Below are 53,661 nucleotides of genomic sequence, written 5' to 3'. Positions count from 1 at the left end.
CGCCGGCCCACCACCAGGTGGCAGGACAAGCAACTCGCAGAGGCAAGTTAATGATTGATTCAACACCCATGTCACGGACTGAGGAAATCACCGTGCAGCATTCCCCTACAACGAAGCCCATCGTTCAAATGGTTGGAATTTCCGTGGAGTTCCCCGGGGTCAAAGCACTGGACAACGTTGGCTTCCGGCTTTTTCCCGGTGAAGTCCACGCCCTGATGGGGGAGAACGGCGCTGGAAAGTCGACCCTGATCAAGGCCCTGACTGGCGTGAATCCGATCGCTTCCGGAACCATCACGGTCAACGGCAACGACACCCGCTTCACCGGCCCCGCCGATGCCCGCGAACGCGGCATCTCCACGGTGTACCAAGAGGTGAATCTCTGCACCAATCTCACCGTGGCCGAAAACATCATGCTCGGCAGCGAGCCTCGCCGTTTCGGTGGTCTTGACTGGCGAACCATGCGGCGCCAGGCCAAAACCTATCTGGAGCGGATGGGGCTGAAGATAGACCCGGCCAGCTCGCTGGGGTCCCATTCACTGGCAGTCCAGCAGCTGGTGGCCATCAGCCGCGCCATGGTGGTCGACGCCAAGGTGCTGATTCTCGATGAACCAACCTCCAGCCTGGATACCGACGAGGTGGCCCAGCTCTTCGAGGTCATGCGGAAGTTGCGTGATGATGGTGTGGCGATCCTCTTCGTGTCGCACTTCCTGGACCAGATCTACGCCATTGCCGACCGCATTACCGTGCTGCGCAACGGGCAATTGGTAGAAGAACGAGAGAAGGACCAGCTGCCGCAACGCGAACTGGTCTCGCTGATGATCGCTGGCACCTCCGATGCCCAAGTGGGCGGTGCCAACGAACGCACCGCCGCAACCGAACGCGCGGCCGACGCCGAGCCGTTGCTGCAGGCAGTGGGACTCGGGCGCAAGGGAGCGGTGCAGCCTTTCGATCTGGACGTCTATCCCGGGGAAGTCATCGGCTTGGCCGGCCTGCTGGGCTCAGGCCGTACCGAACTCGCGCGCCTGCTTTACGGAGCGGACAAGGCAGATGACGGGGTGATCAAGCTGGGCGGGAAACCGGTGAAGCTGCGAACTCCCCGGCAGGCCCTGGGCCGCAAAATCGCCTACACATCCGAAGACCGCAAGGGCGAAGGGGTTGTGGGCGAGCTGACCGTGGCCGAGAACATCATCCTCGGCCTGCAGGCAGCGCGCGGATGGATCCGCCCGCTGCCCAAGACCAAAGCCACCCAAATCGTGGATGCCTATATCAAGGCACTGGGCGTCCGTCCGGCCAATCCGAACGCCCTGCTCAAGAACCTCTCGGGCGGGAATCAGCAGAAAGTTCTGCTGGCCCGCTGGCTCGCCACCGCTCCGAAGCTGTTGCTCCTCGATGAGCCCACCCGCGGAATCGACATCGGCGCGAAGACCGAAATCATGAACCTGGTCTCCGAACTAGCTGAACAGGGCATGTCGGTGGTCTTCATCTCCGCTGAGCTAGAAGAAGTCCTGCGCCTCTCGGATCGCATCGTTGTGATGCGCGATCACGCCAAGGTTGCCGAAATTCCAAGCACTCCAGATGTGGATGTGCCACGCCTGATCGAAATCATCGCCACCGGGGAAGAAAACAAATGACCCGTATTTACAAGCATCGCCTGTTTTGGCCAGCGATTGCGCTGCTCGCGCTGCTGCTAGCCTGCACCATCAAGCGCCCGGACATCCTGGGCATCAGCGTGCTGGACGGGCACCTGTTCGGAGCCCCCATAGACATCCTGCGCAATAGCTCGCCGCTGCTGCTTGTCGCCCTGGGCATGACTCTGGTGATCGCCACCCGCGGCATCGACCTGTCAGTGGGTGCCACCGTCGCGATCTCCGGAGCCGTGGCGCTGACGTTCATCGCCAGCTCGGCAAATCCGGGATCCGCAGGTACAGCCGTCGGCGCCGTCTTCGTGGCATTGGGGTTGTGCCTGATCCTCGGCGCATTCAACGGCGTGCTGGTGGCGAACTTCGGCATCCAGCCGATCGTCGCCACGCTGATCCTGATGACCGCCGGCCGCGGTGTGGCCATGCTGATCACCAACGGCCAGATCACCACGGTCAATAGCGCACCTTTCAGCAAACTGGCCTCGGGCTATGCGTTGGGCCTGCCGGTGGCCGCGCTCATCGCGTACGGCGTGTTTGCGGTGGTGGCCCTCGTGGTACGGCGTACTGCGCTGGGCATGCTACTCGAAGCGGTAGGCATCAACCCGGAAGCCAGCCGGCTCTCCGGGGTGAAATCAAGAACTCTGGTATTCACCGTCTATGTATTGTGCGGCCTGCTATCGGGCCTGGCCGGACTGATCTTCGCCGGCAACACCATGGCCGCTGATGCCAACAATGCGGGACTGTTCATAGAGCTGGATGCCATTCTCGCCGTGGTTATCGGCGGCACGTCCCTGGCCGGCGGCAAGTTCAACCTCGCGGGCACCATGATTGGCGTGCTGATCATTACCACCCTGAGCCTGGCTGTGACCGTCCTGGGCGTTTCACCGCTGGTCACTTCGCTATTCAAAGCCATCGTGGTCATTGCCGTGACCTTGATGATGTCAACCCGGCTGCGCGCCATGCTCGGTTCCTTGCGCGAACGCCGCCGCTACCAGGAGGTGGGAGCATGAGCATCCTCAGTGTTCCGCGCAAGTCCATATCCAAATTGAATGTGGACCGGCGCTACCTGCCGGTTCTGGGCACTGTGGTCGTCTTCGGGCTGATGCTCGTCATCGGCGGAGTGCGCTACGAGAATTTCCTTTCGCCAGCTGTACTATCCAACCTGTTCATCAACAATGCCCACTTGATCGTGCTGGCAGCAGGGATGACGTTCGTGATTCTCACCGGCGGCATCGACCTGTCAGTCGGTGCGGTGCTGGCCCTGTCCTCGGTCATCACCGCAACCATGCTCAATGCCGGGATCCCGTTGTCCCTGGTGCTGCCTATCGCGATTCTCAGCGGGTCGATCATCGGCCTGGGCATGGGAGTGATGATCCAGTACTTCGAGGTGCAGCCCTTCGTGGCTACCTTGGCCGGCATGTTCTTGGCCCGCGGCCTGTGCTTCATCTTCGCCCCGGAATCCGTGCCGATCCGCGATGAGGGTTTCGTGGCGCTGTCGAGCTGGGGTGTTTCTGCGGGGCGCTGGCGGTTGACCGCGGCCGTGGTCATCGCCGTGCTGGTGATTGCCGGGTCCTGGTGGGTGCTGCACCGCACCCGTTTCGGCCGCACCGTTTACGCGGTGGGCGGCGGCGAGCAATCAGCCACCCTGATGGGATTGCGTGTGGCACGCACCAAGGTGGTTGTCTACGTCATCTCCGGCACCTGTGCGGCGCTGGGCGGAATCCTCTTCGCCATGTTCTCGCGCTCGGGCTATGCGCTGACCGGTGTGGGCATGGAGCTCGACGCGATCGCCGCAGTAGTTATCGGTGGAACACTGCTGGTCGGCGGCATGGGCTTCATTCTCGGCTCGGTGGTTGGCGTGATGGTGCTGGGACTGATCCAAACCATCATCACTTTCGAGGGAACCTTGAGTTCCTGGTGGACCAAGATCGTGATCGGCGGTTTGCTGCTGATCTTCGTGGTCTTGCAACGAATTCTTACCTTGCGGCGAAATTAAGCCCGGAAGGGAAGGGCCCAGGGCCCGGTATTAGCGTACCGGGCCCTGGGTCGTATCCAGCCACCTAGCTCCAATTCGCGTACAACGAACCGGGAAGTAATAGTTTCCAGCCTGGACAACAGCTTGCCCCTATTTCGCGATAGATTGCGAAGTGGGGGCATTGCTATTGCCTCTAAAACTTCTGCGGCTTGCACGCGACTGGGAGGAACCTGATGGGCAAGGACAATGAAGCACGGGTCAGCGTAGAAATAGCCGGGTCCACTGCCGTGGTGCTGCTGGATAACCCGGGCCAACTCAACGCGCTCACCAAGGACATGTGCCTGCAGCTGGTGGGCGCCTTTGCCGGCCTTTCGACCAACGACGAGGTCAGTTCCATTGTGGTTCGCGGCGCTGCGGCGAACTTCTGCGCTGGAATTGCCATCGACGAGATGGACCAGGTGCTCTTCGACCGGGACGCGGACGGCGAGCTGATCAACCATTTCGACCTGCTCGACAAGATCATCGTGGGCTGCCCGAAGACCACCATCGCGGTGGTGGAAGGTAATTGCTTTGGCGGGGCCTGGCAGCTGGCCTCGGCCTGCGATATCCAGTTGGCCTCGGATAACGTGCGCCTGGCGATCACCCCAGCGAGAATCGGGTTGGTTTTCCCGCGCCCGGGCATCGAACGGCTGGTGCGTACCGTGGGGGAGCACCGGGCCAAGTACCTGCTGTTTTCCGGCGCGGAGATTTCCATTGCCGAGGCGGAGCGCTGGGGCATGTTCACCCGGGTGATTGCCCAGGGGCAGCTCGACGAAGAGCTGGCCGCATTGCTGGGCAAGCTGGCGGCGAACTCGCCGTATTCCATTGCGCGCACCAATGAGGCAATCAACTTGGTGCGCCAGGGAGAAGCCACCGAGGGCTGGTGGGAAGCGATGTGGGAAGAGAACGGGGCGAACGCGGACCTGGCCGAAGGCAGATCCGCGTTCTACTCACGCCGCACACCGGATTACGGTGGACTGCCCCAGTAGTGTTCGCTAGTCCTGCTGGGCAGTGAACTGCGCAACCAGTTCGCGCTTGAGGATCTTCCCGCTGGGACCCAGCGGGAATTCCTGGACGATCTCGATCAGCCGCGGATACTTGTACGCGGCCATCTGCTTGCTGGCCCACGCCACCAGCTCCTGCGCGCCCAGCGTGGAGCCGGCCTCCAAGGTCACCGAGGCGGCAATCTCCTGTCCGTGGGTTTCGTGCGGCACCCCGTACACGGCGGCATTGGAAATCTCCGGATGGGAAACCAGTACCTCTTCGATTTCGCGCGGGTACACGTTGTAGCCGTTGCGCAGGATCATGTCCTTGGTCCGGTCCAGGATGCGCAGGTAGCCATCCTCGTCCTTGGTCCCCAGATCCCCGGTGCGGAACCAGCCATCAACCACTGCTTCGGCCGTGGCCTCGGGCCGGTTCAGGTAGCCGGAGAACAAGTTGTGCCCGCGCACCACCAGCTCGCCCAGCTCCCCGCGCGGCAGCAGCCGGATTTCATCGGGGCAGGCAGGGTCGGCGATTTCCACATCCACGCCCCAGACCGGGGTGCCCACGGTCCCGGGCCGCGGGTCGACGCCCACATGGTTGAAGCAAGCCACCGGAGAGGTCTCGGTCAGCCCGTAGCCCTCGTGGATCCGCGCGCCGAAGCGCTGCTCGAAGGCGGTGAGGATGGATACCGGAAGCGAGGCCCCTCCGGAAATGGCGTAGCGCAGTTTTTCCGGCATCCCTTCGCGCTGCTTGCCCGCTTCGAGCAGGGCCACATACATCGTGGGCACCCCGAAGAAGACGTCGATGCCAGCCTCCAGCAACAGTTCCAGGGCCCCTTCGGCGGTGAATTTGGGTAACAGCATGACCTCGGCCCCCACCCGCAGCCCGGTATTGAGCACGCAGGTCTGGCCGAAGGTGTGGAACAGCGGCAACCCGCCGAAGAGCTTGTCGCCGCGGCGCAATTCCATGGTGTTCAGCAACGTGGTGTGGGTCTGCTCGATCAACGCCAGATGCGTGCCCAGCGCACCCTTGGGCTTGCCGGTGGTGCCCGAGGTGTACAGGATCGTGGCCAGGTCTTCGGGGCGGCGCGGCAGGTAGGTGCCAATCGGCGCGGCGTTCCGGGCCAGGTCTTCCAACCGGATTGCGCCCGATTCCTCCGGAGCCAGCACGCTGAGCACCGGCACCCCGGAAGCGGCGGCCCCCGCTGCTCCTTCTGCGAGCAGCGGTGCGGCGCAGATCATCAGCTTGGTTTCGGAATCCTCCAGGATGTAGGAGATCTCGCGCGCCTTGAGCAGCGCGTGGACCGGTACCGCCACGGCGCCCAGGGCCAGAACCGCGTAGTAGGCGCGGGCGAAGTCCGTGACGTTGGGAATGAGCAAGGCCACCCGGTCGCCCGCCTCGATGCCTTGGGCTTGCAGGGCTCCGGCGTATTCCCGGGCCTGCTCCCACAGCTGCTCATAGGTGGTGCTGCGACCATCGACGGTGATGGCGTTCAGCTCGCCGTAGCGGGCAGCCCCTTCTGCGAGGATGGCCGCCACTGAAACAGTGAGATTGGATGTGGAAACGCTCATGGTGAACTCCTCGGGTCGCCCAGCAGTGCATTGTGTGTTGTGTCACATTAAACCATATTGGAACTGCGGTTCAGTACGAGGTATTGAGTTTCGAAATATCTTGAACAATGGAAAATTTCCGTTGCTGATCTGGGTAAAAAGGACATAGACTCAGCCCAAACGAGCTGGATGAATTGTGGAATGGGGAAGCGATGCCGGCACCAAAGGATCCTCGAGCCGAGCCGTGCTGGGTCGATTTGCTCACCAGCGACATGGAGGGCTCCACGCAGTTCTACGGGCAGCTTTTCGGTTGGGAAGTCCGCCATGACGAGGAAACCCGCGACGAGGGATATGCCGAGGTCTACCTCAACGGGGAAATGGCCACCGGCTTCATTGCCAATGACCCGGATTCCGAGGTGCAAGATGCCTGGACCACCTACCTGAATGTGACCGATGTGCACGCCGCCGCCTATGCCACCAAAATGCACGGCGGCAAGGTCTATCTCAAGCCCATCGACATTCCCGGCCAGGGAACCATGGCCATCATCGGGGACCCAGCGGGAACCGGCGTTGGACTCTTCCAGGCATTCCAATCAGCAGACACAACCGCCAGCCGCGCACCGGGCACCCGCATCTGGAACGAGCTGCACACCAGGCACTTCGAGGCGGTGGCCCGCTTCTACCGTGTAGCACTGGGCTGGTGCCTGTCCCCGGTCTCGGACACGGACGAATTCCGCTACCACACCTACGGCCAAGGTTCCGAGGCGGTGGCCGGAATCTTCGACATCTCCAGCTATCCGGATTCCAAGGCCGGTTGGCGCGCCTACTTCGCGGTGGCGGATGCCGAACAGACCGTGGCGCTCGCCGAGAAGCTCGGCGGCACGATCATCCATGAGCCCCATGATTCCTACTTTGGCCGCATGGCCGTGCTCAGCGACGTCACCGGCGCAGAGTTCGCGATCATCGCTCCGTCGCGCAAACAGGAATCTGAAGCCTGACGGCAAAGGCCGCCGGCACCGAAAAATCGGATGCACGGCGGCCTCGGTTCGGGCTGGTCCTTCGCAGCCTACTTCACGAAATTCGGCACAACTTCGTCAATGAACAACTGCAGCGAGCGTTTCTTTTCCTCGTGGCTCAGGGCGTTGTCGCTCCAGAAGCTGTATTCGCTGACGCCCAGATCTTCGTAGCGGCGCAGGCGCTCGACAACCACGTCCGGCGTGCCGATCATTGCGGTGCGGTGCAGGGACTCAGGCGTGAACTCCTCGCGTTCAGAGAACTTCTCCTCCGGGCTGGGATCGATGAATCCGTTGACCGGCTCCACCTTGTTGCCGAAGACCGCATCGAAGGTGCGGTAGAACTTGTTGATGCCTTCGGCAGCAGGGCGCCAGGCCTCTGGCTCGTTGGCGGAGTGCAGATAAGTGTGGCGAAGCACCATGATGTCAGGGCGCTGTTGCACCTCCGGGTGGGCAGCGATGGCGGCTTCGTACTTCTGGACTAATGATTCGACTTCTTCGTCGCCCTTCATCAGCGGAGTCACCATGACATGGCACCCGTTGGCCACAGCATACTCGTGCGACTCGGGGCTGCGGGCGGCAACCCAGACAGGGATCTGCTTTTGTGTTGGCTTGGGCACCGAGGTGGACGTCGGGAACTGCCAGACTTCACCGTCGTGGGCGTAATCTCCCTCCCACAGCTTCTTGACTGCGGGGATGAGCTCCTGCATGGAGGCACCGCCGTCGGTGGCCTTCATGCCATCGGTCATGCGATCGAATTCGAATTGGTAGGCACCGCGTGCCACGCCTAATTCGGCACGGCCATTGCTGATGACATCGAGCAGCGCGAGTTCGCCGGCTGCTCGGATCGGGTTCCAGAATGGTGCGATGATGGTGCCGGCTCCGAGCCGGATCGTGGAGGTCCGAGCCGCGAGGTAAGCAAGCTGCGGGATCGGGTTCGGGGAGACGGTGTATTCCATCGAGTGGTGTTCGCCGATCCAGACTGTGGAGAAGCCACCGGCTTCGGCCATTTGAGTCAGTTCGACGAGGTTCTCGAAATGCTGTGCGTGGCTGATCGAGTCGTCATAGCGTTCCATGTGGATGAACAGTGAAAAGCGCATATCTGTCCTTCTTTCGTTGCTCTGCTGCCCTTAGGCAGTTGCCTGGGTGCTGTTGCGTTCGGCGATGGTTTGATTGGTCCGGGACCAATGCTCATGATCGACTTCGCGCACGATGACCGTGATGTTTTCGGGGGCCGCATCAACGGTTTCTTCGGCGGCCCGGTGCAAGGCGTCGATCAGGGCGCGCAGCTGCTGGGAACTGCGGCCCTTGGCAATGGATACATCGATCAGTGGCATGGGGTTCCCTTTCCTTAGCCGCGCATCACAAACGGATCTGCGACGGGGGACTCGTCCGTGTTGATCCATACGCTCTTGAGGCGGGTGTATTCGTTCATGGATTCGAGGCCGTGCTCGATGCCGACGCCCGAGTTCTTGAAGCCTTGGCGAGGGGACATCGGGGACATCGCGCGGTAGGTGTTCACCCAGATCGTGCCGGCCTCCAGCCTCCGGGCCATGCGATGGGCGCGGGCAAGGTTCTGCGTCCACACGCCGGCGGCCAGCCCGTACTCGGTGTCATTGGCCATGGACAGCAGCTCGTCTTCGTGCTCGAAGGGCATGATCGCAGCCACCGGGCCGAAGATCTCCTCGCGGACCACGCGCATGTCGTTATTGACGTCGGTGAGCACAGTGGGGGAGAAATAGTAGCCCGGCAGGTCCAGGCCTTCGGGGCGGGTGCCGCCGGCCAGTACTTTGGCGCCCTCGTCTGCGCCGATCTTCACATAGGAAGCGACCTTTTCCAATTGGTCGGCGAACGCCAGCGGGCCTAGCTCGGTGGCATCCAAGAGCGGGTCTCCGATGACAATGGACTTGGCACGTTCGGTAACCCGTTCCAGCAGCTCGTCGTAGACAGACTTGTGGGCGAAGACCCGGCTGCCGGCAATGCAGGTCTGGCCGGCCGCGGCGTAGATGCCGGCCACCACGCCCATAGCCGCGTTGGCGACGTTGGCGTCGTCGAAGACGATGTTCGGGCTCTTGCCACCCAGCTCCAAGGTGCAGCCGATGAAGCGGCCGGCCGCCTCGGCGGCGATCTTCGAGCCGGTGGCCGTAGAACCAGTGAAGGAGATCTTGGCCAGCAGTGGGTGGCTGACTAGCGCCGCGCCGGCCTCGGCCCCGAACCCGGTGACCACGTTGATGACGCCCGGAGGGAATCCGGCCTGCTCAGCCAGCTCAGCCAGCAGCAGCACCGTGCGCGAGGTGTATTCGCTGGGCTTGATCACCACAGTGTTCCCGGCAGCCAGCGCAGGGGCGATCTTCGAAGTGGTCAAAGTCAGAGGCGAGTTCCACGGGGTGATAGCCCCGACCACGCCGAGCGCTTCGCGCTGGGTGTAGTTTAGAATCGCCGGATTCATGCTTGGGATCTGGGAACCCTGCACTTTGTCGGCCAGCCCGGCATAGTAGTAGAGGTACTCCGGCAGGGTGGCCAGCTGGCCCCGCATTTCGCGCAGCAGCTTGCCGTTGTCCAAGGATTCGTAGCGGGCCAACTTCTCGGCATTCTCACCGATTAGATCGCCTAGGCGGCGCAGCAGATGTCCACGGGCGGTGGCGCTCAGGGCGCTCCACGAGGGCGCGGAGAATGCCTTATGGGCGGCTTTGACAGCACGGTCCACATCTTCAGCATTGCCGCGCGCGGCCTCGTAAAGATCTTCGAGGGTTGCCGGGTTGGAGCTGGTGAAGAAACGGTCTTCGCTGGGAGCGATGTGCTCTCCGTTGATGAAATGCATGTAACGCTCGCTCATGCCTGTTTCCCTTCGTTATCGCTGAAAAAACTGTTCAATTCCGCGGCCAAGGCCAGCGGATTCTCGACCGGAAGCATATGCCGTGCTCCGGGGATGATGCGCAGCCGCCCCTGCGGCACAGCGGCAACCAGCCGGCGGGACATTTCCGGGGTCGATCCGGGATCCAGCTCGCCGGTGATGGCCAGTGTCGGCTGCTTGATCGCATCGAGTTCGCCGGCAATCTCCTGGTCACCGCGGGCGAAAACCGCGTAGGCGTGCAGATAGGATTCGAGATCGTTGCCCGCCATAGTTTGGCGCGTAGCCTCGATGAGCTGCGCGTCCACCGTGGTGGCCGCGGCCGGGAACCAGCGTTCGATGGCGCGGTCCACTCCCTGGGAGAAGTTCGTGCCGGCGGTAGCCAGGCGCTCTTCCACCGCGGTCGACTCTTCGGCGGTGCGCCGGCATACGGAGTTCACCGCAGACAAGGTCAGCACGCGCCCGGGAGCGAAGCGCGCAAGGTACTGGGCAACCAAGGCACCGAGCGAGAATCCCACAAGATGCACAGGCTCGCGAGTTTCAAGGCGTTCGAGCACATCGGCGGCCAAGCTCGCCAGATTCTGCTCGCTGCGCAGGGGCGGGCGTAACCCGTGCCCAGGCAGGTCCAGGGCCACTGATTGGTGCGCCAGCTGCTCGCGCAGCGGCTTCCACATGGTCCGGTCCAATCCGACTCCATGCAGGAGGACAACCAATGGCTGCTTCGTGCTTGTCATGCGTGCTTCGCTCCGTTCCGGCTGATGCGCTCTGCTACTGTTCGGTGGACAGCGGGGCCAGGCGTTCCTGCGGCCGGCCACGGGTTGCGCCGGCCAGGGCGATCAGGATTTCGCCAGGATGCGGAGCATCGGCGATCCTGGCCTCGACGCTCTGGTGGTGCGAGCGGATCGTGGCATCGGTGAAATGCTTGAGCGGGATGTCGAACTGCACTCCGGCCTGTCCGCGCTTTTCCACGGCCGGCAGCAAGGTGGTGGCCTTGGCTGCGTCGCGGAAGTGGTTGCCGAATTTCAGGGTGTGGATCAGGGCCGAGCCGTGCTCGACTTCACCGTCAAGGCCGACGATTGCAGCCTTGCCATAGGCCTGGAGCGGGGCGCCCAGCGCTTCGATGACCCGCGGTGCCAGCAGCGCTCCGAGGTCCGAGGCGACCGAGTCGATTCCCGGGTTCAAGTCCTCGACGAATCCTTGCCCTGCCCACGGGTTGTCGAATACGGCGGCGACAATGACCACGCGGGCTACCGGATCCACCGGGCGTCCGCCCTCTGTGGCAATTTCCTCGACGATGGTTACCAGTTTGCGGTAGTTCATAGTTGTATTCCCTTCAGTATTTCGGAAGTGACCGTTCGGTCGGTGGTTCGATCGCCGATGCGTGCATGTGGCCGGGGGCCGCTTGATGCCGCGGCAATGACCGCGATCTCGCCAGCATGCGGGGCATCGGGCAAGGACAGCTCCAGGGTCTGGTAGTGGGTTCGGGTGGCAGCTGCGGTCTTATGCCACATCGGTACTCGCAGGGATTCACCAGGAACGCCGCGGCCGTCGACAAAGCAGATGATCGAGGTGCCGCCGAGGGCTTCGCGCAGCAGGTTGCCGAAGAACGGGGTGTGGATCAGCGCTCCGGCATGCTCCAATTCCCCATCGCTGCCAACCAATGCGGCCTTGCCGAAAGCTTCAACTTGTTCGGCTCCGCCCAGGGCATTGAGCAGGCGATCCGACAGCAGCTTGGCGAGCAATGGGGCGATGGCCTCGGTCCGCTCGGATAAATCTTGCGACGTTCCAGTGCCGAGCCAAGGATTGGGGATGACTGCGGTGGCGGTCGCGCGGGTGATGCTGCCTAATTCGTGGTGGGGAACTTCTTCCACCGTGCACGAGATTTTGCGCAAACCAATGGCCTGGGCCAAATCCTGGTAGTCTTCGAGCGTTGATCGGGTGCTCAAATCAATGAGCTGAGGCGGCTGGGCCAGTGGAGAATTCATCTGGTATTCCTTTGCATGGCTTTTTTGGGGCTAACCCGGTTGTTCTTCGTCTTCTTCTTTCATTGCGGCCAGGGCCGCCGACTGGCTTGATGCGGCAACATGCCTGCGCATCACAAGTTCTGCGGCCAACGGATCTTTGGAGCTGATGGCGTCGATGATTGCCTGGTGCTCGTCCTTCGAATTCTGCAAGCGCCCGGGCAAGCTCAGGGTCTGCGAAACGATGCGATGGTAGGCCAGCTGGTTCATCAACAGGTCATAGTGCTCGGTGAGCTTCCTGTTGTCAGCCCCGGCAACCAACGTGCTGTGGAATTCATGGACCAGTTGCGAATAGAGTTCCGCGTCGCCGCGCTCGACGGCCCGTTGGCTGCGTGCAACGTTTTCCTTGAGCTGCTCCAATTCAGGTACGGCTCCACGTCTGGCCAGCAGGCCAGCGGCTAGTCCCTCGAAGGCCTCCTTCAGGGAAAACATCTCGTGAATTTCGCGCTGGGTGGGCTTCCTGACGAATGTTCCAACCCGCGAACGCACCTCAACTAGGCCCTCGCGCTCCAGCTGCTTCAATGCTTCTCGAATTGGAGTACGGCTGACCTCGAAGTCTTGCGCCAGGGCTGTCTCTGCCAATAGGTCTCCGGGTTGAACAACTCCAGTGACGATCATTTGACGGAGCCGGCCCAGCAACGGCGTCTCCGGGGTGCTCCTGGTTTTTGATTCCACGCTTGAACTCTCTTGCATACAAGAACTCTATCCATAGATTCTCTTGTATGCAACAGAAATTCAAGGAATCGCCTTGAATCCGCTAAATTTAAGAGAATTTCCTGAAACATGTTGACTCCGTCACAACCTTTGCTAGCATTTCTTGCATGCAACAAATTGTAAATTCACTCCAGCCTGTCAAAGAATCACTCGTCAACGCCTGGGAAGCGGCATGGGATCGGGGCCAGGTCGATGCACTGGACGAGATCTTCCACGCGGACTTCCGGCGAATCAGCAAGAAATCCAAAAACGTCACCACCATCCGAGAGCTGAAGCAAGAGATTTTGTCCGTGCGGGAGGCCTTCCCTGATCTGGTGACAAAAATCGACCATCTGCTCGTGGATGAGCAGGAGCAGTCCATCGCGATTTTCTGGCACACCACCGGAACGTTCACCAACGATCTGCAGGGTGTGCCGGCCACGGGCAACACCGTGGAAACCCGCGGTTCCAACCTGATGGAAGTCCAGGACGGGAAAATCATCTCGGAGCAGGTGACTTGGGACCAGAGCGAGCTGCTCGAAGACGTGGGGGTCCCATCGCTCAAGTCCGCCTTCGAGTCCACGGATGATGGCGTGGTAGTGGACGATTTGAGCGGCGTGCCGAATCTCGATGCGCTCAAGGGGTTCAACCGCCAATTCATTACCGGCGTGACTGTCGTGACCACCATGGATGAACATGGCAAGCCTCGCGGGCTAGCCGCAAATTCATATGTGTCAGTTTCGCTCGAGCCGCCTCTGGTGCTGGTGTGCGTGCAGAAGACCACCAGCACCTATGCATCGCTGTTCAAGTCCACCCATCTGGGCATCAACATCATGAGCAACGGGCAGCGCGACACCGTGGGCACCTTCGCTTCCAAGGGTGATGACAAGTTCGCCGAGCTCGAATGGCATCAGGGGCCGAACGGCAGCCCGCTGATCGATGGCTCGGCCGCTTCCATCGAAGCAGAAATCAAGGAGCGCTTCCAAGCCAAGACCCATACCGTGTTCATCGCCAAGGTAAAGCATTCCGAAGTCGCCCAGCTTGAGCCGATGGTCTACAAGGCCGGCCGGTTCTACGACGGCGCCGAACTGACCGCGCTATAGCCCGGCGTCGGCAGATTCCTCCAATACAACGAAGTGTGAGAGCCATGAAAACCGAAACCAACGAAAAGCAGGGCAAGGGGCCACGCGGAGGGCCCACGCTCACCGGCGGCAAATTGCGCCGGGCCGCGGACAAGAACGAATCGAAACAGGTCTACAAGCAACTCCAGCGTCCGGGCAGTGTCCTTTTCGTTTCGCTGGCGCTGGTCGTGGTGTTCGTGCTCTGGGCGGCTATTGCACCGGGCCGGCTCAATGAACTGATGTCCGGGGCATCCACCTGGTCAGCGCAGTACATTGGCTGGAGCTACCTGTTGGTGACTCTCGGCTGCATCGTGCTGATGCTGTTCCTGGCCTTTTCGCGCTACGGAGGCATCAGGCTGGGCAAGGACGCGGACCGGCCCGAGTTCTCCACATGGGCCTGGATCGCGATGATTCTCGGTGCCGTGATGGGCATCGGGTTGATCAGCTATGGCGCGGCCGAACCCATGAGCCACTTCATGGTCCCTCCGCACGGACGGGCGGAGCCGGAAAGCATGGATGCGGCAGTGCTGGCCTTGCAGTTCTCGTACTTCGACTGGGGTCCGAACGCCTGGGCCTTGTTCGGCGTGTTCGGCCTGGCCATTGCCTACTCGACGCACCGCCGGGGCAACTCGGGACTCGTCTCGGTGATGCTCAGGCCAGTTCTTGGAAAATCCATGGACGGATGGCTCGGGAAGACCATTGACGTGTTCACCGTGCTGGCCACCCTCTTCGGCACGACCACTTCCCTGGGCTTGGGCGCTTCGCAAATCGCCGAGGGGCTGAACAGCCTGTTCGGGATTCCCACGGATCTGTTCGTCAAGATCGTAATTATTGCGGGCGTTACCATCGTGTTCACTCTTTCGGCGCTTTCCGGCGTTGGCAAGGGCATCAAATGGCTCAGCCAGGGCACCATGATCGGTGCCGCCGCCATCGGGGTTTTCGTCCTGGTTTCCGGTCCCACCGGATTTATTTCCAACATCTATTTCCGTTCCATGGGGCAGTTCCTGGGCGAGTTCCCGGCCGTGGCGCTGCTGACTCCTTCTGGAGCCGAGGACTTGCAGTGGATGCAATGGTGGACGTACTTCATGATGGCCTGGTGGTTGAGCTGGGGCGCCTTCGTCGGCATCTTCCTGGCGCGGATTTCCAAGGGCCGGACCATTCGCGAATTCGTTATTGCGGTGATGGGTGTCCCGTCTCTGGTCTTCAGCATCTGGTTCAGCATTTTCGGTGGCACCTCGATCCACCAGGAGATGACCGGCAGCTCTGGGATCGGCCAGGCAACGTTGGAAGACACCAATAGCACCTTCTTCGCGATGCTGGCCGAACTGCCGATACCGGAAGTGACCTCGGCATTCACAGTAATTCTCGTGGTGCTGTTCTTCATTACCGGCGCGGATTCCAATACCTATGTTCTGGGCACTCTGACCTCAGGCGGAAATATGTACCCCAAGAGGCCGGTCCTAGTAGTCTGGGGACTTCTCACCGGCGTCTGCGCGATCGTGTTGCTTCTGGTGGGCGGGCTCGAGGCCTTGCAACAGGCCGCTATCCTCTCGGCGGTGCCGTTCACGGTGATTGTGACGCTGCTGGGGATGTCGCTGATGAGGGAGCTGCGCTGCGACACGCGCCTGCAGGCACCTTTGCTGGAAGCCGCTGCCCCGAGTCAAGGGGGCAACAAAGCAGTCTAGGCAGCATCGCGAAAGAGACGGCCAGCGAATTTGCGGCCCCGGCGGTACCTTGGATTTGCCTCAATCCAGCATGGGCGTTGGCCGAGCCGGGGTCTGTAAACGTAGAGTGTTCTCTAGCAGTATGCGGCAAGCGGCGGAAGCCGCAAGATGTAGCACAAGGAGCGTTTAAATGGGTCGCAAGATCGTGCGCCGCCGCGTGGTCAGGGCAACGCTGGAGGGCTCCCGCGTCCGCGAGGAGAAGCTGGCTGGCGAGGAGCCGCTGGAGATCCGCTTCGGCCATACCTCCTACACCACCTCCATGCGCACCCCGGGCGACGACTTCGACATGGTCACCGGATTCCTGGTGGGCGAGGGAATCATTTCCGCGCCCGAGCATCTGGCCTCCCTGCGCTACTGCGCCGGCACCGATGAAGCAGGCAACCAGACCTATAACGTCATCGAGGTGCAGCTGGGCGCGGGGGCGAAGCATCCTGATCTCCTGGCTGCCCGCAATTTGGTCACCAGTTCAGCCTGCGGGATCTGCGGCACCAACTCCATTGACGAAGTGCGCAAGAAAGCCGCCTTCGCACCCTCCCCTGAGTCGGGGCGGGTTGGGCTGGAAACGCTGCTGGGCCTGCCGGACACCTTGCGCGAATCGCAGCAGCTGTTCTCCGCCACCGGGGGAGTGCACGCGGCCGGGTTGTTCTCCACCGCCGGGGAATTGCTGATCCTGCGCGAAGACGTCGGGCGTCATAATGCGGTGGACAAGGTCATCGGAGCGGCCCTGCGCGACGGGTTGCTGCCGCTGGGCGACACCGTCCTGCAGGTCTCCGGACGCGCCTCCTTCGAGCTGGTGCAGAAGGCCGCGATGGCTGGAATTCCGGTGCTCGCAGCGGTCAGCGCGCCCTCGTCGCTGGCCGCTGACCTGGCCGAGGAATCGGGTCTGACGCTGGCCGCTTTTTCCCGCAGGCACAGCGTGAACATTTATACACATGCGGATCGGGTGATCAGGGCGTAGCCTTGTAATATGTGAGCTGGATATCAGTACCGGCCGCGCTACCAATAGGAGGGTCTCATGCATCGTTCGGCACCCAAAAAGGACATCAACGAAGATGAACTGAAGGTCAGCGAACCCAAGCACGCCGCCGCCGGCCTGAAGGCCGTGATGGTATCCATGGAGCGCGGCTTCGCCGAAGCCGGCCCGTCGCGTACCCTGCGCTCGATGCTTCGCGTCAACCAGCACGACGGCTTCGACTGCCCGGGCTGCGCGTGGCCTGAATCCATCACCGGCAAGCGCAAGCCCGCCGAGTTCTGCGAGAACGGCGCCAAGGCCATCGCCGAGGAAGCCAGCGCCCGCACCGTCACCCCGGAGTGGTTTGCTCAGCACTCCATCGAGGATCTGCGCGACAAGACCGAATACTGGCTGGGCTCGCAGGGCCGGATCACCGCTCCGATGATCATTCGCGAGGGGGAGACCCACTACTCCCCGATTAGCTGGGCGCAGGCCTTCTCGACCATCGCCGAGCACGTGAACGCGACCACCCCGGACAAGTGCGTGTTCTACACCTCCGGGCGCACCGCGAACGAGACCGCGTTCATGTACCAGCTGCTCGCCCGCTCGCTGGGCACCAACAACCTGCCCGACTGCTCGAACATGTGCCACGAATCCTCGGGCAGCGCGCTGAACCCGACCATCGGCATCGGCAAGGGCACCGTGTCATTGGAAGACTTCGATCATGCGGACTTGATTTTCGTGGTGGGCCAGAATCCCGGCACCAACCATCCGCGCATGCTCTCCGCGCTGGCCGATGCGCGCAAGCGAGGCGCCCGCATCGTTGCAGTGAACCCGCTGCCGGAGGCAGGCTTCTTCGGGTTCAAGGACCCGCAGACCGTGGGCGGCATGCTGGGCAAGGCCGACCCGATTTCCAGCGACTTCCTGCAGATCAAGGGCGGTGGCGACCTGGCCCTGTTCCAGGCCTTCGGCCACCTGCTGCTCGAAGAAGAGAAGAAGCATCCGGGCACCGTGGTGGACCACGAGTTCATCGCCGCGGTCACCGACGGGTTCGAGGCCTACCAGGCCGCGCGCGCCACCTTGGACTGGGAAGCTACCGAGAAGGCCACCGGACTGACCCGCACCCAGATCACCGAGATCGCGATGCTGCTGGCCAAGTCCAAGGCCACCATCATCTGCTGGGCGCTGGGCCTGACCCAGCAGCCGCACTCGGTGCCGACGCTGAAGGAAATCATCAACCTGCTGCTTTTGCAGGGCAACTTCGGCAAGCCAGGTGCTGGCGCCTGCCCGGTGCGCGGGCACTCCAATGTGCAGGGCGATCGCACCATGGGCATCTGGGAGAAGCCCGGCGAGCAGCTGCTCGAAGCGCTGGATGCCGAATTCGGCATCGAATCCCCGCGCGCCCACGGCTACGATTCCACCGAGGCCCTGCATGCCTTCGAGAAGGACGAAGTGGACGTGTTCGTCTCCATGGGCGGCAACTTCGCCCTGGCCAACTCGGACACCGAAGCGCTGGAGGCGGGCATGCAGCGTGCCAAGCTGACCGTGCACATCTCCACCAAGCCCAACCGCTCGCATGTGGTGCACGGCAAGACCTCGCTGATCCTGCCGACCCTGGGCCGCACCGACAAGGACGACAAGCACCCCACCGGTGCACAGTTCCTTTCGGTGGAGGACTCCATGTCGGTGATCAAGTCCACCCGCGGCCGGCTCACCCCGGTCTCCGAGCACCTGCTGGCCGAACCGGTCATCGTTGCCCGCATGGCCCAGGCCATCCTGGGCGATGGGCACCCGGTCAACTGGCGTGCCATGGCCGAGGACTACGACGTGATCCGCGACCACATCGAGAAGGTGCTGCCCGGCTTCGAGGACTTCAACACCCGGGTGCGGGAAAAGAACGGCTTCGTGCTGCCCAATCCGCCGCGCGATACCCGCTCCTTTGCCACGGACATCGGCAAGGGCCGCTTCACCGTCTCCGAGTTCGAGGCCTTGGAAGCCCCCGAAGGCCACCTGATCCTGCAGACCATGCGCAGCCACGACCAGTACAACACCACCTTCTACGGGCTCGATGACCGCTACCGCGGGATCAAGGATGGCCGCCGGGTCATCCTGATCAACCCGGAGGACCTGGCCGAGACCGGGTACAGTGACCGGGACCTGGTGGACGTGATCTCCACCTTCGCCGGCTCCGAACGCCGTGCCAACCGTTTCCGCCTGGTGTCCTATCCGACGGCCAAGGGCTGCGTGGCGGCCTACTACCCGGAGGCCAACGCGCTGGTGCACCGCGATCTGGTGGCCCGCGAGTCCAATACGCCGGGTTTCAAGGCGATGATGGTGCGTTTCGTCGAGCACACCCAGCAGCCTGGACGCACGCTGGATAGCTGACGTGGAGCAGTGCTAAGCGCTTGACGTAATGCACCTCGCAGCCATTTGCGCTTCACCAGCTGTCAACCTGGCGGGCTTGTGCGGGAGAATTGACGGCGGGGCGCATCCCGAACGCATGGGGTGCGCCAATCCGCAGTCCACCGAAGAGGAAATTCCCCATGAGTGCTGCCCGCAGCCAATCCGCTGAGAGCATCAGACCCGAAGACGAACGCCTGCCTGTGCCGAAAACCGTGGCCTACGGTTTCCAGCATGTGCTGACCATGTACGGCGGCATCATCGCTCCGCCGCTGGTGATGGGCGGGGCTGCGGGAATGGACACGGCCGAAATGGGCGTGCTCGTCGCCAGCTGCCTGTTCATCGGCGGCCTGGCCACCATCCTGCAAACCCTGGGCGTGCCATTCTTCGGCGCCCAGCTGCCGCTGGTCCAGGGCACGTCCTTCTCCGGGGTGGCCACCATGATCGCCATCCTCAACGGCGGGGGAGGCATGCCGGCAGTCTTCGGCGCGGTGCTCGCCTCGGGCGCCATAGGCATCGTCATTGCCCCGTTCTTCGCCAAGCTGCTGCGCTTCTTCCCGCCGGTGGTCACCGGCGTGGTGATCACGATTATCGGCGTCTCGCTCTTCCCGGTCACCGCCGACTGGGCCATGGGCGGGGCGGGCGCAGGGGATTCCTATGGCTCGATCAAGAACATCGCCCTGGCCGCCATTACCCTGCTGATCCTGCTGGCGCTGTCCAAGTCCGGCATCCCTGCGCTCTCGCGGCTGTCCATCCTGCTATCCATTGCCTTGGGCACCCTGGTGGCAGTGTTCATGGGCATGGCCGATTTCTCGCAGGTGCTCACCGGCGACATTTTCGCGGTTCCCACTCCGTTCGCCTTCGGCGCCCCGGTCTTCGAGATCGGAGCCATCATCTCGATGATGATCGTCATCCTGGTGACCTATACCGAAACCACCGCAGACATGCTCGCCGTGGCCGAGGTGACCGGATCCAAGGTGGATTCGCGGCGCATCGCCAACGGCCTTCGCGCCGACATGCTCTCCTCCACCGTCGCCCCGATCTTCAACACCTTCACCCAGTCGGCCTTCGCGCAGAACGTCGGGCTGGTGGCCATTACCGGTGTGAAGAGCCGCTTCGTGGTGGCCGCCGGTGGCGGCATCCTGGTGGTCCTCGGCCTGCTGCCAGTGCTTGGCCGCGTGGTCGCCTCCATCCCCTCCCCGGTACTGGGCGGCGCCGGCGTGGTGCTGTTCGGCTCGGTAGCGGCCGCAGGCATCCGCACCTTGGCCAAGGCCAAGGATGACAACATGAACATGCTGATCATCGCGACCTCGCTGGCCTTCGGCTGCATTCCCATGGTCAAGCCCGACTTCTACGCCGAATTCCCTGCCTGGGTTGGCACCATCTTCCAGTCCAGCATCTCCTCGGCCACCATCATGGCGGTGCTGCTGAACATCATCTTCAACGAGCTGAACTGGGGCAAGAAGGAAACGTCGCTGCGCACCGTCTACAAGTACCAGCTGGCCGGCCTTGAAGACGGCGACCGCCTGATCGATGGCAAGCTGTACGACTCGAAGGGCCTGGAAATCCAGGTCATCTCGGAGCAGCCAGGCCACGCCGGTGACCGTCCGATGCCGCAGGGCTAGCTCCGCGGAAGTATTCGTCTACCGAGCCCAATCTAAATCGAGGATTGAGCGCATGGCCGTTCATCTTGACCTTGAGTATGAACAGTTTTCAAGCCGTTCATCGGTCGGATTCTGGTAGATTCTGAGGGTTTCAGACGCGTTGGCGCTCGCCTAGAATGTGGGACATTTCAGCCACGTTTAAAATTCGACAAGAACATGACTTTAATCAAAGATAAATCGCGTGCGGTCATCGCGATTGGCCGGCGCAGAATCCCGGTAGCATTAGCTCAAATGATGATACGTAAGATCTATTCAGGTTGTCTTGCTTTAGCAACTATTTGTGCCCTTTCCGCTTGCGGCGGGGTTCAAGCCACGCAGACTGGGGCATTGGCCCTAGGCGCTCCTGAAGGCGACGTCGAAAACACTTTGTGCGGAATATTTCACGAGCAGAACTTCGTCGGGGATGTAGCATCCAGCACCTCAGGGGATCCGCTATGGATCACCGACGTGCAAGCTGTAGAGGCCACGGGCTGGGAATCAAAGCGATCCGTGGCAGCACTGCTACCCGAAGGTGAGACTAGCTTGTTGGCGTGGACTAATGAGAGCCTCAAAGAGGCAGAATTCAAAGAAATCGCTGAGAGATTAGCACCTTTAGAAAGTCCCATCGAAGTCCCTGCCGGGGAAAATGTGCAGGTAGGTCTCGAGGGTGCCGTGAAGAATGGTGTGGAAAACGCTGAAGTTTCACAGCTTCGGGTCATTTATAAGACAGATTTGAAATCGTCGAAAAGCTTTTCTGCTGTCGGAAATATCCGCTACGAATGGCGAGCTCAAAGCTGCGAGTGACCGTTGTGTGACCAAGGTTTCTTGGGCTATCACGTGGTTGAGAACAACAGGATCCCCCAGCCAATACTGTTAGGGGTTCTGTTGCTCCTATTGGAAGCTGACTAGATCAGTGCAGTATTTGTGTAGTCAAATTCGAAGCGCGCCCGCACGCTTATTGACCTTTCAGTTTCAGATGCGAACACATAGGAGTCACGCCGATTTTCGGCGTCGTAGAAACTTGGCGCTGGGGCGTGCTCAAATTCATTGACCTCATCGGCTGCCACCTGCTCCGGCGTGCGGAGAGCAGGTCTTCCTCCAGATCAAATACTGTGTTCTCCTATGGTGCAGTCTTGATGATCCCTTTCAGCGCTTTCACTCGAGATGGATCTGAACCATGCCTGCACTCGCGCGAAGCCAGTCAGATGAACTGTGTAGGACTTCCAACCAATTGATAGAAAGAGACTCGGAAGAACACGACATGACCTTCTAAGACGACCCGGCTGAACAGCCAGTGGAAAACGCCTCAGACATCGCCGACAGGTTCGCGGCTTGAGAGTATTTAGGGATCATCAACGACTCTGTTTCAGAAACTTGACCCGCTCATCTCATTAGCAAGTAGCGATTCATAAATCTTTTCCCCACGAGTCACCCCGTAAACACCAGCGCAACGAAGTTCATTAGTGCAGGTCCAAAGTTAAGCTAGTCATCGCCCCTGTCCTGTGGACGGGGGCGATGACCAAAGGGGGACTATTTGCTGTCTTTGTCGCCAGTCATCGTAATGGGCTGGACCCCGGAATTCGGGAAGCAGCCGATAGGGCTCTGGCCGGACTCCGCGACAATGTCCAGGCACTTGGACGTCAAGGTTTCTGGGGTCAGCGAGCGTTCCAGGATCTTGTTGGCTTCTGCTTCAGCGGTGCTGGTCTGCTTGCGTTGCTGGGCCACGCGGGTCTTGGCGGTTTCCGCCTGCAGCTCGTTGATGCGGTTCTGCGTCGGCTCGTCGAAATTGATGATCGGCAAGGTAACCGAGCGGATCTCGATCTGGGTCTTGACCTTGGCCTGCATCTTTTCCTGGACGGACTTCGCCAGGCCCTCCAAGTCCTGGCCGCCGCTGGCCGGTTCGCCGTATTCCAGCGGATCATAGGTGGCCATGACCTCGTTCAATGCGGCGCGGAAGTTGCGGTCGACGAGGTTGGACTGGATGCCCTCGAAGGTGCGGTAATCCAGGAACACGTCCATCGCATCGTCGGTCTTCAGCTGCCACTGGATCGAGGCGTCAACGTCGGCTCGGCCGTTGTTGCCCAGGCGAACCGGGATGGCGCTGCTGGCGGAGTAGACGTCGTTCTGCACCGAGCCATCCAGCTTCTCGACCTTTTCCCATGGCCACTTCAGGTGGAAGCCGTTGCTCACCACGGAGGTCGGCTTGCCTAGCGCGACCTTCACGCCTACAGTGCGTGGCTGCACGATGGTGGTTGACATGATGGCCAGCACGATCAGCGAGACGATGAAGATGCTGATTCCGGTGAAGCGCGTGGAAGAGCGGTTCTTGTTTTCTGGCTTCATGGATTTGCTGGCAAGCATGACGAGCAATCCTACGACGGCGCAAATGACCGCAAGAATAGTGGGGAACATGATCTCCTCGATGGTGTGACGGTAATTTATATTCTATCGTTTAGATAATTGAGAACAAATTCAGACACCGCAACACAGCAGAATGATCTGCCATCGACCGGAAATATGCACTGCGGGCACTAGACTCGGAGGCATGCAAAAACGAGAACTTGGACGTACCCACCGCAACGTGTCGGCCATTGGCCTGGGCACCTGGCAACTAGGCGCTGACTGGGGCTCGGTAGACGAGACCGACGCGCTAGCCGTACTCGATGCCGCCTACGAAGCCGGGGTGAACTTCTTCGACACCGCCGATGTCTACGGCGATGGCCGCAGCGAGCAGCTGATCGGCACTTGGCTGAAGGCCAACCCGGATGCCGGGGTCACCGTGGCCACCAAAATGGGCCGCCGTGTCGAGCAGCTGCCGGAGAACTACAACCTGGATGCCTTCCGCGCGTGGAATGACCGCTCCCGCAAGAACCTGGGCGTGGACACCCTGGACCTGGTCCAGCTGCACTGCCCGCCAACCCCGGTGTACTCCACCGATGCGATCTACGATGCGCTGGACACCATGGTGGATGAAGGCCGGATGGCCAACTACGGCGTTTCGGTGGAAACCGTGGATGAGGCGCTGGCGGCAATTGCCCGCCCGAACATTGCCACCGTGCAGATCATCATCAACGCCTTCCGCCACAAGCCGCTGGAAACCGTGCTTCCAGCAGCCCGCGAGGCAGGGGTGGGGATCATCGCCCGGGTGCCGCTGGCCAGCGGATTGCTGACTAACCGCTACACCCTGCAGACCGAGTTCGCCAAGGACGACCACCGCAACTTCAACCGCGACGGCTCCTCCTTCGACGTCGGGGAGACCTTCTCCGGCGTGGACTACGCCACCGGTCTTCAAGCCGCTGGCGAGTTCGCCAAGCTGGCTGCCGCCGAGGCGCCCGAAGCCACCAGTGCCCAGGTGGCTTTGGCTTGGCTGGCCGCCCAGGACGGGGTGAGCACCATCATCCCCGGAGCCCGCAACGCACAGCAGGCCCGCGCGAACGCGGCTGCCGGCTCGCTGCGGATCTCCGAGGGATTCAACGCCTCGGTCCGCGCCCTCTACGACGCCAAGCTGCGCGAACAGATCCACCCGCGCTGGTAGGCAGCACGGGTGGGATGCCGTTCCTAGCCTTGCGGCGCCCCGACCGGGATGCTGGCACCTAGTGCCACCGGCTCGGCGGGGCGCTGCTGTCCCCGCTCGGAAACATATTCCAGCTCGGTATCCGGTGCGGCGGTGTTCACGAAGGAACGGAAGCGCTTGAGCTTCACCGGGTCGGCCAAGGTGGCGGCCCACTCGTCCTCGTAGTTGGCCACGTGGGTTTCCATGGCCGCTTCCAACTCGTCGGCCAGGCCCAGCGAATCCTCGATCACCACCTGCTTGGCCCGTTCCAATCCGCCATCCAGGTCCTGCAGCCAATGCGCGGTGCGCTGCAGCTTGTCCGCGGTGCGGATGTAGTACATCAGGTAGCGGTCGATGTACTTGAACAGCGTTTGATCATCCAGCCCGCCGGCCAGCAGTTGGGCATGGGCCGGGTTGGCGCCGCCGTTGCCGCCCACATACAGGTTCCAGCCATCGGTGGTGGCGATCACGCCGATGTCCTTGGCGCGGGCCTCGGCGCACTCGCGGGCACAGCCCGAAACGCCCATCTTCAGCTTGTGCGGTGCCCGCAGGCCCCGGTAGCGCAGCTCCATTTCGATGCCCAGCGCGGTGGAATCGAGCATGCCGTATCGGCACCAGGATGAACCGACGCAGGTCTTCACATTGCGCAGCGACTTGCCGTAGGCCTGGCCCGATTCGAAGCCGGCGTCCACCAGCTCGCGCCAGATCTCGGGCAGCTGCTCCAAGCGGGCGCCGAACATGTCGATGCGCAGGCCGCCGGTGAGCTTGGTGTACAGGCCGTATTTCTGCGCCACCGCTGCAATCACGCCGAGCTTCTCGGGGGTGATCTCCCCGCCCGGGATGCGCGGCACCACCGAGTAGGTGCCGTCCTTCTGCATATTGGCCAGCACGCGGTCGTTGGTGTCCTGGGCGCCGGCAAGACCTGCATCCATCGGGTGGGCGCTGGTCTGCGAGGAGAGGATATTGGCGATCACCGGCTTGCAGATATCGCAGCCCTGGCCGGTGCCGAAGCGTTCCATCACCTCGCCGAAGGCCTGCAACCCGGCCACGCGGATGGCTTCGTAGAGCTCCGGACGGGAGAAGGAAATATGCTCGCACAGGGCGGTGGAAACTTCCGCGCCGTCCTTGAGCATCTGCGCTTCCATGAGCTTCTTGAGCATCGGCACGCATGACCCGCACTGGGTGCCGGCACGGGTGCACCCCTTCAGCCCGGAAACGGTGGTCACCGGCGCTTCGCCCTCGAAGCAGCCGCAACCGGAAACGGCATCGCGGATGGTGCCGGCGGTGACCGAATTGCAGGAGCACAGCACCGCATCATCGGGCAGTTCGCCCTCCGGCGCTTCGCCGCCCAAGGCGCTGAGGTACGCGCCTGGTTCGCCGGGCAGCTCCCGTCCGAGTAAAGGACGCAGCGACTGGTACGGGGTGGCATCGCCAACGAAAATGCCGCCGAGCAGTGTCTTGGCATCGGAGGAAACCACGAGCTTCTGGTACAGGCCACGCGGGGCATCGGCATAGACCACTTCCAGCGCCCCCTCGGCGCGGGCGAAGCCATCGCCGAAGCTGGCCACGTCCACACCGGAGAGCTTGAGCTTGGTGGCGGTGTCGAAGCCAGCGAATTCGGCTTCGCCCCCGGCCAGCTGTTCGGCCACTATTTCCGCCATGGCGTTGGCCGGAGCGACCAGGCCGATGCAGAAACCCTCGTAGTTCGCGACCTCGCCGATAGCCCAGATGTGCTCGATATCGGTGGCGCAATGCGCGTCGATGACCACGCCGCCGCGGGGGCCCATGCCGAAACGGGGTGCCGGGCTGCCTGCTTCGTCAAGGGCCGCGTTGTAATTGCGGATCAGCTCATCGCGGGGACGAACACCGATCGAAACGACCACTATATCCGCATCGATGGTGCGTTCATCAGCCATCAGCACGCCGGTGACAGCCGTGCTGCCAGACTCCTGGCTGGTCAGGATTTCTTGCGGGAAAACGCCGTTGTGGACGGTGAATCCGGTTTGCTCGATGAGCCGGCCCATGGCCTGGCCAGCGCCTTCATCCAGCTGGGTGCCCATCAGCCATTTGCCGCCATCAATGACTACTGCCTCCGCACCCAGTGCTTGGGCACCCGCGGCAGCTTCCAAACCGAGCAGCCCGCCACCGATGGTAGCTACCACCGGGGTGCGGCCCAGGGAAGCTGAAAGTTCCTTGACCTTCTGCGCGATGGACCAGACATCTTCCAGCGTGCGGTACACAAAGGTGTGCTCGTTGCCGGCGATTGGCAACGTGGCCGCGTTGGAACCGGTGGCCAGCACCAATTCGTCGTAGCTGAAGATGCGTCCGTCTTCCGTGGTGACCGTCCGCTTGGTGCTGTCGATAGCGATGGCCTTGGCGTTGGTTTCCAAGGCGACATGCTCGGCTTCCCAGAGCTTCGGATCGCCGAGGGTGAGATCGACTCCGGGGTTGGTTAACGCCTGGGAGAGCGCCACGCGATCATAGGGAAGGTGGGTTTCTTCGGTCAATACCGTGATGCTCAGATCCTGCGGTGCGCGGCTGGCCAGGGCTTCGGTGAAGCGGTGGGCTGCGGGACCGCCGCCGATAACCAGGATGTTGTGTGCATTGTGTGGAGTACCCATGATCAATTTCGACTTTCGCTGGGAAACGGTGAGTTTCAGGCTGATGAGTCCACTGTAGAAAGCATGCTTTGCGCCGCAATTACCCTTGTGTTTCGGCCGGAGCAATTCTCTCCACCATCAGACGAAAGCCAGGTGAAGCGGCTGAAACATATTCGAATCATTCGCAATGGGCAATCGTTGCGCAAAGGCAATTGGACAGGATAAACCAGCGGATTTCCGGGAGAATCCAGGATTCACGGTGCCCATTTTTGCTGTTAGGCATGCTTTACGGACTGGCAACGGCTGGAAGCATCGGGCGAAACATGCGGCTTCTAAGCTCGGTATGTCAGCAGATGCCAACCACGAAGGGCTTACGTTCATGAGCACGCAAATTGCAGAAGACACCCGTGAAGCTACTTTGAGCTTGGCTCCGCTTTGCCGCAGTGCAGAGCTGGAGCGTGGATGGGGAGAAGCGCTGTGGCTCGAGGCCACACAGCTAGCCCTGTTCCGTACCGAAGAAGATGCCTTCTACGCAACCTCGCATCACTGCCCGAACAGCGGCGCGAAGGTCATGGCCCGCGGCATTCTGGGCGACACCATGGTCGAAGGAACCAGCGTGGCCACCGTTGCCTGCCCGCTGCACAAGGAAGTGTACCGACTGGATACCGGCGAATGCCTGAACGCCGATTCGCTGCCGCTGCCAGTGCAGCGGCTCATGGAAATCGAGGGACAGCTATGGATGGAGCAGAGCAAATGAGTATCAAATCAGATCGCAGCCTGAACGTCGAGCATTCGGCCTGGCAAGGCTGGTACGAACTGAACGACGAGACGGATTCGCTTGCAACCAACTAGCTCCGGCTATCGCATTTTCCAGCGGTGGCGTGCAAGAATAAGGCAACTCGCATCATCATCCAAACGCAGGGACGAAAGCTCACGGCTTTCGTCCCTGCGATTTTGCGTTCCGGCCGGGCATAGGCAAGGGCGGCCAGCTAGCTGGGAGCCGACCGCCCATTGGAGCCATTACGCCAGGGCAGGCGCCTTGGCCAGCAACTCTTCGATCTTCGCTTTGCACCCGCCGCATCCGGTGCCCGCACGGCAGTTCTCGCCGACCTCGGCGACGGTGGTGCAACCAGCGCCTACAGCATGGGTTACCTGGCCGTAGGTAGCGCCCGAACAGCGGCACAGCTGATCATCATCGCTGGGGATAGCAGCGATTTGATCCGTTGCCGGATCATCCAGCCGCAAGAGGGCCGAACGGTCTTCAGGCAACGCGGTGGCCCGTTCATAGGCCAGCACGAGTTCGGCACTGGTTTGCGGCAATCCCATGGCCAGGAATCCGGTGACCGTATCCTGCCGGGTGACGATCTTCAGGTACCGTCCGCGCGCAGGATCTGCATAGACGGTTGCCTGCAGATCGGTATCGTCCCAATAACCGGCGCTGATATCGCCGGCTGCAGTCAGCTCGATGCCTTGTCCCTTGAGCATCAATACATCAGAAGCAGAGAAGTCCGGGGCAGCAAGCGGCTCGGAGCCAGAGGAACCAGCCAGCCGCAACAACTGCTGGGACAACCATGCGGCTTGTGCCCAGCCCGGGGCCAGCAGTCCGACCGGTGGCTGTCCGGCAACTTCGGCACAGTCGCCGAGGGCGAAAATTCGCTGCTCGGTATCGGCGCAAAGGAATTCATCAGTCTTAATACCGCGGCCCACCGGTAATCCGCAGCCCGAGGCCAGCTCTGTTCTGGCTCTCACACCCGTGGAAATGAGCAGGGCATCAGCCTGGATCAGTCCGTGGGTGGAAGTCATCAGGCCGGTGAAACCCTGTGCATCCTTCTGAATGCCACTGGCCTTCGCACCAGGGATCACCTCGACACCTGCTTCACGCAGATTACGCGTCAGCAGCGCCCCTCCATCTGCATCCACGACGCGTCCCAAGGGAGCCGGACCATGATGCACCAGCACCGGTTGGGCGCCGGTGCGCGCAATGGCCAAGGCCGCCTCGATACCCAGAACTCCGCCGCCGAGAATTAAAATGCGTTGGCCCAGACCGATCGATTCCCGCAGCTGGTGGGCGTCATCCACCGTGCGCAGCGCGAAAACTCCGGCTGGCAGTGAAGCATCAGCGTGCGGATCGAAATTCAGGCCGTTGAGCGTGGGGATTACCGCTCGGGCGCCGGTGGCGAAAACAAGCCGGTCGTAGGACACATAGTCGTTGCCGCCCAGATGGATCCGGCGCCGTGAGCGATCGATGCCGGTAGCCTGCACGCCCAAGCGCACGTCGACTCCGGCATCGGCCAAGCGCTGCGGATCCACCATGCCCAAATGCCCGAACTCGGCGGCTCCCACTGCCAGTTCAGCGAGCAGCACACGGTTGTAGGCCAGGTGGTCTTCGGCGCTGATGATGGTGATGGCGCAGTGGCCGGCCGCCGCTGCCGGGAGCAGCCCTTCGACAAGGGACGCGGCGACGGGGCCGAAGCCAATGATGATAATGCGTTGCGGGCGTTGCTCGTTCATTGTTCCTCTTTCACAGCGCTCAGCGAAACATGGGCGTGCTTGAATTCCGGCATCTTGCTGCGCGGGTCGACCTTCGCCTCGGTCAGCAGGTTTGCGGTACCGGAATCCGGGTAGTGGAAGGGCAAGAAGACCGTGTCCAGCCGGGCATCCGAGCTCAACAGTGCGCGGGCGGTGACTTCACCGCGTTCATTGCTGATCACGACCTTTTGCCCCTGGGCAATCTGGTGGGCTAGGGCTGTGGCTGGATGGATTTCCAGCAGCGGTTCCGGGGCGGCCTGGGCCAGCTCGGGAACACGGCGGGTCTGCGCGCCAGACTGGTAGTGCTCAAGCAGGCGGCCGGTCACCAGGGACACGGCCGAGTTGCTCCTCCGGGGTTCCGGTTGGAAAGCAACTGGCACCAGCACTGCACGCCGATCCGCATGGGCAAAACCGCCAAGGAATAGCCGAGGGGTTCCATTGCGGATGCCGCGCTCGGCCTTCACTTCAGTGCCTGCAGGGCACGGCCAGTAGATGGCCGCCCCGGCATCGAGGTCATCCCAGCTCACCCCCGAGTAATCCGCCAAGCCGCCGGCTGACGCCAATTTGAGTTCTTCGAAAACTTCCCGCGGATCGGGGGAGAAGCGGCCGGGAGCATCCAGGCGTTGGGCGAGCTGGGCGAGGATCCACAGTTCGCCGCGCGCATGTTCCGGTGCCGCCAAGGCAGCGCGGCGGCGCAGGATCCGCCCCTCCAAGTTGGTCATGCTGCCTTCTTCTTCAGCCCATTGCAGCACCGGCAAGACCAGGTCCGCTTGGGCTGCGGTCTCCGAGAGGAAGAAGTCGCAGACCACCAGGAAATCCAGCCTGGACAGTGCGTGGATCACACGCGACGCATCGGGTGCGGAGATCACCGGGTTGGCCCCGTGGACCATCAGCATGCGCGGACCGGTGGGGGTACCTAGCGCGTCGAGGAGTTCAACGGCGGGCAGCCCGGGACCGGGAATGGTTTCCGGGGCAACGCCCCAGACGCGGGCTACCTGCGCACGGTGTTCCGGGTCGGTGATCTTGCGGTAGCCGGGAAGCTGGTCGCACTTTTGCCCGTGTTCCCGACCGCCCTGCCCGTTGCCCTGGCCGGTGATGGTGCCGTAGCCGCCGGCCAGGGTGCCGGGCAGGCCCAGTAGCAGTGCGAGGTTGATCGCGGCGGTGACCGTATCGGTGCCGTTGGAATGCTGCTCGATGCCGCGGCCGGTGAGGATGTAGACCGGCTTGCCGCCGGCCTTCGCTTCGCTGGCTGCCTGCGCCAAGGCCCGGGCGGTGTGCCGGATCTGCTCGGCAGGAACACCGGTGACCTGGGCGGTGCGTTCTGGCCACCAGCTGGACAGGGCGGCTTTTATAGAATCGAAACCGTTGGTGCGGGCGGCCAAGTAGCTGGTATCGGCCAGGGACTCGGCCATCAGCACGTGGGCCAAGCCCAGCAGCAGCGGTAGGTCGGTGGCCGGGGTTGGCTGCAGGTGCCAGCCAGCATTATCGGCGCAGAGCTTGGCTGTTGCAGAACGCCGCGGATCAACCACTATCAGCCCGCCGTTCTCACGGGCTCCGGCCAGATGCCGGACAAAGGGCGGCATCGTATCGGCGACATTGGAACCGAGCATCAGGATCATCCCGGCCGAATCCAGATCAGCCAGCGGGAAAGGCAATCCCCGGTCCAAGCCGAAGGCGCGGTTGGTGCCGGCGGCTGCCGAGGACATGCAGAACCGTCCGTTGTAGTCGATCCGCGAGGTACCTAGGGCCAGCCGCGCGAACTTGCCCAGCTGGTAGGCCTTTTCATTGGTCAGCGAACCGGAACCGAAGACCGCGAGTGCGTCGGCTCCGGATTCGGCCCGGATGCCCAGCGCCTTTTCGGCAACCAGATCCAGCGCATGCTCCCAGCTAACCGGGGCAAAGCTTCCATCGGGCTGGCGGAGCAGGGGTGATTGCAGGCGTTCTGGGTGATCGAGCAGCGTGGCGGCGCTATAGCCTTTGCGGCACAGCGCCCCGCCATTGGTCTCGAAGTCCCGTCCCCTCAGGCTCACCGGTTCGGTGCCGTGATCCTGCTGGTTGGATTCCAAGGTGATGCCGCACTGCAGGGCGCAATAGGGGCAATGAGTGTCGGTCATCCTAGACTCCGTGCTGGGCGAAACGGGTGCCTGAGCGTGCATAGGCGAACCATGCGGTGGCCATGAGCAGCAGGTAGACCGCGATGAAGATGATGAACGCCGTGGTGTAGGCGCCGGTGCTGGATAAGGACAGTCCCAAGGCCTGGGGAATCAGGAAGCCGCCGTAGGCGCCAATGGCCGAGATCAAACCGAGAGCGGCGGCCGCCTTGCGCGAAGAATCCACCTGGCTTGCCTGTTTTCCCTCGTCGCTCAGGGCAAAGACTGCCGGGATCATGCGGTAGGTCGAGCCATTGCCGATGCCGCTTGCGATGAAGAGCAGCAAGAACAGGAATAGAAACATCCAGAAGTTGGCCCGTGGCAGGCTGAGCACTAGCGCAGCGGTAATCAAAGCCATGGCTCCGAAAGTCGCCACGGTGATGCGTGCGCCGCCGAGCTTGTCAGCGATCTTGCCTCCGTATGGACGGGCCAGGGACGCGACCAGCGGGCCAAGGAAGGCCAAGGTGATGGTTGCGGTGCCCAACGGCAAGGCCGCGTATTCGGGGAAAGTGTCAACGATCAGCTTGGGGAATACTGCCGAGAATCCGATGAAGGAGCCGAAGGTTCCCACATACAGTGCGGAGATGATCCACAGGTGCTTTACCTTCAGGCAGGCAATGGCGCCGCGGATATCTGAGCGGGCCGACGACAGGTTGTGCATGTATTTCCAGGCACCCCATGCGGAGAGCAGAATCAACGGGATCCAGAGCATCCCTGCCAGCGGAAGCTGCAACGCCCCGGCGGCGAAGACCGTGACAATGACCGGTACAAGCAGCTGGGCGACCGCCGCGCCGAGGTTGCCGCCGGCGGCGTTGAGGCCCAACGCCCATCCCTTGCGGGAAGCGGGGTAGAAATAGGTGATATTAGCCATCGAGGAAGCGAAATTTCCGCCGCCGAAGCCGGTCAGCGCCGCAAGGCTGAGCATGACCCAGAATGGCGTGGACGGATCAGCCAGGGCCAGCGAAATGCCGCCGGCCGGAATCAGCAGGAGCAGCGCGGAAATGACCGTCCAGTTGCGCCCGCCGAAACGGGCCACCATGAACGTGTAGGGGATGCGCAAGGTGGCACCGACGAGGCTCGGGATGGAGATCAGCCAGAACAGCTGCGTGGTGCTGTAGCTGAATCCCGCTACTGGAAGATAGACCACGACAATGGCGAAAAGCTGCCAAACGCTGAATCCGAGGAACTCGGCGAAGATGGACCACTTGAGGTTTTGGCTGGCTACCGCAGATCCGGTGCGCTTCCAGAATTCTGGATCCTCCGGGGTCCAGTTGCTGACCCAGCGTCCCGGTTGCACTTGCAGTGCCTGCGATGTGTCAGATGCTTCTAGCTGTGCGCTCACGTTATCCGATCCCTTCTCTAGCACTTGATGCATCTGAGCTTCTCAAAGAGGTATTTCGCCTAGGTGCTCAGGTTGTTGCGCCGAAGGGAACTTAAATTCACCCGCCGGATCGGTGCGCCGATAGGCGGCTGTAATGTGTTGGAAACCCGAGCGCCGGGGCAAGGATCCAGCTTCGGGAGTCGCGGCGCTGGAGGGAGGGGCCAGTCCCGTCGGATCGCTGCTAGTGGGAGAGGGGATGAGCGGCAAGACGGCAAGTTTTTGTTCATGATGCGAAAAAGAGATTTCAAAAGAATTGTTGCGTGCGTCACAATCCGCTGATAATCTCGTAGCTGTCTATGGCGGGCACCCACCTGATGGGTCGCTATCTACCGGGCATGCAACTGATCGATTTCAGGTGACAAGCGCAACCGGTAGCTAGCGCCAAGCAGCGCGCTGCGGTTCTCTTGTCCAAAGCATGAGGAGCCACGCGATGAGCGTTACTACCACTGGCCAAGACTATCTTTCGATGGCCATCGATATTGCCACCACAAATGTCCACAACGCCGGCGGGCCTTTCGGCGCCGTCGTGGTCGCCCCCGACGGCCAGGTCTTCGAAGGGGTCAACCGCGTCACGGCCAACAATGATCCATCGGCGCACGCCGAAGTGGTGGCCATCCGTACCGCGGCCGCCGCCTTGGGGACCTTCGACTTGAGCGGCTGCGTGCTCTACAGCAGCTGCGAACCCTGCCCAATGTGCCTGGCCACCTCGCTGTGGGCACGCATCGGCAAGGTCTTCTTCGCGGCCAACAGGCATGATGCGGCTGCCGCCGGATTCGACGACGCGGTGTTCTACGACTACTTCGAAGCAAAATCCAACCGCTCGCTGATGCCGGTGAACTGCTTCCAGTCCGAAGGCGGCGAGCACCTGTTGCCGTTCAAGGCATGGGATTCGCAAGAATCCCGGACCGACTACTAAAGGTCCAGAACCATGACCCCGACAAGTCGCTTGCCAGCTGGCCCCCAGGGCACGCAGCGCGGCAGCAAGCCGCGCCGGCCGGGTGGGCCGGGCGGCATCCTGGATGCGTTCTTCAGCATCACCGAACGCGGGTCCACGCTGGCGCGGGAATTGCGCGGCGGGATCGTCACCTTCTTCACGATGGCCTACATCGTGATCCTCAACCCGCTGATCCTCGGCGGATTCAGCGCCGAGGCCGCACCCGTGGATGTGGCCGGCAACTGGCTTCCGGCCGCGCAGGTCGGGGCCATGACCTCGCTGACTGCCGGGGCCATGACCATCCTGTTCGGGCTGATCGCCAACCTGCCCTTCGGCCTGGCCGCCGGGCTGGGCATCAACTCCTTCCTAGCCGTCTCGGTGATCCAGGACGTCACCTGGCCCGAGGCCATGGGACTGGTGGTGGTCAACGGCGTGCTGATCGTCCTGTTCGGGATGACCGGGGTGCGCACCGCGATCTTCCGGGCCATCCCCAAGGATCTGAAGGCCGCCATTACGGTGGGCATCGGGCTGTTCATCACCTTCATCGGGTTCGTGGACTCCGGCTTCGTCACCCGTACCGCCGCCGGGCCTCCGGTGCAGCTGGGCGATGGCGGGTCGATCGTCTCGATCCCGACCATGGTCTTCGTGGTGGGCCTGCTGATCATGGGCGCGCTGGTGGCCCGCGGGGTGCAGGGCGCGATCCTGATCGGCATCGTGATCTCCACGGTGCTGGCGATGATCGCCGAGCTGGTGTTCAGGATCGGGCCAGCCGGCGCGGATAACCCGCATGGCTGGCACCTGAACATGCCGGTGCTGCAGGGAAATATCGTCTCGTTGCCGGATTTGTCGCTGGCCGGGGAGTTCGACCTGTTCGGATCCTTCGGGCGGATCGGCGCGCTGGCGGCGACGATGCTGGTGTTCACCTTGGTGTTCACGAACTTCTTCGACGCCATGGGCACCATGACCGGACTGGCCAAGAATGCCGGTCTGGCGCGCAAGGACGGCACCTTCCCGCGGCTGAAGGCCGCGTTCGTGGTCGAGGGCCTGGGCGCGGTGGCCGGAGGCATGGGCTCGTCCTCCTCCAATACCGTCTACGTGGATTCGGCGGCCGGCATCGGGGAAGGAGCGCGCACCGGGCTGGCTTCGGTCATCACCGGCGTGCTGTTCCTGGGTTCGATGTTCTTCACGCCGCTGACCTCCGTGGTTCCCATCGAGGTGGCTGCCGCGGCACTGGTTATGGTGGGCACCTTGATGTGCGCGCAGATCCGCGAGATCAACTTCAAGCGGTTCTCCAGCGCCATGCCGGCGTTCCTCACCCTGATCACCATGCCGCTGACCTACTCCATTGCCAATGGCATTGGCGCAGGGTTCATCGCCTGGGTGGTGGTGAACACCGCGGCCGGGCGGTACGCCAAGATCCACCCGCTGCTGTGGGTGGTGGCGCTGGGCTTCCTGGTGTACTTCGCACGGGGCCCGATTACGGCCCTACTGGCCTGAGCTGATACGGGCTATAGTAAGGATCCACTGAGGTGAGGTGGCTCACCTTGATGGTTTGCATGGAAGTGAATGATCCGAATTCTGGAGGGTAATCATGGGCGGATGCCTCGCCTGGTCCAAGGGCCAGATAGCGCACGGAAACTGATCCCGCCGCAGCACGCGGCGGCGCCCTGGACGAGCCTGGAACCTCCGGCAGGGCGCCAGATCCCACCCATCATCCAATTCATTCATGGTGCGTCCGGCGATACCCGGGCGCAGGAGGTGTCAACGGCATGAGCGCCGAGGCAACGCAAGAGACAAAATGCCTGGTTACGGTCAACGGAAAGGTTCGGGAATTCGACGGGCCGCCGCATACCAACGCGCTGGATTTCCTGCGCGGGCAGCAATTGATCGGATGCAAGGAAGGCTGTGCCGAGGGCGAGTGCGGCGCCTGCTCAATCCTGGTGGCCCGCAGTGATGGGGAAGGCAGCAGGTGGACGGCGGTCAACGCCTGCCTGCTGCCGGCCGCCGCGCTCGACGGCCAGGAAATCATCACCTCCGAAGGGCTGGGCAGCGTCGCGGCGCTGCATCCGGTGCAGGAAGAGATGGCTAACCGCGGCGGATCCCAGTGCGGTTATTGCACCCCCGGATTCGTCTGCTCCATGGCCGCCGAATACTACCGCCCCGAGCGGACCGCCAATCCCGCAGTCAGCGCGGGTGATGGCGGGGAGCACGAGTGCGGACCGAATGGATTCGACCTGCACGCGCTGTCGGGCAATCTCTGCCGCTGCACCGGATACCGCCCGATCCGCGACGCCGCCTACGCGCTGGGCGAGCCCGAGCCGGATGACCCGCTGACTGCCCGGACCCAGCACCGGGCCCCGGAACCGGTGGCCACCGACATCCAGCGCGCCGATACCCCTACCGGGGACCTGGGCCGCTTCCGCCGGCCGGCGGACCTGGACCAGGCACTGCAGATCCTGTCAACCGAACCGCAGACCGTACTGGTGTCCGGTGCCACCGACTGGGGCGTGGAGGTCAACATCAAGGGCGCCCGCGCCCGCTCGGTGCTGGCCATCGACCGGCTGCCCGAGCTGCGCCAGATCCACTGGAACGAGCAGTACCTTGAATTGGGTGCAGGCTGCACCCTGAGCGAACTGGAACGCAAGCTCGCCGGGCAGGTTCCGCTGCTCTCCCAGCTCTTCGGGCAGTTCGCGTCTAGGCTGATCCGCAATAGCGCGACCATCGGCGGCAATCTGGGGACCGGCTCGCCCATTGGCGACACCCCGCCGGCGCTGCTGGCGCTGGAGGCCGAGCTGGTCCTTTCCAGCATCCACGGCAACCGGGTGGTGGCGCTTTCGGACTACTTCACCGGCTACCGGCAGACCGTGCGCGAGCCGGGGGAGATGATCACCGCGATCCGCATCCCGTTGCCGCTGGCGCCGCTGACCAGCTTCCAGAAGATTTCCAAGCGGCGCTTCGATGACATCTCCTCGGTAGCCATCGGCTATGCGCTCACGGTGTCGGACGGCATGATCACCACGGCGCGGATCGGGCTGGGCGGCGTGGCCGCGACCCCGCTGCGCGCCGTGGCCACCGAAGCCGAGCTGGAAGGCCAGCCGTGGAACCTGGAAACTATCCGGGCCGCGGCACGCACCATGGGCACCGAAGGAACCCCGATGGATGACCACCGGGCCAGCGCCAACTACCGCAAGGCCATGCTGGCCTCCTCGCTTGAACGGTTCTATGCCCAGCAGCTTGAACGCCGCTTGGAAGCAGGACAGGAGCAGAACTCATGAGCCAGCTATCCCAACGCCCCGACGCACCGGTAGTCGGCCAGCGCCACCGCCACGAATCGGCGGCCGCGCACGTCACCGGCACCGCGCTGTATACCGACGACCTGGCTGCGCGTCTGGCCGGGGTCCTGCACGCCTACCCGGTGCAGTCCACCTGCGCCCATGGAAAAATCCTGGGCCTGGATGCCAGTGCGGCGCAGCAGGTACCCGGGGTGGTCCGGGTCATCACCGCGAAAGACATTCCCGGGGTCAATGACCAGGGCGCCAAGCACGACGAGCCGCTGCTCCCGGTGGAAGAAGTCATGTTCTTCGGCCAGCCGGTGGCGTGGGTCCTGGGCGAAGACCTGGAAGCTGCCAAAGCCGGGGCCAGGGCGGTGCGCGTGGAGTACGAACCGCTGGATTCGCTGATCACCATCAAGGACGCGATCGCGGCCAACAGCTTCCACGGCATCCAGCCCGAGATCTCCAAGGGCGATCCGGAGGCCGCCTTCGCGCAGGCGGCCCACGTTTTCGAGGGCGATTTCGAGTTCGCCGGCCAGGAGCACTTCTATCTGGAAACCCAGAACTCGCTGGCGATGGTGGATGAGAGCGGGCAGATCATGATCCACTGCTCCACCCAGCATCCCACCGAAACCCAGGACATCGTCTCGCATGTGCTGGGCATCGGCGCCCACGAGGTCACCGTGCAGGTATTGCGCATGGGAGGCGGCTTCGGCGGCAAGGAAATGCAGCCCCATGGCTATGCCGCGGTGGCGGCCCTCGGCGCGGTGCTCACCGGACGGCCGGTGCGGGTGCGGCTGGACCGCACCCTGGACATGACCATGACCGGTAAGCGCCACGGATTCCATGCCACCTGGAAAATCGGCTTCGACGATCAGGGCAAGATCTTGGCCCTGCAGGCCGAGCTGACCGCTGACGGAGGGTGGAGCCTGGATCTGTCCGAACCGGTGCTGACCCGCGCGATGTGCCATATCGACAATTCCTATTGGATCCCGAATATCAGGGTCAACGGGCGCATCGCTAAATGCCATAAGACCTCGCAGACCGCGTTCCGCGGCTTCGGCGGTCCGCAGGGCATGCTGGTCATGGAAGACATCCTGGGCCGGGTGGCCCCGCAGCTGGGATTGGACGCCCGGGAACTGCGCCGCCGCAATTTCTACACCCAGGGACAGGACACCCCGTACTACCAGCCGGTCCGGCATCCCGAGCGCTTGGAGGCTGCTTGGACCCAGCTGCTCGGCTCGGCAGGTATCGCCGCACGCGAGGAGCAGATCGCAGAATTCAATGCCGGGCACGAGCACGCCAAAAGGGCGCTGGCGATGACGCCGGTGAAATTCGGCATCTCCTTCAACCTCACCGCCTTCAACCAGGGCGGCGCGTTGGTGCTGGTCTACAAGGACGGTTCGGTGCTGGTCAACCACGGCGGCACCGAAATGGGACAGGGCCTGCATACCAAGATGCTGCAGGTGGCCGCCACCGCCTTGGGCGTGCCGCTATCCAAGGTGCGCATTGCTCCCACGCGCACCGACAAGGTGCCCAATACCTCGGCCACCGCAGCCAGTTCGGGCAGCGACCTGAACGGCGGCGCGGTCAAGGATGCGTGCGAGCAGATCCGCGGCCGGCTCGCGCAGGTGGCCGCCGGACAATTGGGGGTTCCGGCGCAAGATCTGCGCTTCAGCCGCGGCAGGGTCACCGCGCTGGGCAAGAGCGAATCGCTGGGTTGGGAAGAAGTGGTCAACGCCGCGTACTTCCAGCGGGTCCAGCTTTCGGCCGCCGGCTTCTACCGGACCGAAGGGCTGCATTGGGACCTCTCGCAGATGACGGGCAGCCCGTTCAAGTACTTCTCCTACGGGGTGGCGGCCAGCGAGGTGGAAGTCAGCGGCTTTGACGGCTCCTATGTGCTGCGCCGCGTGGATATCGTCCATGATGTGGGCGATTCTCTCTCGCCGCTGGTGGATCTGGGGCAGATCGAGGGAGGGTTCGTGCAGGGGGCTGGCTGGCTGACCCTGGAGGATTTGCGCTGGGACACCTCCGATGGCCCGAGCCGCGGACGGGTGGCCACCCAAGCCGCGAGCACCTACAAGATCCCGAGCTTCTCCGAGATGCCCGACGTCTTCAACGTCAGCTTGCTGGACAAGGCGCATGAGGAAGGCGCGGTCTACGGTTCCAAGGCCGTGGGAGAACCGCCGCTGATGCTCGCCTTCTCGGTGCGCGAGGCACTGCGTCAGGCCATTGCCTCCTTCGGCCGCTCCGGGCGTTCGGTGCCGCTGGCGTCCCCGGCGACTCCGGAAGCGGTGTTCTGGGCGATCGAAGCGGCACGGGAGGAGCGGTAGCCATGCTGTCGTGGATTGAAGCTGTCACCGCGCTGCGCAATGAGCGGCGTCCCGCGGTGCTGGCCACCATCACCGCGGTGCGCGGGCATGCCCCGCGCGAGGCCGGCGCGAAAATGGTGATTGCCAGCCAGGAGATCTTCGGAACCATCGGCGGGGGCAACCTGGAGATGGCTGCCATGGAACGGGCCCGGCAGATGATCAGCGCGAGCGGGAACCAGCCGCAGAGCATCACCATGAAGCTCAGCGACAAGGCCCCGGCCAAGTACGGCAGGCAATGCTGCGGTGGCGAGATCACGGTGCTGCTCGAGCCCTTGCCGGTTCCTGCCACGGTGGCGATTTTCGGGGTGGGAAATGTGGGCATGGAATTGGCCCGCATTCTCTCCCGCCATGACCTGGAGCTGCATCTGATTGATTCGCGCCCGGAATTCCTGGCGGACCTGCCGGCCCTTGAACCGAGCGTGGCGCGGATCCATTCGGCGGTGGCGGTGCTCGGGGAGCAGGTGCTCAGCTGCCTGCCTGGGGGAACGCACGTGCTGATCATGACGCACGATCATGCCGAGGATTTCCATCTGTGCGATGCCGCGTTGCGCCACCCGGGCTTGGGATCGATCGGATTGATCGGGTCGAGTGCCAAGTGGGCCCGCTTCCAGAAGAATCTGCGTGCCAGCGGCTTCAGCGACGAGCAGATCGCGGTGATCCAGTGCCCCATTGGAATCGAGCAGGTGCGGGGAAAGCAGCCGGCGGTGATTGCCGTGTCCGTGGCCGCCGATTTGCTGGCGAGGATCACGTCCGGGGCAAAGCAGCCGGTGCGCAGCGCCTAGGTGCGGGGCCGGCGGGCGATTATGAGAATTGTCTAACGTGGGGAACAAGTAGCAATGCTGGGGAGTTTAAACAGGGGAGAGCGGTGCTTCGTGCACCGCGCCCGCAACGTCTAGGAGGCCAATTCCATGTCCATGTTCGACAAGCTGCTGCGCAAGGGCAAGCAAATGGCCGGCGAGTACGTCCGGGAACAGCTCAACCAGCGCGGCTCCAATAGCAACCAGCGTGGCTCCAATAACCAGCAACGCGGCTACCAGCAGAATCCCGGCGGCTACCAGCAGCAGCCGCAGCACCAGAACTACGGCGAGCGCGGCTACGGCAACCAGCCGGCCTCGGCACCGTCGCGCGAGGACCAGGCCGCGATCGAGAAGTACCGCTACATGCTCCGTACCGCTCCGCCGCAGGATATGGAACGCGCCCACGCCGAGGCTTTCGCCCGGCTGACCCCGCAGCAACGCGAACTGCTGCATCATGAACTCTCCGAGCAGTTGCCGCCAGCAGAACGCCCGATGAGCCAGGACCCAAGGGACCTGGCCCGTTCGGCAACCCGCGCGGAGATGTCGCGTCCCGGGTTCATGGACAAGATCTTGGGTTCCGGCGGCAAGGGACGGGGTATGGGCGTGGCTGCCGGCGCGGCCGGCGGCTTGGGTGTCGGCCTGCTCGGCGGCGTGGCAGGTGCGTTCATCGGTACCGCCATTGCCGGACCGCTGCTTGATGGTTTCGCCGGTATCGGCGAAGAGTTCGGTTCCATGGCCGAGGGCCTGGGCGATACCGTATCCGGTGCCGGGGAACAGCTCTCTGCGGCCGGTGAAGGCTTGGGCGGCCAGGCCGAAGGCATGTTCGGGGACTTCCTCGGCGGCGCCGGTGGGGACTTCGGCGACTTCGAGTTCTAAGGTAACTGGTCCCAGGCCGGCAGCAACTGCGTGTTGCTGCCGGCTTTTTCGCGCACTGTCCAGGCCTGCGGACAAGCCGCTGGCTCAGCGGAAGCCGAAGTGCCGGGACGGGCCTTAGCCGAGCTGGATGGCTTCGCGGACCCGGGTGATCTGTCCCGGGGTGACCTGGCAGCAACCGCCAATCAGGCGAGCGCCCGCGGCCACGAGTTCAGGAACCGCTCCGGGCAAATCATTGCCCTCAGTTCCTGGGACCCACACACGAGCTTCGTGGTCCCAAATTTCACCGCTATTCGGGTAGGCCAACAGCGGCAAGCCGGTTTCTTCTCCCAGGATCTGCAACGCGGCCACCGCTTGGGGTACCGGGCAGCAGTTCACGCCGACTGCGTCCCACACACCGGATTCCTGAACGATTCCGGCCACGACTCGAAGATCGGTGCCATCGCCCAGAACCACTCGGCCTTGATCATCGGCGCGCACCGCAAGGCTGAGCAACGCCGGCAGTTGCAGCTCCCGAGCCAATACGGTCAATGCTTCTGCTTCTGCCAGGCTTGGCACGGTTTCAAAGATGACCAGATCGGCACCGGCATCAGCCAGGATTTCCAAGCGCTTGCGGTGCCAGTTGGCCAGCTCGGAGGCCGTCTTGCGATAGGCGCCGTCGTATTCGGTCCCGGCGCCCGGTCCGGCACCGTAGGGCCCCACCGAGGCGGCCACCCAGCGTGCTGTGTCCGTGCGCCCAGCGCTGGAGGCTTCTCGCGCCAGGCGCACGCTGGTGCGCAGCATTTGTTCCATCTGCTGCTCGGAGCCCACCTGAGCCAGGCCGTCATAGCTGACCTGGTAGGAGCAAGTCGTGGCAACTTGGGCACCGGCAGCGAAAAAGTCCTGGTGCGCCGCGCGGACCTCTTCGGGGCGGTCCATGAGGATCTGCGCTGACCACAGGTGCCCGGTCACGTCATTGCCGCGATCGGCCAGATGGGTGCCGAGACCGCCGTCGAGGATGATTGGCGGGCTGCCTTCGGCGCGCAATGCGTCACGGAAATTGCTGGGGTGGTTTGGGGTATGCACGTCATCGAGGGTACACGGCGAGTGCTTGGATGACCGACCTTGACGCCGTGTGACCACAGATGACATGCCCGTCCGGGACTGCCGTCCAAGCTCGATATCCTGCAAGCGCATTCATTCCACAAGGAGCCCCATGACCGAGAGCATCGTCAGCACCAACGAGACTGCACCAGCCGATTCCGGACTGCTAAGAACCATGACCTCGCGTCATCTGGTGATGATCGCTTTGGGCGGGGTGATCGGCTCGGGCCTGTTCGTTTCCTCCGGATACACCATTGCCCAAGCCGGGCCGCTGGGCGCGGTGCTGGCCTATGCAGTCGGAGCCTTGGTGGCCTACATGGTGATGAGCGGGCTGGGAGAGCTATCGGCGCGGCATCCGGTGGCAGGAGGATTCCATGCACACGCCACCCGTGATCTTGGACCAGCGTGGGGTTTTGCTACGGCGTGGCTCTACTGGCTGTGCTGGGCGGTAGCCCTGGCCAGCGAATTCACCGCAGCCGGGCTGCTGATGCAACGTTGGTTCCCCTCGATTTCCGTCTGGGTCTTCTCACTGGTTTTCGCTGCTTTGCTGTTTGCGCTGAATGCGACTTCATCGCGGGTCTTCGGCGAAACCGAATTCTGGTTTGCGCTGATCAAGGTGGCGGCGGTGCTGCTGGTGATTGTCGTTGGCGCCGCCACGATCATCGGCATCAACCCGGCCAGTGACGCCGGCGTGATTGGCCTGTCCAACTTCAGCACCGAAGGGGGACTGTTCCCTGCGGGGATTACCGGAGTACTGGTCACCGTCCTCTCGGTGTTCTACGCATTCAGCGGTACCGAGCTGATCGGCGTAGCGGCCGGCGAGGCGAAGAACCCGCAGCTGAGCATTCCGCGGGCCATCCGCACCGCCGTGGTTCGCTTGGCGGTGTTCTTCATCGGTGCCATCGTGGTCGTAGCCGCAATTATCCCGTTTGCCGAGGCGGGCGCGAATGAGAGTCCGTTCGTCACGGTCCTGGATGTCGCCGGCCTGCCAGCCGGTGCGGACATCATGAACTTCGTGATCATCACCGCCCTGCTCTCGGCAGGCAACTCCGGACTGTACTCATGCGCTCGCATGCTGCATTCCATGGGAGCCGCAGGCCAGGCGCCCAAAGCCCTGTCCAAGACCAACAGCAGGGGCATTCCGATGCTGGCCCTGAGCCTGTCGATCCTCGGCGGACTGGTATCGCTGTTCTCCAGCTTCATCGCGGCGCAGTCGCTCTTCATGGCTTTGGTATCCATTGCCGGGTTTGCGGTAGTAGCGGTGTGGATCGTGATCTGTGCATCGCATCTGTCGTTCCGCCGGCACTACGTAGCCCTGCATGGATCCACCGATTCCCTGCCCTATCGGGCACCATTGTTCCCGATTCTGCCGATCATCGCCTTGGTGCTGCTTGGCGCTTCGCTGGTGGGCGTGGCTTTTGATCCAGTGCAGCGTCCAGCACTGTACTTCGGTGTTCCGTTCACCCTTGCCTGCTTGGCCTATTACCGCTGGCGCCATGGCGCTGGGGTGTTCAGCCCGCAGCGTGAAGGGCAAAGTGCGGGATCGTTCGCGGGAAACTGAACCGGCGCAGAGTCCTGCGGCCCTACTGTTCCACGAGTGGAAGGTGGACCAGTGTGCGTTGCCCGTTTTGCACCATGAATCCGCGGCCCGGCGGGAATTCGTGGCGCTTGACGCGCGGGAAGGGCACCTTGAACAGCGAGTCCCCGTCGTAGGCGTCGGGCTTGAGCGCGATGCCGTGGCGGTTGGACTTCAGTTCGCCGAGCAGTCCGAAGCTGGAGGAGAACGCGTTGATGTCTCCGTCGGCGATCAGGAAGTGGTCGGAGCGGTTGATGGCCTTGAGCAGTTCCTTGAGCGGGCGCTCGGCATCCGAATCGGCGAACTCGGTGAAGTTCTCCACAACGAACACGATCTTGCCCGGCATGGAATCGTCGGCGACCAGATCCAGCATGTCCTTGGCGAACTGCCGGGTCTCGGCCGGGCCCGAGGCCGTGCCGTTCCAAGTCCGCCAGCCGCGCAGCTCGGCGCGCCGGCCGCCAATGTGGAAGAACTGGGTAGCCGGGTTGGCGCGTTCCAGCGCGGTGACCATGGCGCGCAGGGTGTTGGTCTTCCCGCTTTGCGGCGGCCCGGCGATGACGAAGGTGCCGATGGGCTCGAAGCCGCAGGGTGCGAGGGTGGCATCCGACAGGCCGATGGCCGGCTGCCCGTTGACCGTGTCGGGCAGCGCCGCCGCGGAGAATTCCTGCGGTAGCGACTCGACTCCGGCCGCCTGCGGGGCACCGGAAGCTGCCAGCTCTTGGGCCCAGCTGGTGGTCAGCGCGGTCTGCTCGGCCACGTTCGCGGTGCCGCCCAGCACGGCGATCTGCGCCTCGTGGCCCTTGATGATGGCGCGACCCGGGGCACTGCGTTCGCCCAGCACATCCTTGGCCACGCCCAGCACGTTGTAGGCCTGCTCGTCGGCCATGCGCAGCACCACGCGCTGGGTGATGTTCGCGCTGATCGCGGTGGGTACCGCGCCGAAGCGGTCGGCGGTGGTGACCACGTGCACGCCCAGCGGGCGGCCTTCGCCCACGATGCGCATGAACACCTGGTAGTACTCGCCGCGGCCGTGGCCCAGCTCCCAGTCGCTGCGGAACTGGCCGAAGCCGTCGATCAGCAAGAAGATGCGCGGCTCGGACAAGTCCCCGGTGACCTGGCGGTATTCGCTCAGAGAGGCGGCGTTTGCGGCCGCGTACCGGGCCGAGCGCTCATCGAGGTGCTCGGCCAGGATGCGGAAGACGCGCTGGATGCGCTCCACGTCATCGCCGCCGATCACCGCGCCGACATGCGGCAGCGGATCGAGCGACCGCAGCGAGCTGGTGCCGAATTCCAGCGCGTACACCGCTGCGGTGCCGGCCGAAGGGTTGGCTCCCGCGGCGATCGCGATGCTGCGCAGGGCCGCCGACTTGCCCGCGCCGGAGGTGCCGTAGACCAGCAGGTGGCCGTCGGTATCGGGTTCGAACCAGGCGGTTTCCTGGGCCTGGTGCTCGGGGATGTCGGCCAGGGCCAGCGGGATCCGGCTGTCCGAATCCGGGGCGAGCTCGCGCAAGTCCACAGTGGCCGAGAGATCATCGAGCCATGGCCGGCGCGGTGCCGGGATCCCGGCCCCGTTGGATGCCGCGATGAAGCTGGAGACCAGGCGCTTCTGGTCGTTCGGGCCGCTGTTCTCCTCGATGTCCGGTGTCCCCGATTCGGGCTGCTCCCAGACGCGCGCGCCGCCGAAGCGCAGGTCCTCCACCCGCACTTCGGCCGTTTCGGGCTCGTCGGTGGTCCAGCCTCCGGCGTAGCCGGACTGGAAGGGCACCAGCCGGCCCGGGCCGGTCTTGGCGATGCCGCGGCCGGGCAGCGACGGATCGAAGCCGGCGGCGATGGGGTCCTCCACCACGTCATTGGAGTCGGCGGCGTCGGCCATGCGCAGGGCCACGCGCAGGTTGGTATTGGCGCGCAGGTTGTCCTTGATCACCCCGGCCGGGCGCTGGGTGGCCAGGATCAGGTGGATTCCCAATGAACGGCCGCGCTGGGCGATGTCCACTACGCCGTCCACGAATTCCGGGACCTCCCCGGCCAGGGCGGCGAACTCGTCGACCACCAGGACCAGGGCCGGAGGGGTCTCCGGGTCCTGGCGCTTTTCCAGCTCCAGCAGGTCCTTGGCCTTCTTGCGGTGGAAGAGCTTCTCGCGGTGGTGCAGCTCGGCACGCAGGCTGGTCAGCGCGCGGCGGACCAGGTGCGGGGAGAGGTCGGTGACCAGCCCGACGCAGTGTGGCAGCTCCACGCAGTCGGCGAAGGCCGAGCCGCCCTTGTAGTCCACGAAGAGGAAGGTGACCCGGTCGGGGCTGTACTCGGCGGCCATCGCCAGCACCCAGGCCTGCAGGAATTCGGACTTGCCCGAGCCGGTGGTGCCGCCTACCAGGGCGTGCGGGCCCTGGGTGCGCAGATCCAGGCTCATCGCATCCGGGGTGCTCTGGCCGACGTAGGCGCGCAGGGTTCCGGCGCGTTTGAGCCGCGGCCGGGGCCCGGTGGCGGCGCGGTCGATCACCGAGTTGTTCTGCTTCCAGCGCTCGAGCACCGCGTCCGGTGCTTCGGCCAGATCAGTGCCCAGGATGCGCAGCAGCGACACCGAGTCCGGGATATCCGAAGAGTCCGGGACCAGCGAGCTGGAGTCAACGATCGGAGCCAGCCGACGGGCGAAGTGCTCTGCATGCTCGCGCGAGACTCCTTCCACGGTCACCTGGCGGGCTTCTTCGCCGGCGCGCACCCAGCCCACGCGGGCATCCTCCAGGCCCCGGGTGACATCCACGAAGGTGCGGCAGGCCGCGGGCAGGGACTGGACGGTGGGGGCCACGAAGATCGTGTAGATGCCCACGGCCGGTCCGCGCTCGATGATCTGCGAGAGCCGGGCGCGGTCCACCGGGGCGTCATTGCTGACGAACAGCACCAGCGAGAGGTCCTTGGCTACCGGCAGGCTGGTGTTCTGCTCGCCGGCTTCCTTGCCCAGCTCCATGGAGGAGTTGCGGGTGGACAGCGGGCCCAGCCGGTAGGAGGCCGGGTCGTTGCGCCGGGCGATGAGCTCTTCCAGGGCGTTGAGCAGCGCGGTGCCCGAGGTCTGGGTATCGGCCAGCGCCAGCTGGGCCAGCGGGGAGCGCGGCCCGGTGGTGTGCGGCAGCCACTTGAACCATTCCAGGTCCCCAGTCCAGGCCGGGTCGATGATCGCGGCGGTGCACAGGTCGTTGGGGGCGTGCAGGCCGAAAAGCTGCACGGCCAGCGAGCGCAGGACATCGGCGGACTGCAACCGGGGCCCGGCAATGCCGATGGCGCCGGCAGAGGGCAGCAGCTCGATGATCGGCACATCGTCGATCATCCGGTATTGCTCGGTGAGCTCTTCGACCCGTTCGACGTATTCCTGCAGTCCTGCCCGGTCCGCCAGCGGGGCCACGGTGGTGCGGCTGCGGGCGGTTCCCGAGCCCAGCCGCAGGGAGAGGAAGTTCCAGTGCTCCGGGCGCCGGGTCCAGAGCAGCTGGCCCAGGGACTCGGCCTGCTCGAAGACCGTTGCGGTGGCTGGGGCTTCGCTGCGCCGGTGGGAGCGTTCGGCTTCCTCCCCGGCCAGCAGGCCATCTTCCAGCACTTCGAATTGCCGTTCGAAGGTCTCGATTTCCAGGCGCAGCTTGTTGTTGTTCTGGGTGCGCTGGCCGATCAGGTTGCCCAGCATCATCAGCGGCGAGACCAGCACCACGATCAGCGACAGCGCTCGCTGGGTCAGCGAGAAAATGGTCAGGCCCATGATCAGCGGTGCGAAGATCATCGGCCAGGGGAAGAGCTTGGGGCTGGCTTCCTGCGGGATCGCCGGGCGAGGCAGTTCCTCGCCGGGGTAGCGGATCTCCACCCGCGGCGAGCGGTTGAAGAGGATCGAGCCGCCCTTCTCGTAAACCGGGGACTGCCCGGTGGTGTTCGCCTGCAGCAGCTCGAAGTAGACATCCGTGGCGCCCAGGGTGATCAGCTGGCCGGGGATCACCGAGACGCGCTGGGCCAGCCCGCCATCCACCAGGATGCCATTGGCGGAGTTCAGGTCCACCAGCTCGATCTTGCTGCCCACCTCGATGCGCGCATGCCGGGTGGAGACCATGCGGTCGTTGAGCACCACGGTGGCCTTCTCCGAGCGCCCCACATAGGAGGTGCCGGCGGGCAGCGCGAAGGCCATGCCGGCATCCGGGCCGTTGGCCACGCGCAGCACCGCGGCCGCCGAGCCGCCCGAGACGAAGGCGTCGGTAGTCGGCACGACTTCGATGGCGAAGCCCGAACCCAGTTCCGCTTCGGCCAGCGGGGTGTGCGGATCGAGCTGCACCGGGGCGGTGCCGGTGGCCGTGGCCAGCAGCGTGGGATGCTCGGGAACCTGCTCCCCGGCCAGGGCGCGGGCGGCATCTCCCACGGTGGCGGTCGCATCGCAGGTCAGGATGACGTCCACGGTGCTGGTGTCCGGTCGCCTGAGCGTGGCCTTGATTTTCACTTGGCGGTCTCCTGGAAGGTAATGCGGAAGGTGCGGCTGCCGACTTGGACGACGTCACCGTCATTCAGATGCAGGCGGACATGGGGCGGTGCATTGTGCGGGGCGCGGGAGGCGACGATGACCTGGGTGCCATTGCTGGATCCCAGATCCATGATCCAGGCATTCGCCCCGTCGCAGCCGAAGGCCAGATGCGTTTTGGACATCAGACGTTCCGGGTCCTTCAGCGCGACCAGCAGTTCATTGCCGGTGCCCGCGGTGGCCTGGGGCGCACGCCCGATCAGCCCGGATTCGGGAACCGGGATGTAGGACCCGTCGTCGAAGGCGAAGGCCGCGCGGCGGACGATTCCCAGCCCTTGCTCCGAAGGCGAATGCCAGTCGCTGTTCTGCGCTCCGATAATGCCAGCGGTGGACCGGGCACGCGAAGGCACGGCGGCTTCTTCGCGCCCGGCGTCGTCTTCGATCGTTCCCAGTGACGGCAGATGCTCGGAGATATCCCGGTCCGGGCGCGAAAGCAGGTATTCGGCACGGGCCAGCGCCCGCGGGTTGGTGGGGTCCAGTCCATTGCGCACATCGACCACATAGGTCTGGGCAATCTTGTCCAGCCAGCTGCGGCGGTGCTCTTTGTCGAACAGGCAGGAGGCCAGCAGCAGGACGGGGCCAATGAGCGGGAGGAGATGGCTGAGCAGGAAGGCGAAAGACGCGACCATAACGCGGGGGAAACCCGGTGCGGCGAAGCGGCCCAGTCCGGTGGCGCGCAGTCGCATCGCGGACTTGCCGGGCGAAGAGCCCTTGCGGCTGTTCATCGTGAGCAAGACAATCAGGTAGACCAGCAATAGCAGGGCACTGACCGCGGACAGGACCAGCGGAACGGTGGAGTACTGTCCAGTCACCCGGAAAATCACGTAGCCGATGCCGGCGGGCAGCAATGCAGCCAGCGAAATAGCGTAGTCGATAAGGTAGGACCAAATGCGCAGGCGTGCTTCGGCCGGCCGCATTCCGAGGGTGGAGGATTTGGCGAGGGCTGCTGCTGAAACGACGTCCATGGGACCTTTCTACTTCAGTTCAATGCCGGCCTGCCACGGGGAGTTCTCCCCATTGAACGGAGGCCATCTGCCACATTATTCTAGACTGTGAACGAACTAGAGTGGCCCGGCAAGCGGGCCAGTCGACGAGTTGAGGAGCATTGTTGTGACTGATTTCAAGGCCAATTACGGCGAAATGGAAGCCATGGCATCGAAGCTTGATACCGGGCGCGAAGACCTGGATGGCGTTCTTGAGCAGCTGCAGTCCGGCGTGGACAAGCTGCTGGGCGAAGACTTCACCACCGAGCACGCTTCGGGCCAGTTCGGCGAAGGCTACAAGGACCTGAACGATGGCTTGAAGAAGGCTTTCGACGGCATTAATGACATGGCCATCGCCCTGCGCGACATGATGGAGCAGATCCAGGACACCGACCGTTCCATGGCTGGCAAGTAGGACCATTTTTTACGGGGTAATGTGGCCGCCTTGGGAAATTACGGGCGGCCACATTTTTCTTGCACCGCCTGATCCTTGAATACCGAATTGTCCTGCAGCGTCGTCGCTGGATACCTGAGGAGTCGTTTGCACTATGGCCGATGAAATCTATTTGGCGCGCCTGGAAGAAATTGTCACGGAGCTAGGCAATAGTATTAAGGATTTCGAGAATGCGTCTGACTTTGCCAAGGGCATGGCCGGCTCAGTGGGAGACCCGATGGGCAAAGGCGATCTGAAAGACCGAGTCAAGGACTTCGAAGACAACTGGAACGATACCCGTGATGACCTCCTCAAGAATCTTGAAGGAGTGCATACCGGGTTGAAGGACATCAAGGATGGATTCGAAGAGTGGGATCTGGAAACGAAGAAGGCCTTCTTGAATTCACGTGCTTCCGATGCCCCCAAAGAAGCTAAGTAAACTGAGAGAGTTGACGACATGACCTTGGAATCGCCAAAGGGTACAACCCTGCAGCTCATCGACGGAAATCCTGATGACCTGCTCCGGAGCGCCAAGGACTTGATCACCTCGGGCGAGGAGATGGAACGCTCTGCGGCCAGGCTGGAAGACATCAGTAACGGGACGTCGGATCTGAAGTCTGAAGCTATCGCCAAGCTGCGTGAGAACGCTGGAGACGTATTTCCCGAGTTGCGCAAGGCGGCCATCCGATACGACGGCACAGGCCAGGCCCTGAAGAAATATTCCTATGCTTTGGACCGGGTCCAAGGCGCGCTCCAAATGTGCACCGCTGAGGGCGGAGTGGATTCGTACACGACCTTGAACGCGCTGATCACGGACATCGAGGATGTGCACCAGAGCGTGCAAACCAAGAGAAGCCAAGAAGACACCGCCGAAGGCGCGGTAGATGATGCCGACGGATTCCTCGGCTTCAGCGAAGGGACCGACGAGGAAAAAGCGGAAGCCAAAAGCGACCTGACAGAAGCAACCGCTGCGCGCGAAGAAGCCGAAGAAGAACTGCGTGAGCTGTGGGGCAAATTCGACGGTCGCGTTTCCTATTGGGAAGATGCCTACGATGAGGCAGTCGGCGAAATCGAGGATGCCTTCAAAGCCGCGGACAACGATGACAAGTTCCTCTCCACCCTGGGTTCGGTTCTAGGCTGGATTGCCTTGGGCGTGGGTATTGCGGCCTTGTTCATCACTTCGCCGGTGTGGGGACCGATCGCATCAGCAATTGCGGTGATCGCTGCCGTTGCCGTGGTGGCAATCGAGGTCATCAAGATGGTCCAAGGCGATGGCGACTGGACCAGTTTGCTGATAGCGGTAGTCGGAATTATCCCCTTCGGCCGTTTTGCTGGAAAAGCCTTCTCCGGCTTAAGCAAGGCATTTCCCTCGGGGATCAAGGCAGTATCCAAAGCGGGACCTCGGAACATCATCAAGGCCTTTAGCAAAACGCGTTCCAGCACGGGGCGCGGCATTGTCAGGTCTTCCATCAAGTCGGGCACTAAGCGCCCACCGAAAACTACGATCCGTGGAAACCGTCCGACCAAAGCCAAGATCCGGCGAAATAACCGCAAGATCGAGCAAAAGTACCAGCAGACCGTTTCCGGCAAGACCAACAAGTATTTGGATGGCTTCAACAAGGAATTCAAAGGCGACTGGAAGACATACGTTAAGTACATCTCGGAGGGAAGCGCAACAAAGCATCGCGAAATGGCTGCCTACATACTGAAGAACCCTGATGACATGGGTCCTCAGGCCAGAGCCTGGGCGGAAAAGATTGCGAAGCACGGGAACTGGGAAGACCGGGGCAACGTCATAGTAACCGCGCCTCCTAGCCTCTGGGACCTGACTCGCGAGAAGTAGCTTCGGCGCGGAGCAATCCGTAAAGTGAACATCCGAGCTACACATTGAATTGGCGGGAGAAACGATGAGCGCAACACCACCAGCGTCGATGGCGCGTCCCCGAGGCATCGGATATAGCTTGCTTTATCCGGCAGGTTGGCGCGAATTCAACAGCAGTGTGGAGCACGAGCAGGCTTTGACGAAGCTGGTGACTGCTGAGCCCAAGGCACTTGGGCGCGCAGACCTGGTATTGATGCTTCGACGGCAAATGCACCAGACATTCGAGTACTTGAGGCGCCGTGGATCACTTGGTTTCGCAATGCCGGTAGAGAAACTTGCCGTCGGTGCAATGCCGGTTTCCGTGATCCTGACACCACTCAAGGTGGGGCCCTCCGGCACTTTGCTGGATGCTGCGCGAAAGGCCGCAGGCGGCAACCAGATCGAAATCGAAGATGCCGACGGAGCAGACTGGTACCTCTGGTCTTCCGTGGAGCAAACTGCCGAAGCTCCCGAGCTCAAGAACAATGGCCTGAACATGGTTGTTCCTCGTCCTTTGCCGGATGGAAGCATCGATCCGGATCCAAAAGCTGGATTGTGGTTGCTTTATTCCTACGCGCACGTTGAGTCGGAGAATGGTGAGGCATTCGCCGAAGGATTAAGGTCGTTGGGCTTGTCGATACTGGGAACTTTCAAATGGGTGCCAATTCAATGACAACATACGAGATTGAACCGGATCTGGAATTCTGGATTCCAGTACCTCGCTCATTTCCTGAAGATAATTGGGAGACGGCGGAGCAATGGGCACAGGACCTTGCGGAATTGGCCATCCCGGAAGATCCTGAGCTGCGGAAGGTCTATGAGCAGCTGGCTTTGGACGTGGCGAACAACCAGATAGCCGAAGCCGAGCATACACTCTGGTTTTCGCCTGAAGATGGACACGCACTGGGCACTGCCCACTTGATAGTTCTGGACGATGAGCCAGAAAAGAGCTTGGCGGAATTGGCCATGCCGATTTACGAGCCAGCCACGCCTGTCCAAACCAGTGAATACCAATCGGAGTCGGTTGGCCAGATTCTCCAGTTGACGTCGGTCATAGCGATGGACGCGCGGTCAGGAGATGCGGACACAGCAGTCATGCCTGCCGTAGGGCATGTGAGGACCGTTGCGCGTTCGCACGGGCTGGTATTCCTGCTGGAAGCCTACGACTCGGACCTGTCTGCGTTGAGCTTCATGATGGACCCTATGATCGACTTTTTCGAAGCCGTCAACTTTGAAGAGGATGAATTCGATAGTGAAATGGATGAGAATTGAATACTGCCAGATCCAGGCTCCCCGAACACAAAGATTTTGTAACTAACTCCTTGCATCTATATCCAAGAATCGACAAGGGGTTTTCCCTAGTGCTGTTGGGCGGGATTCTGTGCATCGTGGGAATCTATCTAATCGCGAATGATTTACCCTCGACATCAAGTTATCTATCCCAGATTGTTTTGCAAGGAATTCCGACCGTGATCGGAGCCATTCTTGCTATTTTCGGAGTCGTCGCACTTGTCACCGCACTAAAAGGCGCGGCACGCAAGGGCAACGAGGCGATCGACCTGAGATTCAAAGCCAGCGGCCTGACCGTTCGGGGCGGTCGCAAGATCAACTGGGATTCGATTACCTCGGTGACAGGTATCGAGCATGTAAATAATGCGAAAGTCAAAGTCCTTTGGGACCGAGCCGATCTGAACCGGTCATTGGAAATTTATGTTGATGTTTCCGTGGATGGCCCCATTGGAAACTCCAAGGATGGAACGACATACGTTCGGGTTTCGCTTCGCCATTACCCTGCCATAGAGTACCGGACCCTTTATGAGCAAATGCTGGACCAATTCGAAAAACGCGGCATACCCCTTGTATTCGAGGCACGAGCTACGCAGTTCTGAATCTCCGCGTACTGGAGCTCCATCGCCGATGCCGCTAACCGTTATTTCAAGCGGTTGAGAATCCTGCAAAACGCCCGGGGCTGTAATGGTCTGCGGCTCAGCACGTTGCTAGAAGCGGAGCGGTCCGCTGTCGGTTTCACAAAATCGAAAGCACACTGATCGAACGCAAGCAGTTCTGAGCCATCATGCCCGACATGCATTACGACAGAAGCGGGGGGGCACCCGGACC

General features: G+C 62.7%; 42 protein-coding genes. 26 read left to right on the top strand and 16 right to left on the bottom strand.

Features of this window, described 5'->3' with window-relative positions; genetic code table 11:
- The first annotated feature begins 50 nt into the window (after window positions 1-50).
- The 4 genes from ACNPM8_RS02225 (at window position 51) to ACNPM8_RS02210 (ending at window position 4,643) form a co-directional block, all read left to right on the top strand.
- Window positions 51-1,631 carry a sugar ABC transporter ATP-binding protein gene (locus ACNPM8_RS02225; RefSeq protein ID WP_448939221.1) on the top strand — a complete coding sequence of 527 codons (1,581 nt, stop codon included), beginning with the start codon at window positions 51-53 and terminating at the stop codon, window positions 1,629-1,631.
- Window positions 1,628-2,650 (top strand): ABC transporter permease, encoded by a 1,023-nt coding sequence (locus tag ACNPM8_RS02220; protein WP_448939220.1) that lies wholly within the window; start codon window positions 1,628-1,630, stop codon window positions 2,648-2,650. Before ACNPM8_RS02225 ends, ACNPM8_RS02220 begins: the two co-directional genes overlap by 4 nt.
- Window positions 2,647-3,636 carry a galactofuranose ABC transporter, permease protein YjfF gene (gene yjfF / locus ACNPM8_RS02215; RefSeq protein ID WP_332727657.1) on the top strand — a complete coding sequence of 330 codons (990 nt, stop codon included), beginning with the start codon at window positions 2,647-2,649 and terminating at the stop codon, window positions 3,634-3,636. The genes ACNPM8_RS02220 and yjfF overlap by 4 nt, the downstream gene beginning before the upstream one ends.
- Window positions 3,637-3,848: 212 nt before the next feature.
- On the top strand, window positions 3,849-4,643 hold the full coding sequence (locus ACNPM8_RS02210) for an enoyl-CoA hydratase/isomerase family protein (protein ID WP_133834123.1): 795 nt from the start codon (window positions 3,849-3,851) through the stop codon (window positions 4,641-4,643).
- Window positions 4,644-4,649: 6 nt separating this feature from the next.
- Here ACNPM8_RS02210 and ACNPM8_RS02205 read toward each other — a convergent pair whose 3' ends face one another.
- Window positions 4,650-6,209 carry a long-chain-fatty-acid--CoA ligase gene (locus ACNPM8_RS02205; protein ID WP_402696854.1) on the bottom strand — a complete coding sequence of 520 codons (1,560 nt, stop codon included), beginning with the start codon at window positions 6,207-6,209 and terminating at the stop codon, window positions 4,650-4,652.
- Between the two features lie 191 nt (window positions 6,210-6,400).
- Between ACNPM8_RS02205 and ACNPM8_RS02200 the strand changes: the two genes are divergently transcribed.
- Entirely contained in the window at window positions 6,401-7,186 is a 786-nt protein-coding gene (locus tag ACNPM8_RS02200; protein ID WP_105656177.1) for a VOC family protein, read from the top strand.
- Window positions 7,187-7,254: 68 nt separating this feature from the next.
- Here the strand turns inward: ACNPM8_RS02200 and ACNPM8_RS02195 are convergent, their stop codons facing one another.
- From ACNPM8_RS02195 to ACNPM8_RS02165, 7 genes are read right to left on the bottom strand one after another with little or no spacing between them, the layout of a single operon-like run.
- Entirely contained in the window at window positions 7,255-8,301 is a 1,047-nt protein-coding gene (locus tag ACNPM8_RS02195; RefSeq protein ID WP_448939219.1) for an LLM class flavin-dependent oxidoreductase, read from the bottom strand.
- Window positions 8,302-8,331: 30 nt separating this feature from the next.
- Window positions 8,332-8,538 carry a tautomerase family protein gene (locus ACNPM8_RS02190; RefSeq protein WP_286172207.1) on the bottom strand — a complete coding sequence of 69 codons (207 nt, stop codon included), beginning with the start codon at window positions 8,536-8,538 and terminating at the stop codon, window positions 8,332-8,334.
- A 14-nt stretch (window positions 8,539-8,552) separates the two neighbouring features.
- On the bottom strand, window positions 8,553-10,037 hold the full coding sequence (locus ACNPM8_RS02185) for an aldehyde dehydrogenase (protein WP_133834118.1): 1,485 nt from the start codon (window positions 10,035-10,037) through the stop codon (window positions 8,553-8,555).
- Window positions 10,034-10,786: an alpha/beta fold hydrolase gene (locus ACNPM8_RS02180; RefSeq protein ID WP_133834117.1), complete on the bottom strand. Its 753-nt coding sequence runs from the start codon at window positions 10,784-10,786 to the stop codon at window positions 10,034-10,036. The genes ACNPM8_RS02185 and ACNPM8_RS02180 overlap by 4 nt, the downstream gene beginning before the upstream one ends.
- Before the next feature lie 34 nt (window positions 10,787-10,820).
- Window positions 10,821-11,372, bottom strand: a complete 552-nt coding sequence (locus ACNPM8_RS02175) for an amino acid synthesis family protein (protein ID WP_133834116.1) — start codon at window positions 11,370-11,372, stop codon at window positions 10,821-10,823.
- Window positions 11,369-12,037 (bottom strand): amino acid synthesis family protein, encoded by a 669-nt coding sequence (locus ACNPM8_RS02170; RefSeq protein WP_105656183.1) that lies wholly within the window; start codon window positions 12,035-12,037, stop codon window positions 11,369-11,371. The genes ACNPM8_RS02175 and ACNPM8_RS02170 overlap by 4 nt, the downstream gene beginning before the upstream one ends.
- 30 nt (window positions 12,038-12,067) lie before the next feature.
- The gene (locus ACNPM8_RS02165; RefSeq protein ID WP_286134632.1) at window positions 12,068-12,748 is read right to left on the bottom strand and encodes a GntR family transcriptional regulator; all 681 of its coding nucleotides are present in this window, start codon (window positions 12,746-12,748) and stop codon (window positions 12,068-12,070) included.
- 146 nt (window positions 12,749-12,894) lie between these two features.
- Between ACNPM8_RS02165 and ACNPM8_RS02160 the strand changes: the two genes are divergently transcribed.
- The 6 genes from ACNPM8_RS02160 (at window position 12,895) to ACNPM8_RS02135 (ending at window position 21,410) form a co-directional block, all read left to right on the top strand.
- Entirely contained in the window at window positions 12,895-13,869 is a 975-nt protein-coding gene (locus ACNPM8_RS02160) for a flavin reductase (RefSeq protein WP_105656185.1), read from the top strand.
- Between the two features lie 44 nt (window positions 13,870-13,913).
- Window positions 13,914-15,572, top strand: coding sequence for a BCCT family transporter (locus ACNPM8_RS02155; protein ID WP_448939218.1), 1,659 nt, complete (start codon window positions 13,914-13,916; stop codon window positions 15,570-15,572).
- Between the two features lie 169 nt (window positions 15,573-15,741).
- Window positions 15,742-16,569, top strand: a complete 828-nt coding sequence (gene fdhD / locus ACNPM8_RS02150; protein ID WP_448939217.1) for a formate dehydrogenase accessory sulfurtransferase FdhD — start codon at window positions 15,742-15,744, stop codon at window positions 16,567-16,569.
- A gap of 57 nt (window positions 16,570-16,626) precedes the next feature.
- Complete coding sequence (locus tag ACNPM8_RS02145; RefSeq protein WP_448939216.1) at window positions 16,627-18,948, top strand: FdhF/YdeP family oxidoreductase; 2,322 nt, start codon at window positions 16,627-16,629, stop codon at window positions 18,946-18,948.
- A 158-nt stretch (window positions 18,949-19,106) separates the two neighbouring features.
- Window positions 19,107-20,588, top strand: coding sequence for a nucleobase:cation symporter-2 family protein (locus ACNPM8_RS02140; RefSeq protein WP_448939215.1), 1,482 nt, complete (start codon window positions 19,107-19,109; stop codon window positions 20,586-20,588).
- A gap of 195 nt (window positions 20,589-20,783) precedes the next feature.
- Window positions 20,784-21,410: a hypothetical protein gene (locus ACNPM8_RS02135; protein ID WP_448939214.1), complete on the top strand. Its 627-nt coding sequence runs from the start codon at window positions 20,784-20,786 to the stop codon at window positions 21,408-21,410.
- A gap of 726 nt (window positions 21,411-22,136) precedes the next feature.
- Here ACNPM8_RS02135 and ACNPM8_RS02130 read toward each other — a convergent pair.
- On the bottom strand, window positions 22,137-23,018 hold the full coding sequence (locus ACNPM8_RS02130) for an SPFH domain-containing protein (RefSeq protein WP_400289437.1): 882 nt from the start codon (window positions 23,016-23,018) through the stop codon (window positions 22,137-22,139).
- Window positions 23,019-23,151: 133 nt separating this feature from the next.
- On the opposite strand from ACNPM8_RS02130, the gene ACNPM8_RS02125 reads away from it, so the two are divergent.
- A complete protein-coding gene (locus ACNPM8_RS02125; RefSeq protein WP_448939213.1) occupies window positions 23,152-24,141 on the top strand; it encodes an aldo/keto reductase in 990 nt (329 codons plus the stop codon).
- A gap of 23 nt (window positions 24,142-24,164) precedes the next feature.
- Here ACNPM8_RS02125 and nirB read toward each other — a convergent pair whose 3' ends face one another.
- Window positions 24,165-26,780, bottom strand: coding sequence for a nitrite reductase large subunit NirB (gene nirB, locus ACNPM8_RS02120; RefSeq protein ID WP_448939212.1), 2,616 nt, complete (start codon window positions 26,778-26,780; stop codon window positions 24,165-24,167).
- A 358-nt stretch (window positions 26,781-27,138) separates the two neighbouring features.
- Here nirB and nirD point away from each other — a divergent pair, with 358 nt between their 5' ends.
- Entirely contained in the window at window positions 27,139-27,516 is a 378-nt protein-coding gene (gene nirD / locus ACNPM8_RS02115) for a nitrite reductase small subunit NirD (protein WP_105662151.1), read from the top strand.
- A 263-nt stretch (window positions 27,517-27,779) separates the two neighbouring features.
- On the opposite strand, the gene ACNPM8_RS02110 is transcribed toward nirD, so the two are convergent.
- From ACNPM8_RS02110 to ACNPM8_RS02100, 3 genes are read right to left on the bottom strand one after another with little or no spacing between them, the layout of a single operon-like run.
- Entirely contained in the window at window positions 27,780-29,270 is a 1,491-nt protein-coding gene (locus tag ACNPM8_RS02110) for an FAD-dependent oxidoreductase (RefSeq protein ID WP_105656193.1), read from the bottom strand.
- Window positions 29,267-31,402: a molybdopterin oxidoreductase family protein gene (locus ACNPM8_RS02105; RefSeq protein ID WP_448939211.1), complete on the bottom strand. Its 2,136-nt coding sequence runs from the start codon at window positions 31,400-31,402 to the stop codon at window positions 29,267-29,269. Before ACNPM8_RS02105 ends, ACNPM8_RS02110 begins: the two co-directional genes overlap by 4 nt.
- A 1-nt stretch (window position 31,403) precedes the next feature.
- Window positions 31,404-32,813: an MFS transporter gene (locus tag ACNPM8_RS02100; RefSeq protein ID WP_448939210.1), complete on the bottom strand. Its 1,410-nt coding sequence runs from the start codon at window positions 32,811-32,813 to the stop codon at window positions 31,404-31,406.
- Window positions 32,814-33,249: 436 nt separating this feature from the next.
- Between ACNPM8_RS02100 and ACNPM8_RS02095 the strand changes: the two genes are divergently transcribed.
- The 6 genes from ACNPM8_RS02095 to ACNPM8_RS02070 all read left to right on the top strand — a co-directional run bounded on the left by ACNPM8_RS02095 (window position 33,250) and on the right by ACNPM8_RS02070 (window position 41,070).
- Window positions 33,250-33,735 carry a nucleoside deaminase gene (locus ACNPM8_RS02095; protein ID WP_105656196.1) on the top strand — a complete coding sequence of 162 codons (486 nt, stop codon included), beginning with the start codon at window positions 33,250-33,252 and terminating at the stop codon, window positions 33,733-33,735.
- A gap of 12 nt (window positions 33,736-33,747) precedes the next feature.
- Window positions 33,748-35,250: an NCS2 family permease gene (locus tag ACNPM8_RS02090; RefSeq protein ID WP_448939209.1), complete on the top strand. Its 1,503-nt coding sequence runs from the start codon at window positions 33,748-33,750 to the stop codon at window positions 35,248-35,250.
- Window positions 35,251-35,522: 272 nt separating this feature from the next.
- Window positions 35,523-37,028, top strand: a complete 1,506-nt coding sequence (locus ACNPM8_RS02085; RefSeq protein ID WP_448939208.1) for a xanthine dehydrogenase small subunit — start codon at window positions 35,523-35,525, stop codon at window positions 37,026-37,028.
- A complete protein-coding gene (gene xdhB, locus ACNPM8_RS02080) occupies window positions 37,025-39,358 on the top strand; it encodes a xanthine dehydrogenase molybdopterin binding subunit (RefSeq protein WP_332488566.1) in 2,334 nt (777 codons plus the stop codon). The genes ACNPM8_RS02085 and xdhB overlap by 4 nt, the downstream gene beginning before the upstream one ends.
- 2 nt (window positions 39,359-39,360) lie before the next feature.
- Window positions 39,361-40,179 carry a xanthine dehydrogenase accessory protein XdhC gene (xdhC, locus tag ACNPM8_RS02075; protein WP_133834105.1) on the top strand — a complete coding sequence of 273 codons (819 nt, stop codon included), beginning with the start codon at window positions 39,361-39,363 and terminating at the stop codon, window positions 40,177-40,179.
- Window positions 40,180-40,305: 126 nt separating this feature from the next.
- The gene (locus tag ACNPM8_RS02070; RefSeq protein ID WP_448939207.1) at window positions 40,306-41,070 is read left to right on the top strand and encodes a hypothetical protein; all 765 of its coding nucleotides are present in this window, start codon (window positions 40,306-40,308) and stop codon (window positions 41,068-41,070) included.
- Window positions 41,071-41,184: 114 nt separating this feature from the next.
- Here the strand turns inward: ACNPM8_RS02070 and mmuM are convergent, their stop codons facing one another.
- On the bottom strand, window positions 41,185-42,132 hold the full coding sequence (gene mmuM / locus ACNPM8_RS02065) for a homocysteine S-methyltransferase (RefSeq protein WP_426733455.1): 948 nt from the start codon (window positions 42,130-42,132) through the stop codon (window positions 41,185-41,187).
- Window positions 42,133-42,262: 130 nt separating this feature from the next.
- Between mmuM and ACNPM8_RS02060 the strand changes: the two genes are divergently transcribed.
- Window positions 42,263-43,711: an amino acid permease gene (locus ACNPM8_RS02060; RefSeq protein ID WP_448939206.1), complete on the top strand. Its 1,449-nt coding sequence runs from the start codon at window positions 42,263-42,265 to the stop codon at window positions 43,709-43,711.
- A gap of 22 nt (window positions 43,712-43,733) precedes the next feature.
- On the opposite strand, the gene ACNPM8_RS02055 is transcribed toward ACNPM8_RS02060, so the two are convergent.
- On the bottom strand, window positions 43,734-48,188 hold the full coding sequence (locus tag ACNPM8_RS02055; protein WP_448939205.1) for an FtsK/SpoIIIE domain-containing protein: 4,455 nt from the start codon (window positions 48,186-48,188) through the stop codon (window positions 43,734-43,736).
- On the bottom strand, window positions 48,185-49,231 hold the full coding sequence (locus ACNPM8_RS02050; RefSeq protein ID WP_448939204.1) for an RDD family protein: 1,047 nt from the start codon (window positions 49,229-49,231) through the stop codon (window positions 48,185-48,187). Before ACNPM8_RS02050 ends, ACNPM8_RS02055 begins: the two co-directional genes overlap by 4 nt.
- Window positions 49,232-49,376: 145 nt before the next feature.
- Here ACNPM8_RS02050 and ACNPM8_RS02045 point away from each other — a divergent pair, with 145 nt between their 5' ends.
- The 6 genes from ACNPM8_RS02045 to ACNPM8_RS02020 all read left to right on the top strand — a co-directional run bounded on the left by ACNPM8_RS02045 (window position 49,377) and on the right by ACNPM8_RS02020 (window position 53,432).
- Window positions 49,377-49,664, top strand: coding sequence for a WXG100 family type VII secretion target (locus tag ACNPM8_RS02045; protein WP_066141890.1), 288 nt, complete (start codon window positions 49,377-49,379; stop codon window positions 49,662-49,664).
- Window positions 49,665-49,797: 133 nt separating this feature from the next.
- The gene (locus ACNPM8_RS02040) at window positions 49,798-50,121 is read left to right on the top strand and encodes a hypothetical protein (RefSeq protein ID WP_105656206.1); all 324 of its coding nucleotides are present in this window, start codon (window positions 49,798-49,800) and stop codon (window positions 50,119-50,121) included.
- A gap of 18 nt (window positions 50,122-50,139) precedes the next feature.
- On the top strand, window positions 50,140-51,525 hold the full coding sequence (locus tag ACNPM8_RS02035) for a hypothetical protein (protein WP_448939203.1): 1,386 nt from the start codon (window positions 50,140-50,142) through the stop codon (window positions 51,523-51,525).
- A 64-nt stretch (window positions 51,526-51,589) separates the two neighbouring features.
- Complete coding sequence (locus ACNPM8_RS02030; protein ID WP_365942722.1) at window positions 51,590-52,216, top strand: hypothetical protein; 627 nt, start codon at window positions 51,590-51,592, stop codon at window positions 52,214-52,216.
- Window positions 52,198-52,815 carry a hypothetical protein gene (locus ACNPM8_RS02025; protein WP_448939202.1) on the top strand — a complete coding sequence of 206 codons (618 nt, stop codon included), beginning with the start codon at window positions 52,198-52,200 and terminating at the stop codon, window positions 52,813-52,815. The genes ACNPM8_RS02030 and ACNPM8_RS02025 overlap by 19 nt, the downstream gene beginning before the upstream one ends.
- 197 nt (window positions 52,816-53,012) lie before the next feature.
- Window positions 53,013-53,432 (top strand): hypothetical protein, encoded by a 420-nt coding sequence (locus tag ACNPM8_RS02020; protein WP_448939201.1) that lies wholly within the window; start codon window positions 53,013-53,015, stop codon window positions 53,430-53,432.
- Window positions 53,433-53,661: the final 229 nt, after the last annotated feature.

It is taken from the genome of Glutamicibacter sp. AGC46, assembly GCF_053543715.1.
The sequence above is the reverse complement of the archived record's forward strand: the minus strand, read 5'-3'. Positions and strand labels throughout refer to the sequence as shown.

Coding starts and splice junctions, on each gene's coding strand:
- ACNPM8_RS02210 (WP_133834123.1), top strand. CDS start 3,849: ATGGGCAAGGACAATGAAGCACGGGTCAGCGTAGAAATAGCCGGGTCC.
- ACNPM8_RS02105 (WP_448939211.1), bottom strand. CDS start 31,402: ATGACCGACACTCATTGCCCCTATTGCGCCCTGCAGTGCGGCATCACC.
- ACNPM8_RS02155 (WP_448939218.1), top strand. CDS start 13,914: ATGAAAACCGAAACCAACGAAAAGCAGGGCAAGGGGCCACGCGGAGGG.
- ACNPM8_RS02035 (WP_448939203.1), top strand. CDS start 50,140: ATGACCTTGGAATCGCCAAAGGGTACAACCCTGCAGCTCATCGACGGA.
- ACNPM8_RS02135 (WP_448939214.1), top strand. CDS start 20,784: ATGACTTTAATCAAAGATAAATCGCGTGCGGTCATCGCGATTGGCCGG.
- ACNPM8_RS02060 (WP_448939206.1), top strand. CDS start 42,263: ATGACCGAGAGCATCGTCAGCACCAACGAGACTGCACCAGCCGATTCC.
- ACNPM8_RS02025 (WP_448939202.1), top strand. CDS start 52,198: ATGGGTGCCAATTCAATGACAACATACGAGATTGAACCGGATCTGGAA.
- ACNPM8_RS02225 (WP_448939221.1), top strand. CDS start 51: ATGATTGATTCAACACCCATGTCACGGACTGAGGAAATCACCGTGCAG.
- ACNPM8_RS02125 (WP_448939213.1), top strand. CDS start 23,152: ATGCAAAAACGAGAACTTGGACGTACCCACCGCAACGTGTCGGCCATT.
- ACNPM8_RS02040 (WP_105656206.1), top strand. CDS start 49,798: ATGGCCGATGAAATCTATTTGGCGCGCCTGGAAGAAATTGTCACGGAG.
- ACNPM8_RS02190 (WP_286172207.1), bottom strand. CDS start 8,538: ATGCCACTGATCGATGTATCCATTGCCAAGGGCCGCAGTTCCCAGCAG.
- ACNPM8_RS02090 (WP_448939209.1), top strand. CDS start 33,748: ATGACCCCGACAAGTCGCTTGCCAGCTGGCCCCCAGGGCACGCAGCGC.
- ACNPM8_RS02130 (WP_400289437.1), bottom strand. CDS start 23,018: ATGTTCCCCACTATTCTTGCGGTCATTTGCGCCGTCGTAGGATTGCTC.
- ACNPM8_RS02170 (WP_105656183.1), bottom strand. CDS start 12,037: ATGAATTCTCCACTGGCCCAGCCGCCTCAGCTCATTGATTTGAGCACC.
- ACNPM8_RS02050 (WP_448939204.1), bottom strand. CDS start 49,231: ATGGACGTCGTTTCAGCAGCAGCCCTCGCCAAATCCTCCACCCTCGGA.
- ACNPM8_RS02180 (WP_133834117.1), bottom strand. CDS start 10,786: ATGACAAGCACGAAGCAGCCATTGGTTGTCCTCCTGCATGGAGTCGGA.
- xdhB (WP_332488566.1), top strand. CDS start 37,025: ATGAGCCAGCTATCCCAACGCCCCGACGCACCGGTAGTCGGCCAGCGC.
- ACNPM8_RS02100 (WP_448939210.1), bottom strand. CDS start 32,813: ATGCATCAAGTGCTAGAGAAGGGATCGGATAACGTGAGCGCACAGCTA.
- xdhC (WP_133834105.1), top strand. CDS start 39,361: ATGCTGTCGTGGATTGAAGCTGTCACCGCGCTGCGCAATGAGCGGCGT.
- ACNPM8_RS02175 (WP_133834116.1), bottom strand. CDS start 11,372: ATGAACTACCGCAAACTGGTAACCATCGTCGAGGAAATTGCCACAGAG.
- ACNPM8_RS02110 (WP_105656193.1), bottom strand. CDS start 29,270: ATGAACGAGCAACGCCCGCAACGCATTATCATCATTGGCTTCGGCCCC.
- ACNPM8_RS02195 (WP_448939219.1), bottom strand. CDS start 8,301: ATGCGCTTTTCACTGTTCATCCACATGGAACGCTATGACGACTCGATC.
- ACNPM8_RS02095 (WP_105656196.1), top strand. CDS start 33,250: ATGAGCGTTACTACCACTGGCCAAGACTATCTTTCGATGGCCATCGAT.
- nirD (WP_105662151.1), top strand. CDS start 27,139: ATGAGCACGCAAATTGCAGAAGACACCCGTGAAGCTACTTTGAGCTTG.
- ACNPM8_RS02140 (WP_448939215.1), top strand. CDS start 19,107: ATGAGTGCTGCCCGCAGCCAATCCGCTGAGAGCATCAGACCCGAAGAC.
- ACNPM8_RS02200 (WP_105656177.1), top strand. CDS start 6,401: ATGCCGGCACCAAAGGATCCTCGAGCCGAGCCGTGCTGGGTCGATTTG.
- yjfF (WP_332727657.1), top strand. CDS start 2,647: ATGAGCATCCTCAGTGTTCCGCGCAAGTCCATATCCAAATTGAATGTG.
- ACNPM8_RS02085 (WP_448939208.1), top strand. CDS start 35,523: ATGAGCGCCGAGGCAACGCAAGAGACAAAATGCCTGGTTACGGTCAAC.
- fdhD (WP_448939217.1), top strand. CDS start 15,742: ATGGGTCGCAAGATCGTGCGCCGCCGCGTGGTCAGGGCAACGCTGGAG.
- ACNPM8_RS02070 (WP_448939207.1), top strand. CDS start 40,306: ATGTCCATGTTCGACAAGCTGCTGCGCAAGGGCAAGCAAATGGCCGGC.
- nirB (WP_448939212.1), bottom strand. CDS start 26,780: ATGGGTACTCCACACAATGCACACAACATCCTGGTTATCGGCGGCGGT.
- ACNPM8_RS02160 (WP_105656185.1), top strand. CDS start 12,895: ATGCAACAAATTGTAAATTCACTCCAGCCTGTCAAAGAATCACTCGTC.
- ACNPM8_RS02145 (WP_448939216.1), top strand. CDS start 16,627: ATGCATCGTTCGGCACCCAAAAAGGACATCAACGAAGATGAACTGAAG.
- ACNPM8_RS02205 (WP_402696854.1), bottom strand. CDS start 6,209: ATGAGCGTTTCCACATCCAATCTCACTGTTTCAGTGGCGGCCATCCTC.
- ACNPM8_RS02185 (WP_133834118.1), bottom strand. CDS start 10,037: ATGAGCGAGCGTTACATGCATTTCATCAACGGAGAGCACATCGCTCCC.
- ACNPM8_RS02030 (WP_365942722.1), top strand. CDS start 51,590: ATGAGCGCAACACCACCAGCGTCGATGGCGCGTCCCCGAGGCATCGGA.
- ACNPM8_RS02220 (WP_448939220.1), top strand. CDS start 1,628: ATGACCCGTATTTACAAGCATCGCCTGTTTTGGCCAGCGATTGCGCTG.